The sequence below is a fragment of the Faecalibacterium sp. I3-3-89 genome (assembly GCF_023347275.1).
GTDB classification, from domain to species: domain Bacteria; phylum Bacillota; class Clostridia; order Oscillospirales; family Ruminococcaceae; genus Faecalibacterium; species Faecalibacterium butyricigenerans.
In genome coordinates this window covers 2,276,598-2,334,268 of the sequence record NZ_CP094468.1, presented here as the reverse complement: position 1 = coordinate 2,334,268, position 57,671 = coordinate 2,276,598, and the positions used below count along the sequence as shown (strand labels likewise).

43 protein-coding genes and 3 pseudogenes (1 of these 46 only partly in view) are annotated in these 57,671 nt (G+C 58.3%); 17 read left to right on the top strand and 29 right to left on the bottom strand.

Annotation, left to right across the window (positions count from 1 at the left end; translation table 11 throughout):
• From MTP38_RS11310 to MTP38_RS11300, 3 genes are all read left to right on the top strand, one after another.
• On the top strand, positions 1 to 312 hold the 3' portion of the coding sequence (locus tag MTP38_RS11310; protein WP_249233618.1) for an ECF transporter S component. Its footprint begins 288 nt before the window's first position; only the last 312 of its 600 coding nucleotides appear in the window; the start codon falls outside the window, past its left edge; the stop codon is at positions 310 to 312.
• Between the two features lie 149 nt (positions 313 to 461).
• Positions 462 to 1,151, top strand: coding sequence for a methionine synthase (locus tag MTP38_RS11305; RefSeq protein WP_227621214.1), 690 nt, complete (start codon positions 462 to 464; stop codon positions 1,149 to 1,151).
• Entirely contained in the window at positions 1,138 to 3,579 is a 2,442-nt protein-coding gene (locus tag MTP38_RS11300) for a homocysteine S-methyltransferase family protein (RefSeq protein ID WP_256466378.1), read from the top strand. The genes MTP38_RS11305 and MTP38_RS11300 overlap by 14 nt, the downstream gene beginning before the upstream one ends.
• Positions 3,580 to 3,635: 56 nt before the next feature.
• Here the strand turns inward: MTP38_RS11300 and MTP38_RS11295 are convergent, their stop codons facing one another.
• From MTP38_RS11295 to MTP38_RS11160, 27 genes and pseudogenes are all read right to left on the bottom strand, one after another.
• On the bottom strand, positions 3,636 to 4,691 hold the full coding sequence (locus tag MTP38_RS11295; protein ID WP_249233617.1) for a sulfate/molybdate ABC transporter ATP-binding protein: 1,056 nt from the start codon (positions 4,689 to 4,691) through the stop codon (positions 3,636 to 3,638).
• Positions 4,688 to 5,359 (bottom strand): molybdate ABC transporter permease subunit, encoded by a 672-nt coding sequence (modB, locus tag MTP38_RS11290; RefSeq protein WP_249233616.1) that lies wholly within the window; start codon positions 5,357 to 5,359, stop codon positions 4,688 to 4,690. Before modB ends, MTP38_RS11295 begins: the two co-directional genes overlap by 4 nt.
• Positions 5,360 to 5,520: 161 nt before the next feature.
• Positions 5,521 to 6,411: a molybdate ABC transporter substrate-binding protein gene (gene modA, locus MTP38_RS11285; RefSeq protein WP_249233615.1), complete on the bottom strand. Its 891-nt coding sequence runs from the start codon at positions 6,409 to 6,411 to the stop codon at positions 5,521 to 5,523.
• 12 nt (positions 6,412 to 6,423) lie between these two features.
• On the bottom strand, positions 6,424 to 7,356 hold the full coding sequence (locus MTP38_RS11280; protein ID WP_249233614.1) for an MOSC domain-containing protein: 933 nt from the start codon (positions 7,354 to 7,356) through the stop codon (positions 6,424 to 6,426).
• A gap of 6 nt (positions 7,357 to 7,362) precedes the next feature.
• Positions 7,363 to 8,340: a GTP 3',8-cyclase MoaA gene (gene moaA, locus MTP38_RS11275; RefSeq protein WP_249233613.1), complete on the bottom strand. Its 978-nt coding sequence runs from the start codon at positions 8,338 to 8,340 to the stop codon at positions 7,363 to 7,365.
• Positions 8,333 to 8,836 (bottom strand): cyclic pyranopterin monophosphate synthase MoaC, encoded by a 504-nt coding sequence (gene moaC / locus MTP38_RS11270; protein WP_249233612.1) that lies wholly within the window; start codon positions 8,834 to 8,836, stop codon positions 8,333 to 8,335. The genes moaA and moaC overlap by 8 nt, the downstream gene beginning before the upstream one ends.
• A 165-nt stretch (positions 8,837 to 9,001) precedes the next feature.
• On the bottom strand, positions 9,002 to 10,021 hold the full coding sequence (locus tag MTP38_RS11265) for a molybdopterin-binding protein (protein WP_249233611.1): 1,020 nt from the start codon (positions 10,019 to 10,021) through the stop codon (positions 9,002 to 9,004).
• Positions 10,022 to 10,035: 14 nt separating this feature from the next.
• Complete coding sequence (gene mobB / locus MTP38_RS11260) at positions 10,036 to 10,554, bottom strand: molybdopterin-guanine dinucleotide biosynthesis protein B (protein ID WP_249233610.1); 519 nt, start codon at positions 10,552 to 10,554, stop codon at positions 10,036 to 10,038.
• Positions 10,544 to 11,782 (bottom strand): molybdopterin molybdotransferase MoeA, encoded by a 1,239-nt coding sequence (locus MTP38_RS11255; RefSeq protein ID WP_249233609.1) that lies wholly within the window; start codon positions 11,780 to 11,782, stop codon positions 10,544 to 10,546. The genes mobB and MTP38_RS11255 overlap by 11 nt, the downstream gene beginning before the upstream one ends.
• Positions 11,783 to 12,260: 478 nt before the next feature.
• On the bottom strand, positions 12,261 to 13,178 hold the full coding sequence (locus MTP38_RS11250; RefSeq protein ID WP_249233608.1) for a hypothetical protein: 918 nt from the start codon (positions 13,176 to 13,178) through the stop codon (positions 12,261 to 12,263).
• A gap of 24 nt (positions 13,179 to 13,202) precedes the next feature.
• Positions 13,203 to 15,368, bottom strand: coding sequence for an aldehyde ferredoxin oxidoreductase N-terminal domain-containing protein (locus tag MTP38_RS11245; RefSeq protein WP_249233607.1), 2,166 nt, complete (start codon positions 15,366 to 15,368; stop codon positions 13,203 to 13,205).
• A 15-nt stretch (positions 15,369 to 15,383) separates the two neighbouring features.
• On the bottom strand, positions 15,384 to 16,028 hold the full coding sequence (locus MTP38_RS11240; protein ID WP_249233606.1) for a ferredoxin-like protein: 645 nt from the start codon (positions 16,026 to 16,028) through the stop codon (positions 15,384 to 15,386).
• A 22-nt stretch (positions 16,029 to 16,050) separates the two neighbouring features.
• Positions 16,051 to 16,965: an FMN-binding protein gene (locus MTP38_RS11235; RefSeq protein ID WP_249233605.1), complete on the bottom strand. Its 915-nt coding sequence runs from the start codon at positions 16,963 to 16,965 to the stop codon at positions 16,051 to 16,053.
• Between the two features lie 142 nt (positions 16,966 to 17,107).
• A complete protein-coding gene (locus tag MTP38_RS11230; protein WP_249233604.1) occupies positions 17,108 to 17,872 on the bottom strand; it encodes a formate dehydrogenase accessory sulfurtransferase FdhD in 765 nt (254 codons plus the stop codon).
• Between the two features lie 315 nt (positions 17,873 to 18,187).
• The gene (locus tag MTP38_RS11225) at positions 18,188 to 18,898 is read right to left on the bottom strand and encodes a response regulator (protein WP_249233603.1); all 711 of its coding nucleotides are present in this window, start codon (positions 18,896 to 18,898) and stop codon (positions 18,188 to 18,190) included.
• Complete coding sequence (locus MTP38_RS11220; RefSeq protein ID WP_249233602.1) at positions 18,891 to 20,864, bottom strand: DUF4118 domain-containing protein; 1,974 nt, start codon at positions 20,862 to 20,864, stop codon at positions 18,891 to 18,893. The genes MTP38_RS11225 and MTP38_RS11220 overlap by 8 nt, the downstream gene beginning before the upstream one ends.
• Before the next feature lie 189 nt (positions 20,865 to 21,053).
• Complete coding sequence (locus tag MTP38_RS11215) at positions 21,054 to 21,701, bottom strand: potassium channel family protein (protein ID WP_227621232.1); 648 nt, start codon at positions 21,699 to 21,701, stop codon at positions 21,054 to 21,056.
• A gap of 11 nt (positions 21,702 to 21,712) precedes the next feature.
• A complete protein-coding gene (locus MTP38_RS11210; protein WP_249233601.1) occupies positions 21,713 to 23,050 on the bottom strand; it encodes a TrkH family potassium uptake protein in 1,338 nt (445 codons plus the stop codon).
• 168 nt (positions 23,051 to 23,218) lie between these two features.
• Positions 23,219 to 23,367: pseudogene (locus tag MTP38_RS11205) on the bottom strand (DUF6061 family protein).
• Positions 23,368 to 23,644: 277 nt separating this feature from the next.
• Positions 23,645 to 24,962: pseudogene (locus MTP38_RS11200) on the bottom strand (recombinase family protein).
• Between the two features lie 395 nt (positions 24,963 to 25,357).
• Positions 25,358 to 28,372, bottom strand: coding sequence for a glycoside hydrolase family 2 TIM barrel-domain containing protein (locus MTP38_RS11190; RefSeq protein WP_249233598.1), 3,015 nt, complete (start codon positions 28,370 to 28,372; stop codon positions 25,358 to 25,360).
• A gap of 190 nt (positions 28,373 to 28,562) precedes the next feature.
• On the bottom strand, positions 28,563 to 30,251 hold the full coding sequence (locus MTP38_RS11185; RefSeq protein WP_120081032.1) for a DUF2264 domain-containing protein: 1,689 nt from the start codon (positions 30,249 to 30,251) through the stop codon (positions 28,563 to 28,565).
• Positions 30,251 to 31,414, bottom strand: a complete 1,164-nt coding sequence (locus MTP38_RS11180) for a glycoside hydrolase family 88 protein (RefSeq protein ID WP_158401021.1) — start codon at positions 31,412 to 31,414, stop codon at positions 30,251 to 30,253. Before MTP38_RS11180 ends, MTP38_RS11185 begins: the two co-directional genes overlap by 1 nt.
• A gap of 2 nt (positions 31,415 to 31,416) precedes the next feature.
• Positions 31,417 to 33,213: a beta-glucuronidase gene (uidA, locus tag MTP38_RS11175; RefSeq protein ID WP_249233597.1), complete on the bottom strand. Its 1,797-nt coding sequence runs from the start codon at positions 33,211 to 33,213 to the stop codon at positions 31,417 to 31,419.
• 73 nt (positions 33,214 to 33,286) lie between these two features.
• Positions 33,287 to 34,147: a carbohydrate ABC transporter permease gene (locus MTP38_RS11170; RefSeq protein WP_015565856.1), complete on the bottom strand. Its 861-nt coding sequence runs from the start codon at positions 34,145 to 34,147 to the stop codon at positions 33,287 to 33,289.
• A 16-nt stretch (positions 34,148 to 34,163) separates the two neighbouring features.
• Positions 34,164 to 35,090, bottom strand: coding sequence for a carbohydrate ABC transporter permease (locus MTP38_RS11165; protein WP_120081037.1), 927 nt, complete (start codon positions 35,088 to 35,090; stop codon positions 34,164 to 34,166).
• A gap of 177 nt (positions 35,091 to 35,267) precedes the next feature.
• Entirely contained in the window at positions 35,268 to 36,587 is a 1,320-nt protein-coding gene (locus tag MTP38_RS11160) for an ABC transporter substrate-binding protein (protein WP_015565854.1), read from the bottom strand.
• A 344-nt stretch (positions 36,588 to 36,931) separates the two neighbouring features.
• Between MTP38_RS11160 and MTP38_RS11155 the strand changes: the two genes are divergently transcribed.
• The 13 genes and pseudogenes from MTP38_RS11155 (at position 36,932) to MTP38_RS11095 (ending at position 52,537) form a co-directional block, all read left to right on the top strand.
• Complete coding sequence (locus tag MTP38_RS11155) at positions 36,932 to 38,749, top strand: sensor histidine kinase (RefSeq protein WP_015565853.1); 1,818 nt, start codon at positions 36,932 to 36,934, stop codon at positions 38,747 to 38,749.
• Positions 38,724 to 39,986: a response regulator transcription factor gene (locus tag MTP38_RS11150; protein WP_015565852.1), complete on the top strand. Its 1,263-nt coding sequence runs from the start codon at positions 38,724 to 38,726 to the stop codon at positions 39,984 to 39,986. Before MTP38_RS11155 ends, MTP38_RS11150 begins: the two co-directional genes overlap by 26 nt.
• A 14-nt stretch (positions 39,987 to 40,000) precedes the next feature.
• The gene (locus MTP38_RS11145; RefSeq protein WP_015565851.1) at positions 40,001 to 41,797 is read left to right on the top strand and encodes a heparinase II/III domain-containing protein; all 1,797 of its coding nucleotides are present in this window, start codon (positions 40,001 to 40,003) and stop codon (positions 41,795 to 41,797) included.
• An 11-nt stretch (positions 41,798 to 41,808) separates the two neighbouring features.
• Complete coding sequence (locus MTP38_RS11140) at positions 41,809 to 42,603, top strand: hypothetical protein (protein WP_015565850.1); 795 nt, start codon at positions 41,809 to 41,811, stop codon at positions 42,601 to 42,603.
• A gap of 1 nt (position 42,604) precedes the next feature.
• Complete coding sequence (locus MTP38_RS11135; protein WP_015565849.1) at positions 42,605 to 44,008, top strand: hypothetical protein; 1,404 nt, start codon at positions 42,605 to 42,607, stop codon at positions 44,006 to 44,008.
• Between the two features lie 1,311 nt (positions 44,009 to 45,319).
• Positions 45,320 to 45,775: a DUF3592 domain-containing protein gene (locus MTP38_RS11130; RefSeq protein WP_015564803.1), complete on the top strand. Its 456-nt coding sequence runs from the start codon at positions 45,320 to 45,322 to the stop codon at positions 45,773 to 45,775.
• Positions 45,776 to 46,026: 251 nt separating this feature from the next.
• Positions 46,027 to 47,433 (top strand): annotated as a pseudogene (locus MTP38_RS11125) (relaxase/mobilization nuclease domain-containing protein); the annotation flags it as partial.
• A 12-nt stretch (positions 47,434 to 47,445) separates the two neighbouring features.
• A complete protein-coding gene (locus MTP38_RS11120) occupies positions 47,446 to 48,330 on the top strand; it encodes a hypothetical protein (protein ID WP_249233595.1) in 885 nt (294 codons plus the stop codon).
• Between the two features lie 138 nt (positions 48,331 to 48,468).
• Complete coding sequence (locus tag MTP38_RS11115; protein WP_249233594.1) at positions 48,469 to 48,765, top strand: transposase; 297 nt, start codon at positions 48,469 to 48,471, stop codon at positions 48,763 to 48,765.
• A gap of 124 nt (positions 48,766 to 48,889) precedes the next feature.
• Positions 48,890 to 50,056, top strand: coding sequence for an ABC transporter substrate-binding protein (locus MTP38_RS11110; RefSeq protein ID WP_249233593.1), 1,167 nt, complete (start codon positions 48,890 to 48,892; stop codon positions 50,054 to 50,056).
• Entirely contained in the window at positions 50,056 to 51,087 is a 1,032-nt protein-coding gene (locus MTP38_RS11105; protein WP_249233592.1) for a FecCD family ABC transporter permease, read from the top strand. The genes MTP38_RS11110 and MTP38_RS11105 overlap by 1 nt, the downstream gene beginning before the upstream one ends.
• A complete protein-coding gene (locus MTP38_RS11100) occupies positions 51,084 to 51,887 on the top strand; it encodes an ABC transporter ATP-binding protein (RefSeq protein ID WP_249233591.1) in 804 nt (267 codons plus the stop codon). Before MTP38_RS11105 ends, MTP38_RS11100 begins: the two co-directional genes overlap by 4 nt.
• Positions 51,884 to 52,537, top strand: coding sequence for a cupin domain-containing protein (locus MTP38_RS11095; RefSeq protein WP_249233590.1), 654 nt, complete (start codon positions 51,884 to 51,886; stop codon positions 52,535 to 52,537). Before MTP38_RS11100 ends, MTP38_RS11095 begins: the two co-directional genes overlap by 4 nt.
• 74 nt (positions 52,538 to 52,611) lie before the next feature.
• Here MTP38_RS11095 and MTP38_RS11090 read toward each other — a convergent pair whose 3' ends face one another.
• Positions 52,612 to 56,484, bottom strand: coding sequence for an acyl-CoA dehydratase activase (locus MTP38_RS11090; protein WP_249233589.1), 3,873 nt, complete (start codon positions 56,482 to 56,484; stop codon positions 52,612 to 52,614).
• A 163-nt stretch (positions 56,485 to 56,647) separates the two neighbouring features.
• On the opposite strand from MTP38_RS11090, the gene MTP38_RS11085 reads away from it, so the two are divergent.
• On the top strand, positions 56,648 to 57,331 hold the full coding sequence (locus tag MTP38_RS11085; RefSeq protein ID WP_249233588.1) for a Crp/Fnr family transcriptional regulator: 684 nt from the start codon (positions 56,648 to 56,650) through the stop codon (positions 57,329 to 57,331).
• Positions 57,332 to 57,395: 64 nt separating this feature from the next.
• Here the strand turns inward: MTP38_RS11085 and MTP38_RS11080 are convergent, their stop codons facing one another.
• On the bottom strand, positions 57,396 to 57,647 hold the full coding sequence (locus MTP38_RS11080) for a DUF6061 family protein (RefSeq protein WP_249233587.1): 252 nt from the start codon (positions 57,645 to 57,647) through the stop codon (positions 57,396 to 57,398).
• Between the last annotated feature and the right edge of the window lie 24 nt (positions 57,648 to 57,671).

Here is a 57,671-nt window from a genome sequence, read left to right as displayed (position 1 = left end):
ATGCGTGTGCTGATGGGCGTGTGCGTCGGCCTCATCTTCAACGCCATCAAGGGCCTCGACAAGCCCGGTACCTGGAGCTACCTGATCAGCGCCATGTGCGCCCCGGCCCTCAACACCCTGTTCTTCATGGGCTACATCGTGCTGGCCTTCTACAGCTGCGATTACGTCCAGAACCTCGTGTCGGTCAAGGGTGCAGCCAACCCCCTGATGTTCGTCGTCCTGCTGGTCGGCGTGCAGGGCGTGGCCGAGTTCCTCGTGTCCGGCATTCTGGGCGGCATCGTCGCCCGTGCCGTTCGCAAGTTCCTGAAGTAACAGGCGGTGTCGGTCAGGGACGTCCGCTGATATAAAGTTTACAGGCCCCTCTCCCGGCAAAAATGCTGAGAGAGGGGCTTTTCTGTTGATTTTAGCCTACCAGTGCGGTATACTTATTCTACTTCAGTCAAAAGAAGGAGGCAGCAAAAATGCCCATCGGGCCAAGCAGACCCTTGCATCTAACAAAGCCGGAGTCCATCGACATCCGGCAGGCCGCGCGATATTTCGGCGCGCGGGGCGAGGCCGACAGCGCCACCCTCGCTCTTCTGGAACGGTGCGCTGCACCCCTTCTCGCCGCCGCCACCCCCCGGGCCGTCTGGCTTGAGGCCGATGTGGAGAGCCTTGCGCAGGTCGGCATCCTGAAGGGGGAGGACATCTTCCGCCACCTTGAGGGGTGCCGGGAGGCCCTGCTTCTGGCCGTGACCCTCGGCCCGGGCGCAGACAGCCAGATCCGCCGCGCCGGAGTAGGGGATATTGCTGCCGGTGTGGCCTCGGATGCCCTCGGCTCGGCGCTGGCCGAACAGGCCGCAGACGCCGCCGAGGCCGAGCTGCGGCAGTGGGCCGCAGGGCAGGACAGGTATCTCACGGGCCGCTTCTCGCCGGGCTATGGCGACTGGCCCATCGGGGTGCAGCCGCTGGTGGCGGCGGCGCTGGATACCGCCCGCCGAGTCGGGCTTTGCGTGACCGAAAACGACCTTATGACGCCCCGCAAGAGCGTGACCGCTCTGCTGGGGCTGAGCGACCACCCGGTGAAGGGACATCTCGCCGGGTGCGGCCACTGTGTGCTGAACACGCGGTGCGAATACAGAAAGAGGGGCAAGACCTGTGCAAGCGAATGAACTGTTTACCCAGCCCAACACCATCCTTCTGGACGGCGGTATGGGCACCATGCTGCAGGCAGCGGGCCTGAAGCTGGGCGCACGGCCCGAGGAGCTGAACATCACCGACCCGCAGCTCATCGAGAGCATCCACAGCCGCTACGCCGCCGCCGGAAGCCGAATCATCAACGCCAACACCTTCGGCGCGTCGGCCCACAAGCTGGCGGGCAGCGAGTACACGCTGGAAGAGATCATTGCGGCGGGCATCGCCAACTGCAAGCGGGCCTGCGCCCCCTACGGCGCGCTGGCGGCGCTGGACGTCGGCCCGCTGGGCGAGCTGCTGGAGCCCAACGGCACGCTGGCTTTTGAGGATGCCGTGGCCGAGTATGGCCGCATCGTCCGGGCCGGTGCGACTGCCGGGGCCGACCTTGTCTTCTTCGAGACCTTTACCGACCTCTACGAGCTGAAGGCCGCCCTGCTGGCCGCGAAAGAGAACTGCACGCTGCCCATCCTCGCCAGCATGAGCTTTGAGGCAGGCGGGCGCACCTTTACCGGCTGCACCGTCGAGAGCTTCGCCGTCACGGCCCGGGGCCTCGGCGCAGATGCCGTGGGCATCAACTGCTCCCTCGGCCCGAAGGAGATCTTCCCGATGGCGAAGCGTCTGGCCGAGGCCCTGCCCGGCGATTTCCCGGTCTTCGTCAAGCCCAACGCGGGCCTGCCCCGGGCCGACGGCAGCGGCTACGACATCACCCCCCAGCTCTTTGCCATGGAGATGAAGCCCTACCGGGAGCTGAAGCTCTTCGCGGCGGGCGGCTGCTGCGGCACCACCCCCGATTTCATCCGGCTGCTGAACGGCGTTTTCGCCGACTGCAGGCCGGGCCGGGCTGCCCACGCCATGCCCTCGGTGCTCTGCTCGCCGATGGATTTCGTCACGGTGGACGGCATCACCGTGGTGGGAGAGCGCATCAACCCCACCGGCAAAAAGCGGTTCCAGCAGGCCCTCCGCGAGGGAGATATGAACTACATCCTCGAGCAGGCCGTCAGCCAGTCCGAGGCCGGCGCACAGGTGCTGGACGTCAATGTGGGCGCTCCCGGTGTGGACGAGCCTGCCGTCATGGAGCAGGTGGTCAAGGCCCTGCAGAGCGTGGTGAGCCTGCCTTTGCAGCTGGATTCCTCTCACGCCGACGCCCTCGAGCGGGGCCTGCGGGTCTATAACGGCAAGCCCATCGTCAACTCGGTGAACGGCGAGACGGAGGTGTTGGAGCGAGTCCTGCCCCTCTGCAAAAAGTACGGCGCAGCCGTAGTGGGCCTCGCCATTGATGAGCGTGGCATCCAGCCCAGCGCCGACGCCCGCTTTGCGATCGCAAAGCGGATCGTGGATGCCGCGCTGGCTCATGGCATCCCCCGGGAGGACATCTACATCGACTGCCTCACCCTCACCGCCAGCGCCCAGCAGGAGGACGTTCTGGCCACCGTGGAGGCGCTGGCCCGCTGCAAGAAGGAGCTGGGCGTCCGCACCATCCTCGGCGTGTCCAACATCAGCTTCGGTCTGCCCTGCCGCCCCTACCTCAACACCGCCTTTCTGACCATGGCCATGTATGCGGGCCTCGACCTCGCCATCATGAACCCCTCCAGCGAGGAGATGATGGCGGCGGTCTACGCTTACAACGTCCTGACCAACCGGGACAGGCAGAGCACGGCCTACATTGCCCGCTATGCCGATAAAGTCCCCGCCAGCACCGCGCTGGCACAGGCCAGAACGGCGCAGGCGTCCCAGACAGCAGACGCACCGGCAGAGGCGGATGCGGCTCACAGCGGCCCCTTTGCCGCCCTCATGCAGGCGGTGGAAAAGGGCCTCAAGGGCGAGGCCGCTGCCCGTACCCACACTCTGCTGGACACCACCGAGCCGCTGACGCTGGTGGACGAGGCCCTCATCCCGGCGCTGGACGTGGTGGGCGAGAAGTACGAGAAGGGCAAGCTCTTCCTGCCCCAGCTGCTGCAGGCCGCCAGCGCCGCGCAGGCCGCCTTTGAGGAGATCAAGACCGCCATCGCCAAGCGGGGTGGGGCCGGAGCCAGCAAGGGCCGCATCGTCCTCGCCACCGTCAAGGGCGATGTCCACGACATCGGCAAAAACATCGTCCGGGTCATCCTCGAGAACTACGGCTTTGAGGTCATCGACCTTGGCCGTGATGTGCCGGTGGAGACGGTGGTGGATACCGTCCGGGAGAAGGATGTCCATCTCGTGGGCCTCTCGGCCCTGATGACCACCACCCTCAAGAGCATGGAGGAGACCATCGCGGCCCTCCGTGCGGCCAAGCTCGACTGCAAGGTCATGGTGGGCGGCGCTGTTCTGACGCCGGAGTACGCTGAGAAGATCGGCGCGGACTGGTACGCCAAGGACGCCAAGCAGAGCGCCGATATTGCCAAGAAATTCTTCGGAGAATCATAAGAAAACAGAAATGAGCCGGTGCATTCTGCACCGGCTCATTTCTGTTTTTGTTCGAACTACGCACGTACGTCCGTCAGAGGCATGATGCTCCCGGGCAGTGCGGCGAGGCAGGCCGGGGCGGCAGGCTCGGCCACCGACAGGGTCGTTTTGGAGACCTTCCACCACAGGCGGGAGCCGCCCGGCAGCCGGAAGATGAGGTTCCAGTCGAAGGGGTTCTCGCTGGCGGAGAGCAGCTCTACCGGCAGGGCGTTGAGGGCTTCGGCGGCACAGGGTGCGAGATCGTGGGCGCGGATGCCCACGGCAGTGCAGCCCTCCGGGACCTCAGCGGCCAGATGCAGCAGGCACTCGCAGCCTGTTAGACGGACGGTGTGGGCGTCCACCCGGGCGCAGGGCAGGATGTTTTTGCAGCCGGTGAGCCGGGCGGCGGCGGTACTGCGGGGGTCGGCGAAGACGGCCTTGGTCGTGCCGGTGCGGAGCACCCGCCCGCTGTCCATGACGATCATGTCCCGGCACAGGCGGTAGGCCTCGTCCCGGTTGTGGGTGACGAGGAGGGCCGTGCCCTCAAAGCCTGCCAGCAGGCTCCCCACCTCGCCCTCTACCTCCTCCCGGAGGTAGCTGTCCAGTGCGCTGAACGGTTCGTCCAGCATCAGGAGGCGGGGCCGGCCCACGAGGATGCGGGCCAGCGCGGTGCGCTGCTGCTGCCCGCCGGAAAGCTCGGCGGGGCGGCGGCCTGCCAGCTCTTCCAGCCGCATGGCCCGCAGCATTTCGGCGCAGCGGCCTTTGCGGGCGGCTCTGTCTTTTTCTGCGTTCAGGCCGCAGAGGATGTTCTGCTCCACGGTCATGTTCGGGAAGAGGGCGTAGTTTTGGAACAGCAGGCCCACGCCCCGCTGCTGGGGCGGCAGGTCGATGTGCTGCTCGCTGTCGAACAGCACCCGCCCATCCAGCAGGATGCGGCCCTTGTCGGGCTTCACGATGCCCGCGATGCAGCGCAGGGTCATGCTCTTGCCGCAGCCGGAGGCGCCCAGAATGGCCGTGGCAGTGTTCCCGGCGGTGAAGTCAGAGCGGAGGGTAAAGCCGTTCAGCTTTTTCTCGATGTGCACTTCCAGACTCATGGGCGTCCACCTGCTTTCTGCTTCTTTTCCAGCAGATTGACGGCCAGCAGCACCACCGCCGAGATGACGATGTCCACCAGCACCCACCGCATGGCCCCCAGCTCGTCGTTGGTGCGCCAGAGCTGGTAGACGGTAGTGGCAATGGTAGCCGTCCTGCCGGGGGTGTAGCCCGCGATCATGCTGGTAGCGCCGTACTCGCCCAGCGCCCGGGCAAAGGCCAGCACCGTACCGGCAAGGATGCCCTGCCGACAGCAGGGCATCCGCACCCGCCAGAAGATCCATGTGTTGGACTGTCCCAGCGTCTGGGCCGACCAGGCCAGCGTCTCATCGAAGCTCTCGAAGGCACCCCGGGCCGTGCGGTACATCAGCGGGAAGGCCACCACGATGGAGGCGAAGATGGCGCTGTACCAGTTCATGACCAGCTTGACGCCGAAATGCTCCAGAAAGAAGAGGCCCAGAGGACGCTTTGCACCGAAGAGCAGCAGAAGAAAATAGCCCACCACGGTAGGTGGCAGCACCATCGGCAGGGTGAGGATCACGTCCAGCACGCCCTTGACGGTGCGGGGCAGTTTTGCGATATAGTAAGCGGCAAAAATGCCGAGGAAGAACACCGCCGCGCAGCTGATGAGCGCGATGCGCAGGCTGTTCCATAAGGGATACCAGTCCATAAGTTTGTCCTCAAATATAAGCAGGCTTGCCCTCTCCGTCATTGCTTGCGCAATGCCACCTCTCCCAAGGGGAGAGGCTTTGCTTTCCCGCCACGCTTTAAGGCTCTCCCTTTGGGAGAGCTGGACGCGAAGCGGCCTGAGAGGGCAAGGATGCTCATAATTTACACCGCCGCAAATCCCACGCTCTCGAAGACCTGAGCGGCGGCATCGGTGCGCAGGTAGGCGAGGAAGGCCACGGCAGCGTCGGGGTGGGGAGCAGCCTTGAGGACGGCGGCGGGGTAGATGACCTGACCGCACATCTCGGCGGTGGCCTCGTCCACGGGGGCCAGACCGGCGCTGTATGCGTCGGTGCAGTAGACGACACCGGCGTCCACGCTGCCCTCGCTGATCTGGGTGGTGACTTCCTTGACGTTCGAGCCGTAGGTGATGACACCGGCAGCGGCCAGAGCAGCCTCGTCGAGGCTGTAGTAAGAGAGGATCTTCTGGGTGTACTGGCCCACGGGCACGTCGCTGTTGCCCATGCAGAACAGGATGTCCTCCGCCTTCAGGTGCTCGGCCAGAGCGTCGAAGCTGTCGATGCCCTTGTCGCTGCCCTCGGGCACGCAGAGGACGACCTTGTTTTCCAGCAGGTCCACGCGGGTGGCGGAGTCCACGAAGTCCAGACCGTCGGGGTTCACGTCGGCAGAGGCGGTGATGTCCAGCTGGTTCATCTGCTTCTGGCCGGCGGAGAGGAACAGGTCGCAGTCAGCACCCTCTTGGATCTGGGTCTTCAGTGTGCCGGAGGAATCGAAGTTGAAGCGGAAGGTCACGCCCGGGTTCTGGGCAGAGTACGTTTCGGCGATGGCGTTCAGGGTCTCGGTCAGGGAGGCGGCGGCGAAGACGATCAGCTCGACGGATTCGCCGGAAGCCTCGGAGGACGCAGCCTCAGAAGAAGCGGCTGCGGAGGAAGCGGTGCCGGACGCAGCGCCGCCGCAGGCGGTCAGGGCAGCAGCAGCGCCGACAGCGCCGGCCACAGCAAGAAAGTTACGGCGGGAGATGAGGTTGGTTTTCATGAATTTCTCCTTTTACTTCCGGGCACACTCGCCGTCCAGCCCGGCGGCGATGCGGACGCCGTGCTCAAGGCTGGGCAGGATGTACTCGAGGTTCTCCTTGACGGCCTTGGGGCTGCCGGGCAGGTTGACGATGAGCGTCTTGCCGCGCAATACGCTGGCGGCGCGGCTCAGCATCCCGCGGGGGGTGATGGACAGGCTGTGGTACCGCATGGCTTCGGCGATGCCGGGGGCGCTGCGGTCGGCCACAGCATAGGTGGCCTCCGGGGTGATGTCCCGGGGGGAGAAGCCGGTGCCGCCGGTGGTCAGGATGAGGTTCACCTGACGGCCGTCGGCCAGCCGGATGAGCTGGGCTTTCAGGGCCTTGGTCTCGTCGGGCAGGATCATGGTCTCCTCCACCACATAGCCTGCGGCGGTGAGCATCTCCACGATGAGGGGGCCGCTCTTGTCCTCCCGCTCGCCCCGGCTGCCCTTGTCGGACAGGGTGATGACGGCGGCCCGCAGGGGCGGGTCGGCTGCCGGGGGCAGAAGGGTCACTTCGTCGCCCACATGGATCTCGCCGCCCTCCAGCACCCGGGCGAACACGCCCTCCCGGGGCATGATGCACTCGCCGGTCTGCTGCTTGATGACGCAGTCGTTGTGGCACTCCTTGCCGATCTGGGTCATCTCCAGCACGACGCTGCCGATGGCAAACCGGCTGGTGACGGGCAGATTGCGGAAGTCGAAGCCCTCGATGACCAGATTTTCGCCAAAGGCGCCGTAGTCCACCCAGATCTTCTTGCGGAACGCCTCGATCTTCTCGGCGCTCAAAAGGCTTACCTGACGGTGCCAGCTGCCGCCGTGGGCGTCGCTGATGATGCCCCACTCCGGGGTCAGAACAGCGCTGGGCACCTCAGTTTTGACGGTGCCGCGCTTGGGGCTGGTGCAGATTGCCAGAAGTTTTCCCATAGATCGTTATCCTCCGATGCGATACATGCCGCGGGTCGCGGGCATGGAATTGTCTCCGAAATGATGTTCCCGGGGCTTTGCCCAGATGGTCTGCCGGATGGCCTGTGAAAGTGCGGCGTCGGTTGCACCGCTGCGCAGAAGCTCCCGCAGGTCGCAGCCCGCCTCGCTGGCGAGGCAGGGGCGCAGGAAGCCTTGGCTCGTCAGCCGCACCCGGTTGCAGGAAGCGCAGAACTTGCCGTGGACGGCGGCGATGAAGCCCACGTCCCCCTCCCAGCCGGGGACGGTGTAGTAGACTGCCGGGCCGTCGCCGAGAACTGCGCTCTGTGCCGCAGGCAGAGGGGAGAACTCCGGCCAGCGGCGGGCAAACCGCTCCCGCAGCGCAGGCCCGGAGATGCAGGGCATGGCCGCGCCGTAGCCGATGGGCATCATCTCGATAAAGCGCACCTGCAATGGGTGCGCCTCGGCGAGGGCGGCAAGGTCTTCCAGCTCGCCCTCGTTGACGCCCGCCTGCGGCACGCAGTTCAGCTTGACGGAGATGCCGCTGTCCAGCGCGGCGCGGAGGCCCTCCATCACATGGGAGAACCCGTCCCGGGCCGTGATGCGCTGGAACACCTCCGGGCGGAGGGTGTCGAGGCTGATGTTCACGCTGTCCAGCCCGGCGTTCAGAAGGGCGGGCAGCTGCCGGGCCAGCAGGATGCCGTTGGTGGTCAGGGTGACTTTGTGGATGCCGGGGATGGCTTTCAGCCCCGCCACCAGCTGGTCCACGTCTTTGCGCACCAGCGGCTCGCCGCCAGTGACCCGGACGGTATCGATGCCGCACTGGGCAAAGAGAGCCGCGAGGCGGAGGAACTCTTCGTAGGTCAGCACGGCCTCCCGTTCCAGCTTCTCCACGCCGTCCGGCATACAGTAGCGGCAGCGCAGGTTGCACAGGTCGGTGACGGAGAGGCGGAGATAGTGGATATTGCGGCTGGAAGAATCAAACATAGCCGCCCTCCGCCCGGACATAGTGGCCGCTCTTGCCGCCGGTCTTTTCCACCAGATGGATCTCCCCCAGCTCCATCCCCTTGTCCACGGCCTTGCACATATCGTAGATGGTCAGCAGGGCCGTGGAAACGCCGGTCAGAGCCTCCATCTCCACGCCGGTGACACCGGCGGTCTTGACGGTGCAGAGGGCTTCCACAGCCCGCCGTTGAGGCAGGAGCCTGAAATCCACGCTCACCTTGGTCAGGGGCAGCGGATGACAGAGGGGGATCAGCTCGCTGGTGCGCTTGGTGGCCATGATGCCGGCGATGCGGGCGACGCCCAGCACATCGCCCTTCTTGACGGTGCCGCTCTCCACAGCGGCAAAGGCCTCCGCGTTCATGGTGATGATGCCGTGGGCCACAGCCTCCCGGAAGGTGACGGCCTTTTCGCTCACGTCCACCATCACGGCGTTGCCGGAGGCATCGAAATGGGTCAGATTGGTTTCAGTTGTACTCATATTTTTACGCTATCCTTCGTACAACCTCTCAGTCGGGCTTACGCCCGCCAGCTCCCCTTGTAGGGGAGCCTCTGGCGAAGAGAGAAAGCTTTCCGGAATGCCAAGGCCTCTCCTCGATAGGAGAGGTGGCATCGCGTCAGCGATGACGGAGAGGTTTGATTTGTTTCAGCAATGCCCAAACCCACAGTTGGGCCAGTGGCACTCGGCGCAGCCCAGACACAGGCCGCCCTCGCCCAGACGGGCGATGTCCTCGGCGGTGATGGGGTCATCAGCCAGCAGGCGGGGCAGCAGCAGGTCAAAGATGGTGCGCTTGGCGTACATGACGCAGCCGGGCAGGCCGCAGACCGGCACGCTGCCCAGATAGCTCACGAGGAACATCGCCCCCGGAAGCACCGGTGCGCCGTAGGTGACGATGTCCGCGCCGGTGTTCCGGATGGCCAGCGGGGTGCGGTCGTCGGGGTCCACGCTCATGCCGCCGGTGGTGAAAATAAGCTCACAGCCTGCGTCCCTCGCTTCCAGAATGGCGGCAGTGATGCCCGCCGGGTCGTCGTCGCAGACCTTGTGGAAGACCATCTCGCAGCCGTACTCCGCCAGCTTGCCCACCAGAATGGGGGTGAACTTGTCCTCGATGCGGCCCTTGAACACCTCGCTGCCGGTGGTGATGACAGCGAACTTCTTGGGCTGCATGGGCAGCACGTTCAGGATGGGCGTGCTGCCGGCCGCTGCCTGCATGGCGTCCATCTTTTCCTGCTCGATGACCAGAGGGATGATGCGGGTGCCGGCCAGCTTCTGGCCCTTTTTCACGGGCAGGTCGCCGTGGATGGTGGCAATCATCATCTGGGGCGTGCGGTTGACGGCCAGCAGGGCGTCGCGGTTGATCTTGAGAAGGCCGTCGCAGTCGGCGATGAGCTCGATCTTGCCCTCCTTCGGCTCGGTGCCGTGGATGTTTTTGCCCGCGGCAGCTTTATACAGCAGGGCGGCAGCCTCGTCCTCGTGGAGGATGCCGGGCTTCTTCTCCCAGACGTAGAGATTCTCTTTGCCGATGGAGAGCAGCACGGGGATGTCCTCGGGCTGGATGACATGGCCCTTGCGGAAGCGGGCACCCTTGAACTCGCCGGGAATGATCTGGGTAATATCGTGGCAGAGCACCTGCCCTGCCGCGTCTTCGGTGCGGATGAGTTTCATTGTGGTTTTCCTCCTTACAGCGTCGGCATCTGGGCCACGAGCCAGTCGGCCAGCGCCTGCGTTTCTTCGAGGCCGAAATCGGCATCCGGGATGTCGCCCACGACAGCCAGCGGCTGGAAGGACACCGGCGTGTCCGAGATCTCCCGGCGCACGACCTCGATCTTCGGCCAGCCGCTGTCCTTGAAGCCCTCCAAGAGGACGAGGTCGTAGCCGTGGCGCTCGAACAGGGCCAGAAGGTCCTGTTCCGTCAGGCGAAAGGCCTCGGTCAGCAGGTAGCGCTGGCCGGAGTAGACGGCCACGCCCTCGGCCCCGGCCTCCCGCAGACGGTAGCTGTCGGTGCCGGGCACATCGGGGGTGAAATCGTGGCCGTCGTGCTTGATGACGCCCACTTTCAGCCCCCGGCTGCGCAGGGCAGGCAGGAGCTTTTCGAGAAGAGTCGTCTTGCCGCTGTTATGCAGGCCGCTGACGGCCAGCACCGCCGGGCGCTTCAGCTCCAGCTGCTCGGCAAGGATCTGTTTCGGTTCACTGTACAAAGAAAAGCACCTCCACTTCTTCGCCCGGGGCCACCGGGCCGCTGCCCGCAGGCAGCTTCACCAGACAGTTGCAGCCCATCATGGCCGACAGGCTGCCGGACGAATGGGCCTCGGCACTGCCCTCGCCGGGGATGGTCACACTGCCGCCCATGGCCTTGGCCCGCAGGTAGCGGGCGACCTTGCTGGGCTTGGAAAAGCCGGTGGTCAGGGTGCAGGTGGTGCGGAGGAGGAGACAGCCCTCCTCGCAGCGTCCCGCCGCCCGCAGCAGGGCCGGGATGGCGTATTGTTCCAGCGTCGCAGCGGCGGCGAAGGGGTTGCCGGACAGGCAGAACACCAGCTTGCCGCCGACTGTTCCGGCCAGCATGGGGCTGCCGGGCTTCTGAGCCACGCCTGCGAAGAGGAGGTCTGCATCCAGCGCTTCCAGCACAGCGGGCAGATAGTCCTTCTGCCCCACCGAGATGCCGCCGCTGGTGATGACGGCGTCACATTCCGCCAGCAGCTCCTTCATCTGGCCTGTGATCTCCTCCGGGTCGTCCGAGCAGTGCCGCCGCCGGACGCCGAAGCCCAGCTGCCGCAGCCGGGCGGCGTTCTGGATGCCGTTGGCGTCGTAAATTTTGCCGGGCGTCCAAGCTTCGCCCGGGGCCAGAAGCTCGCTGCCAGTGGCCAGAACGCCCACGGTGAGCGCTTTGCAGACCGGCACAGCGGCATAGCCCTGCCCGGCCAGCACCCCGAGGTGGGCCGGGGTGAGGACGGTGCCCGCCCCGGCGATGACAGTCCCGGCGGCGATGTCCCCGCCCCGGAACACCACATTCTCCTCCGGCTTCAGGGCGGCATAGAGCTGGACGGCGTCCTCGCCGCCGTCGGTCAGCTCCTGCATCAGGACGCAGTCCGCGCCCTCGGGCAGGGGCGCGCCGGTCATGATGCGGGCTGCACAGCCTGCGGGCAGGGGAGAGACGGGGGCATCTCCGGCGTAGAGCTTCATGACCACCGGCAGGGTGACGGGAGCTTCGCGGCTGGCCCCGGCGGTGTCGGCGCTGTGCAGGGCATAGCCGTCGAGGGGGCTGCGGTCAAAGGGCGGCTGGTCCATCCGGGCCGACAGGGGTTCGGCGGCGATGCGGCCGACCGCATCGTCCAGCGGCAGGGTCTCCACCGCCGGTCTTGGCAGGGCCGCAGCTGCATCCAGCACGCGGCGCAGCGCCTCAGAGGGCGCACAGAAAGGCTGTTTCATAAACTTCCTCCAAAAACCCGCAGCGGCGCGGCCTGCTATGGCTCAGGCGGGCAGCGGCGGGGTGTTCTCTTTATCAAAAAGGCAGGTAAAAAAGAAGCGGAGACGTCTTGACCGAAAATCAAAACGCCTCCGCAGAAGCTCCACACGTTCCGGCCGGAAGACAGCTTGCAGGCTGTCTTTGCCGATGGCACTCCCCGGGCAGCGCCTGTCCTTGCAGTGACAGTGCGGCCTGGAAAGCCCCTGTGTGGATGGGAGGAGTTCTTTTTTTCAAATTGCAGCGTTTCTTCTGCGGGAAGGCGGCGGGGTTTCCCCCGCCACCCTTGAATGCCGGCTGATACAGCCCTTAGCATTGCGGCGCGGTGTCAGAAGCTGTTTTCGTAAGCAGTGTGCGCTGCTTATGGAAACGGCTTCGATTGCCGGACGGTTTAGACACCTTTGCTCAAAGAAGCTCTTATCCTGTTCAGTTGTGATGGACGGCTCAGTCCGTCCACTCGTCCACGTCGCTGATGGCTTTCGCATAGCGGCGGGTGAGGTGCTTGGTGGAGAAGAGGAACCGCTCATTCTGGTTGTTGGTCAGCTCCTCGATGTCGGCGTACTCCGGCCTGCCCTGCATGGCCTGCCACGTCTGCTCGATGGCCTCCTGCGTCAGGTCGTAGGGCGAGCGGCGGAAGTAGCGCAGCGGGGTGGCGCTGGGGTAGACGCGGGCGTTGAACCGCACCATCTCGGCCACCATGACGCAGAGGTCCCTGTCCTCGATGAGTTGGGCGATCATCGCGTAGTTGTCGCTCATGTTGGCGCTGGAATAGTAGTAGGTGTCCTTCGCGCCGGTGCGGGAGACGATGTCTGCGCACTGGGGGTCAGCCGGCATCTGGGCCAGAAGTTCATCGGCGTTCTCCACCTCGCTGACCAGCAGCGCGTGGGGCGTGACCAGAGCCGCCGCCGAGCGGGACCGGATGTAGCCCGCCAGCTCCTGCGCCGGGGTCAGCTCAGGCAGTTCCGGTGCGGTGACGGTGGGCTGGTCGGCGTAGGGGTCGCCCTCCGCCTCCGGCGCAGCGGCCAGAAAATCCAGCAGCTGCGGCTTTTCGGCATCGTCCGGGGTGCTCGTCTGGGCGGGCGCGGGCTGTGCCTCGGCCTGCTTTGCGGCCAGCGCGTCCGTCTCCCGCTCCACTGCGGCGATGACGTCCTCGCCGAGCTTTGCAGCGCTGCCGTCGAACATACTGCCCGTCTCCTTCAGGCGGCGGGCCGTCTCGCTGGCCGCGTCGATGTCAAAGACCTCGGCCTTCGGCTTCTTCTTGGCGGCCATCTCTGCCTTCTGCAGGTCGAGGATGACCTGCTCGGGGTCGGAGGCGGCGTCCACCGTGGTGGTATAACCGGGTTTGCGTCTGCCAAACAGCATGATAATTCCTCTCGTTTCTGTGAATTACTGGGCTGCAGTCTCCTCAGCGGGAGTCTGGTCGTAGATGCCGCGTGCTTCCAGATCGTCGGCCATGTCGCCGAGGTCGAACTTCTCCAGCGTCTCGCGGGTGGGCACGCCGGTGGTCTTGTCCCAGCCGAAGATGTCGTAGAACATATCCTTGGCCTTCTCCATGTCGGCGCGGTCCAGCTTGGTGGTGCCCGGCTCAAATGCCTTGAAGTCCGGCTCCTTGTCGAAGACCCAGTCGCAGATGGCGTCGTGCTCCTGACGGAGGTTTGCGCTGCCGCAGTTCTTCTGGAAGCTGATGGCGGTCATGGCGCGCAGCATCTGGGTGATGCGCTCGCCTGCTTCCTGCAGACCGGCCTGGGTGTAGGTCTCGCCGGTGACGGCGGTCATGAAATCTGCCTGCAGGTCCAGATCGCCGTGGTAGGCCCGCTCCTTGGAGGGAGACTGGGTCATGGGCCACATCCAGTTGCAGAGGGTAGCAGAGTCGTGGAAGTTCTTATCGTTGACGCAGTAGGCGGCCAGCTTTGCCTTGTTTTCGTTGATGGGGGTGTAGGCCTTGGCCTTGTCGTAGCAGCCCTCGCCGAAGAAGTCCTCCATGACCTTTTTGGTCACCTCGTAGGGTGCGCCGGAGCCGGTCTCGCAGACGATCTCGTGGATCATGCAGTCTCTATTATACACCAGATTGTACAGCATGCCAACCTGCCATGCCTCTGCGGGGCCGTGGTGGTTGGGGAAGCCGTTGTAGATCAGGTTGGAGTTGGTAGCGCCGTCGTTGCGGTCCAGCCAGCTCTTGGGCAGGCCGAACTTTTCCATCATGGCCAGCGTACCCTTTGCGATGACGGACAGGTCGCCCTCGCCATAGGCCATGCGGCGGATCAGCTCCACCTCCCAGCGGGGGTCACCGGCCTTTTCCCATGCCCAAGGCAGGGAGTCGTACTCTTCCTCGCTGATGTACTGGGTGGCCTCCTCGCGGGGCATCCGCAGGATCCACAGCAGGTCGCGGTTCAGGTTGCCGTAGTTGTCCCACAGGCCCATGTCATCGACGGCGTGGGACCATGCCAGATTGATGACCATGGTGCCGTCGCCCTCGTACTTGAAGTCGTGGACGCCGTCCGGGTAGACGCGGGTGCCGTACAGCACGGGCATACAGGTGTTGGAGTTGTGGGTGGGCAGGTCGTAATCGGCCAGCGGGTCCACATCATACTCGGTGTAGCAGCGGATGGGGCAGGAGGAGCAGCCGCCGTTCTTGACGGTGTACTCCGCAGCCGGTGCGCCGAAGTCGAAGTAACCCTTGAAGCAGCGCAGCGCGATCTTGTTGATGTCGTTGTAGGGCTGCTCGCCGGTATCCACGGGGCCGCCGGGAGCCTTTTTCCACATACGGCCCGGTGCGCCGGACCAGCGGTTCTTGCCGGAGGTGGCGCTGTACTCGGCCCAGCTCTGGGGCTGTGCGGGGACGTTGTGGTTGTTGTTGCCGCCGATGAGGTTGCCCATCATGTAGTTGGACAGCTCCAGCACCTTTTTGGGGTCGGCGACCTTGACGCTGCCGGTGCCGCGGATGGCTAGGCCCTTCAGCTTCTTGTTGCCCATGGCAGCGCCCAGACCGGCGCCGCCGGAGTTGCCAAAGCTGGTGTTCAGGGTGGAGTAGTCCACCAGATTCTCACCGGCAGGGCCGATGGAAGCGGTCTCGAACTCACGGCCGTTCTGCTCCACCATCCACTTGTTGGACGCGAACGTACCCTTGCCCCAGATGTCAGAAGCGTCCTCGAGGGAGACCTCGTCGTCCTCGATGCGCAGGTAGACGGGCTTTGCGGAGATGCCGGTGATGACGATGCCGTCCCAGCCCGCATACTTCAGCATGGGGCCGATGTGGCCGCCCATGTGGGCGTCGATGATGGAGCTGCCCTTGGACCAGGTGGAGCGGAAGGTGACGTTCATCCGGCCGGAGCAGGGCACGCCTGCACCGGTCAGGGGGCCGACGCCGAAGATGACCAGTGCCTTCTCATCATAGGGGTCGAGGTCCATGGGAGCTTCCTCATACATGATGCGGTAGGCCATGCCCATGCCGCCGATATATTTATGGTATTTTGCGTCGTCCTCGGTGGTGATCGCACCGGTGGTCAGGTCAACGCGCAGGATCTTGCCTGCCCAGCCATAACTTTCAGCCATTGTTGTTCCTCCTCCTTACAGGTCCATGTAGGCAGCCTGTGCTGCGCTGGTGACGGCGTCCCAGTCCACGATGGACAGAGCGCCGGACGGGCAGCCTGCCACGCAGGCACCGCAGGCGATGCACTTGGACGACTTGCCGGTCTCGGGGTTGACGGTGGGCATATGCCAAGGGCAGGCGTCGTGGCAGGCCCCGCAGCCGATGCACTTGTCGGTGTCCACCACGCGGATGCCCTGCTCGTTGGTCGTAATGGCCTTTTGGGGGCAGGCGTTGCCGCAGGCGGGGTCTTCGCACTGGCGGCAGGTGTCCGGGAAGTAGACCCAGCAGTTGTCGTTGCCGGACAGCAGGCCGTTGCCGGCACCATCCAGATTCAGGCGGCGCTGGATCTTGACGCGGCTGATGTAAGAGGAGCACACGCCGTCGTTGGTCAGGGTGCAGTTGATCTCGCAGCGCTGGCAGCCGGTGCACAGGTCGGCGTTGACCACCAGCAGACCCTGCGGCAGCGCCCAAGTGGCCACTGCGCCGCTGTCCACCTGCTTCTGCGAGCAGCCGAAGAGGGACAGCATGGATGCGGAGAGGGTAAGCCCTGCAAGGCTCTTGCCCGAGATCTTCATGAACTGGCGGCGGGTCATATCAGCCGTCAGAAAATCAGTTTTTGCCATAGGTTCCATTCCTCCGTTGAGGTCACTCTGCGCGGAGCACCTCAGTTACATAGAAATACGAATCGTTGACCACGGTGGTCACTGCCGCCGAGGTGATGGTCGCACCGGAAAGGGCGTCCACCTCGGTGAGGTCTGCGCTGACAGCGTCGCTGTCGGACGGCCCGGCGGTCAGCCCGGCCTCGGCAAGACGGTAGGCCGACTGCTTTTCAGCCGACCAGTCCGCGTAGGGCAGAGCCTGCGCCTCGCCGTCCTGTGCGCTCTTGCTCAGGCCCGCAGCGTACAGCTTCCGGCGTGCCACGGCCTCGGCGCTGGAATCCAGCGGGGGCGGCAGCTCGTCGTCCAGAGGCTGTCCGTTCAGGGCCGAGAGGGTCAGCCCGGCCGCATACATCCTGCGGGTGGCCTCCGCCTCGGGAGAGGTGTCGGACACGTTCCACTGTGCGGGGTCGAAATCCTGTGCCGCAGCGGACGCATCGGATGCACCGGCTGCTGCATAGGCTGCGCCGGTGGCCGGGTCGGTCACGGTGTAGCTCTTGCCTGCCAGCGTAAAGGGAGCCGCGCCCTGGTACTGGGACGTGAACTCCGGAGCGACACACTGGCCGCCGAGGCTGTCCGTCTCCGCCTGCGAGAGGATCTCCACAGCGGAGACATTGCCCTCGGCGTCGATGGTCACGGCAGCCTGCACATCGCTCTGGAAGCCCTTCTGCACGCCCTCCACGCGATAGCTGTCGTCGTCGAGCTGATACACTGCGCTGATGCCGTAGGTGGCTGCATCCGCCTCCGACACCGGCAGCAGGGTGCTTGCGACCGTGGTGCGTGCGTTCTGCATTGCGATGAGGCCGACCGCCATGGCGATCGTCGCAGCGCCCATGGCCGCGTAGCCCGGCAGCCGTCTGCGCCACAGCGGGACGGGCGCAAACGGGTTGGTTGCCTGCTTCATGTTATCACCTGCCTGTTTTTTGGTTGTGCGGGAAAAGTTTCCCGGACACGAAAATGACCGCTCAGCCTGCTGCAACAAGCGGAGCGGTCTCTTCGTTAATATATTATCACATGGACGAAAAGTAAGTCAACGCGAACCGGGGTCACCCCACACTTTTCGACGATGTTAGCGGATGTTTCCGGCCGCAGAGCAGCTGTAAGCCATATTCCTGCGCCAGCTCCAGCGACTGCACGGTGGGCATGGTCTTGCTCACCAGTGCCGGGACGCCTGCCCGGATGGCCTTGCGCACCATGTCCACCGGCACGCGGCCGCTGGTGTAGAGGACGCATTCGTGCAGCGGGACGCCGGCCAGCATCACGCTGCCCACGGCCTTGTCCAGCGCATTGTGCCGCCCGATGTCCTCGCAGGCGCAGAAGATATGGCCCCGGTGCAGCACGAAGCAGCTGTGGACTGCGTGGGTGGCCTGATAGAGGGGCAGGCCCGCGCTCATGGCGGCGGCGAGGGCGTCCACCCATTCCGGCGGCAGGTCCAGCTGGGGCGCGCCGCGCAGGGGTTGCAGCTCCACGGGGCTGCCCAGCGTGATGTTGTCGGTGCAGCAGCTGGACACCTCCTGCGCCGCTGCGCTCCGCGCCGTCAGCGGGTGGGTGAGATGGACGCTGATCTTCAGCCCCTCGGCACAGACGGCAATCTGCTCCACTTCCCCGGCGGATGTGATCCACCCCTCCGTCAGCAGCCGCCCCAGCGCCAGCTGCGGCAGCAGCTCCGGTGTGCACACCACCCGGAATGCGGGCTGCTCATTGACATAGAGGGCTGCTGCGTGTTCTGTCGGTACGGCGGCTTCGGTGCCGTCCGGCAGGGATACGGTCTCAAAAGCGGCGGCTGCGCCGAAGCGGTCGTTGATCTGCATGGGGATATATCCTTTCTCCGGGCGGGGGCTTTCTTTTATACATCATGGAACGATGACACGTTCTTTCATGGACTGATTTTCGTATGATGTATATACCATAACTGGAAAGAGATTGCAAGAAGGAGTTTCAAATCAGAGAAAGCGGGGTCGCCATAGGAAGAGAGCGATGCAACGAAACGGTGCGTGCGCAGGATCATCATACCCCCAGCAAAGAGAAACAGAGCGTTCCCGACGGGGAACGCCCTGTTGTACATATCGCTATCGTCTGTGGCTTTTGGCAGGGTGCGTCCATTCAGGGCGCACCCTGTTTTTTTACTATGCTTCATCGTTTTCTGCGCGCAGCATCCGGTATCCGACACCAACATGGGTCTGGATCAGATGCGGCGCATCCGGGTATCGTTCCAATTTTTTGCGCAGGGATGCCATGTAAACTCGCAAGGAAGCAATGTCATTTTCCTGCGTACTGCCCCATACTTTCTGCGTGAGGGAGGTATGCGTCAGCACTTTGCCCACATTATGCGCCAGCACACACAGCAGCTTGTACTCGATGGGGGTCAAATGCAATTCATTCTCGCTCAGCCAGACGCAGCCTGCCGAGAAGTCGATCTTCAAAGGACCATTGACAAAAACCGGACTATTTATGCCGTCAGAAGCCAGCAGATTCAATCGGCGCTGCGTTACACGCAGTCTTGCCAGCAGCTCATCCACGGAAAACGGCTTTGTCAGATAATCGTCTGCGCCGTTGTCCAGTGCCTCGATCTTATCAGAATCTTCGCTCCGGGCACTCAGGACGATGATGGGCAGGTTCGACCATGTGCGGACGCTGCGGATGACCTCGATGCCGTCTATATCGGGCAGCCCAAGATCCAGCAGCATGATGTCCGGGTTGTGGCTGGTAGCCATCATGATCGCCGTTTCCCCATTGGAAGCAGTCAGATATTTATAGCCGTGGGTCTTCAGGGTCGTTGTGATCAGACACCGTACAGGAACATCATCCTCTACGACCAGAATGGTCGGCTTATTCATGAATATTCACCTCACTTTGCGGCAGTGCAAAGGAAAAGACACTGCCATTGGGAATGTTGTCACGCAGGGTCAATGTTCCGCCGTGAGCAGTCAGGATCGCTCGGCAGAGGGGCAAACCCAATCCAAGGCTGCGGTGACTGTCTGCGATGCGGCTCTGCCCGGTATAAAACATCTCAAACACCTGTGCTTTTGCGCGATCCGGAATGCCGGGACCGTTATCTGCAACGTCCACTACGACCTGATGGTCTTTCCGGTAAGCCGAAATCTGAATGATCGAGCCCACGGGGGTGTATTTGATGGCGTTATCCACCAGATTGACAACGACCTGCATGATCAGCCGTGCATCCACATTGACCAGGAGGATCTCGTCCCCATACTGTGTTGTGATGGTGTGTTCGCAGCTTTTCCGGTTGACATGGTGCAGTGCTTCTTCGATTATTTCGTCCATCAGCTGCGGCGAGATCTGCAGATTCATCCGCCCATCTTCAATGCGGGTGATGGAAAGCAGATTTTCCACCAGACCGATCAGCCACTGCGCATCGTCAAAAATATCGGTGCAGATCTTGTTCCGGGTCTCTGTATCCAGCGTTTCTCCGTTGGAAAGCAGATTGCTGGCATTGCCGGAAATGGAGGTCAGCGGGGTGCGCAGGTCATGGGAGATCGTGCGCAGCAGGTTTGCCCGCAGCTCTTCATTCCTTGCCTGCAATGCAGCTTGCTCTTTTTCCAGCGCATTTCTGCGGTTTTCGATGGCCAGCGCACCTTCACCCAGAATGGAAAGCAGCACACTGTTTTCAAAGGCATCCAGCGGTTTTTCGGACAGATCGATCCCGATCACTCCAAACACGCCGCCTCCGGTCCGAAGCGCAAGATAAAGCCCCTTTGCATCCGGGTAGCTCTCCGTGCCTGCGCCGGAACGCTTTTTGTTGGCAAACGTCCAGTTTGCTGCATCACGTTCTTCCGGTGCAGAAAAGATGTTACACGGCACTTCCCCATCAATCTCAAAAACCTGTTCTGACCCAAGATCTCCGTTTTGTTCCGGGTAAACGATCAGACTCCGGTTCAGCAGCTTCATCAACTGGGACGCTGTCTGAGAGAGGATTTCTTCCTCGCTTTTTGCTCTCTGTAAAAGCTGATTTGTATCAAACAGTATTTTTGTACGGAACGCTGCCTGCGCAGACATTTTTGCATGATCCTTCAGCCGCGTTGTCAGGGTACAGGTAATGATTGCAGAGGTCAGCATCAGGGCAAATGTAACCTGATAACCGGGATCATACGCATGGAATGTCAGGTATGGCTCGGTCATGAAGAAATTGTACAATGCTACACTGGCAACGGACCCCAGCACACCGCAGGTGTAGCCGCTGGTAAACCATGCGGTGAACAGCACCCCCAGCATATAGAGCATGATAATATTATAGCGTGCAAAGTCCAGTTGTAAGAAAAAGAAACCGATGAGTGTGATGCAGCTCAAAATGCCTGCGGTGATCAGTAAATCGCGGACAGACGGCAGAAGCGGACGGGTGAACAGCTTCCGTCCTGAACCGTAGCCGTTCTCTGCAGAAGCATCCGGGATGATGTAAATATCCAGATTAGGCGCAGTCAGCGTCAATTTTTCAGTCAGTGACGGTCCACTCCAGAAATGGCGGCGATGTACGCTGGAGCGCCCCAGTACGATTTTTGTAATGCCGGAGATGCGGGCAAACTCTGCGATCTGCTGCGGAATGTCATCCCCGTAGATCGTAGAAATGTCGGCACCTGCCTGCTCTGCCATACGAATGTGCTGCTGCAAACGCCGACAGTCTTCTTTTCCCATCTGATCCGAGTCAGGCGTCCGGACATACAGAGCTGTAAAAGTCCCTCCAAACGCCTTTGCCATCGTTGCTGCCGTCCGCACGATCTTTGCATTGGAGGGAGAGGACGACAGACACGCCAGAATATGTTCAGTGGGTGGGTCGTTCTGATTCATAAAGATCACCTGCCTTGCCCACAGTATAGCACAATTTGATGGTCACGACCACCAGCCACGTCTTTTTCCTTCTTGTCGAATGATCTCCTTCCGCATGTGATCCATCGCATCTGCTGCCCAAAAGCCACTCAACATGACTCCAAGAACCATCAACAACAAAACGACATCCATACGATCTGTCCTATCTTTTTAGAGCCGGAAACACTTCTGGATCGATGCGTATTTCCCCAAAACCAGCATACTTTCATCCCGGCACAGCTGTGTATCCGGCGTGATGTTCATATCGAGCTTTCCGTCTTTTTTCAGCGCAAGAATATTGATGTTATACTTTTTTCGGATATTGATCTCACCGATCGTGCGATCCATCCATTCCGGCGGAATGGTCACTTCCATGATGGCGTGGTCGTCCTGCAGCTCGATATAATCCAGAATGTGTTCGGAGCTGTATCGGATCGCTGCCCACTTTGCCAGCTGCTTTTCCGGGTAGACCACTTCATCCGCACCGTTGCGCAGCAAAAACTTAGCTTGTACATCCCGCTCTGCACGCGAGACCACAAGCTTTGCGCCCAGCTCCTTGAGCAGCGATGTTGTTTCCAGTGAGTTTTGAAAATTGCCGCCAATGGTCACGATACACACATCAAAATTGCCGACACCGAGGGAGCGCAGAAAGTATTCGCTGGTGCTGTCACCGATCTGCGCATTCGTCACATAGGAAAGCACGGCGTTCACACGGTCTTCGTTGCTGTCGATCGCCATGACCTGATGACCCAGCTCATTCAGTTCCTGCGCAATATGGCGGCCAAAACGGCCAAGTCCGATCAAAAGAATCGATTTCATAGTTGTCTCCTTTATCCGATTGCGATCTTCTCCTGTGGCAGACGAGAGTGGGCAGGGCTGCTGCCAAATGCCGCATAGATCAACGTCAATCCGCCAACACGTCCCAAAAACATCAGTGCGATCAGCACCCCCTGCGAAAGGATGCCCAACTGCGGCGTGATACCCAATGTCAGGCCTACCGTTGCCACAGCCGAAGCAGTCTCATACAAACAGACTGACATCGGCAGCTGCTCTGCCGCAGCAATGACAAAGGCTCCGAGGAAGAACAGCGTCAAATACATCCCTGCAATCGTGGCAGCATTCTTGACCGCGGAACTATCTATGCGCCGCCCGAAAAATTCCGCATCTTCTCTGCGGCGGAAGGTCGCCCACATATTGGCCAGCAGAACGGCAAATGTTGTGGTTTTCATGCCGCCTGCCGTGGAGCCGGGCGAACCGCCCAACAGCATCAGAACCACCATCAATGCCTGTGAAGTGCTGCCCATCGCAGCAAGATCGGCGGTGTTAAAGCCGGCAGTACGAGGGGTAACGGATTGGAATATCGACAATAAAATGCGCTGCCGGGCAGAGCCTGCTGTGAACTCGAAGCAATAAAAGTACAGTGCCGGCAGTACCAGAAGAAACGCCGTTGTGACAAGGATCACCTTGCTCTGCATCCGATAGCGGTGAAAGTCAAGGCGGTATGTACAAATGTCCTCCCATATCAGAAAGCCAAGGCCGCCAAAGACGATCAGGGCCGCGATCACTGTGGTAAGCAATGGGTCACCTGCATACCGTGTCAGCGAAACAAATTTTGCACCCTCTGTTCCCAGCAGGTCAAAGCCGGCATTGCAGAACGCCGAAATGGAATGAAACAGTGCATACCAGATCCCGCGCAATCCATAATCGGCGCAAAATGTCGGCAGCAGCAGTGCAGCACCAGCCAGTTCAAACAGAGCGGTGATCCGCAGAATAAAGCCTGTCAGCCGCACGATGCCGCCCATCTGCGGGGCAGCCGTAGCTTCCTGCATCGTGCTGCGCTGCTTGAGGGAGATCTTTCGCCCGGAAAGCAGCGCAAAGGCAGCACCTACTGTAATAACGCCCAATCCTCCGATCTGGATCAGAAGAAGGATCACGCTCTGCCCGAATACCGACCAGTAGCTGCCGGTATCCTGAACCACAAGCCCGGTCACACAAAGGGCGGAGGTGGAAGTAAACAGCGCCTCATGGAACGGTGTAACGCACCGTTGCTGTGCAGCAATCGGGAGCATCAGAAGCAATGCGCCCACCAGATCAACTGCCGCAAACCCTGCAATAATGACCTGAAAAGAAGAAAAACGGTGCTGCCTGTAACGAGGATATTGAATCATAAAAGCTCCTTTACCTATCCGTGTGCATAAAGATTAGCATGGAATAAATAAAAGAGTCGTAAAGAAAATTGTAGAAGTATAAAGATTCCATTAAAATTGATCGGGCAACACCAAATAACAAATGCTGGACATCACCAGCTCAAAAAAGCGGTAATGTCCAGCATTCATTCAGATTTCTAACCCATGGCTCCCAGTTGTATTCTTCAAATATTCCTCCGGGTCACCATTCAGGATCAAATCCGCATAGCCCAGTGGGTCAGCAGCTCCACGCAGCCGGTGTCCATGTTGAAATGGCAGGCTCTTTCATCGTACTTCATGTTTGTGTCCTTTCTGCCTTACGGCACCTTTACAGTTGTGACTTTTGTTATACGGTTCTTCTGATAAGATTTTGGACACACAGCGGCTGGAAAAGAACCCTCGTTCTGCTTTCCGAAGAAAACAAAAAATCCGAACCCTTCTCCTATCGAGAAAAGGTTCGGATTTTCTATTTTAGCGGTAGTCCTCCCGGTAGACATTCCTACGGGTTGGGAACCGCGCACTAACAAAAGCCCCACCGGGGCTTTTGTTGCCCCGCCTGCGGTGGGGCCGTGCTGTTCAAGTCCTCTTATCCGCTGTTATAGCTAAAGGGAAAATGCCATACAAGACAAAAAAGACAGCTACCAAAAGCTGTCTTCCTTGTGGTGCAGTAAAGCAATCCAAATCCGAACCATTTCCCTTTGATGCGGCTTCTGCCGCTTCCCCAAAGGTGACGGTCTGTGTTCCTTCTTTATAGTTGAAGGTTATCAAAACCTTATCATCATACAGGTAAATCGCATTGATGAAGGTATCCACTAGTGCCTGCCGCTGGTCTTTCAGGCTCATGTCCAGCTTACGGAACTGCAGCAGCCAAAACCTGATAAATTCTTCGGTCACTTTCGGCTTCGCCAGCTTTTCTTCCGCAATGCGTGCTTCAAGCTCACGCTTGGTTTCTTCCAGCTGCTCCAACCGCTCCTTGGTGGAGCTGGTCAGGATACCGGCCTGAATCGCATTGAGCATATTCTGGATACCGGATTCTGCATCCCGGAGCTGCTTTTTATAAAGTGGAATGTTGGTATTCTCCTTGTTTTGCAGTTCCATCACCTTGGCGATGATGGATTCCATAGCGGCATCGTCTTTCACAAGCTGCATGGTCTGGTTGACCACCAGATCTTCCAGCCACTGTTTGCGGACGGTCTTTTTCTTGCAGCCCTTGTGCTTTTTGGCAGTGGCACATTTATAGTAGCGGTGGACTTCACCCGTCCGGCTTGTGCCGCTTTCGCCAAACATCAACGCCCCACAGTAGCCGCAGAACAGCTTGGTGGTGAGCAGGTAGTCATCCTCTGCCTTTCTACGGGCAGGGGCTTTTTTGTTTTTGGCGATTTTCTCCTGCACATCCTCAAACAATTCCAGTGGAATAATGGGCGGGATGGCATCCGGCACGACCACCGTTGCAGCGGCCTTTCAGGATGTTCTCAGTCTGTCCACGCACGACCTTCTCGGCAAGGTCGGCGGAGTAGTATTCCGCATAACCTTCCAGCACAGATTCCAGAATAATGCCCTCCGGCCCCTCGGAGATGATTTCGGTGGCAGACATGAGCTTGACACCGTTCTTCTTCAGCTGGGTCTTGTACCGGGCACTATCATAACGATTCCGGGCAAAGCGGTCGAGCTTCCAGACCAGCACAATGTCAAACAGCTTCTTGTCGCTGTCTTTGATCATCTGCTGGAACTCCGGGCGGTTGTCCGTCTTGGCAGAGATGGCACGGTCAATATAGTGCTTGACGATGGTGATGCCGTTCTTTTCCGCATAGGCAGTGCATTCACGAATCTGGCCTTCAATGGATTCTTCGCGCTGGTTATCCGATGAATAGCGGGCATAGATCACGGCGGTCATGGCAGGCACCTCACTTTACACATCATTGAACGGTGGAGTGTTCTTTTAAAGCAATGTTTCGTATAATGGATATACCACATTTTACAGATGATTGCAAGCTTTTTATACGCTTTTCACGAGATTCAGTAAAAAACATGAACTCCTATGAAAGCAAAATATTCACATTCCATGGTTCTATGAAGGTGCCCGGAGCAATTGTGTCATTTTGACACAATTCCTTATTTCTCCATAAACCATAAAAATTCAACTTTTTAATGCAGCAGCTACAACGTTGGATTGCATATCGCAAATATACTATTTGAATATTGCGCTGATTTTTGTCTTGTTACGGTTTCGCAATAAGACCAAAGTGGTGGGTATCACGATGATACCCACCACTTTAGCCAAGTAAATTTTTATTTTTGAATCGTAAAACGGAACGAGGTTCCCTTCTCCACCGCAAAGCAGGCGTCTGCATGGGGCTTTGCGCCCCAGCTGTTGTCGCCGCCCACGCCGCGCTGGAAAGCAGCGCAGCGGACGACCGTCTTATTGTCGTCCCGGGGCAGCTCGTAAAGGTGGCGGGCGTTTTCCAGTTCATGGGGCGTGTAGGGCAGCGCCGAGAAGGTCATGCCGTCCCCTGCAAAGCCGATGCCTATATTCAATCCGCTGCCGGTGACAGTTGCACTGTACACGCCGGTGCGGCTGCCGCACTCCTGCGGGTAGACCGGGGTGTTCTGGGCAAAATCCTGCCGGACGTTGTAGTTCCACGCACCCATCTTGCCGCCTGCAGTGCGGTCGGCGGTGGTCTCCCGGGGGCCAAGACCCAGATAGGAGACTTCCGTCAGCTCCCGACGCAGCGGGAAGAGCAGACCGAACTCCGGCAGCTCAGTGCGCGTGCCCTGCCATGTCATGGTGATATCACAGCGGCCTGCGCCGTCAATGGCAAAATCAATGGGCAGCGTCTGCCCATCTGGCAGGGTGTAGTTTGCGCGGGCGATGACGAAATCGCCCTTTGTTTCAGCGGTCAGGTTATCGCAGCGGGCGTAGAGACCGGCGGTTTTCCAGAAGGCAAATGTAAACGGCTCTGCACAGCCCTCGTCGTTGTTGGTGGGCGCACGCCAGAAATTGGGGCGCACGGTATCGTCCAGCAGCTGCACGCCGTTATAGCGGATGGACACCAGCCCCTTGCCTCGGCCAAAGATGTACTCGAAGCCCTCGCCCTTTACGCCGACGTTGCAGTCCATCTCCACCAGCTGCGGGGCGGGCAGGGTCAGCCGGGCGACGGCGTAGTTGTGCCATACCTGCCCCAAAGCGGCTTCATAGCCCGCCGGGATGCCGGGCAGTGCAGCCCGCTGGATGGCGGTAACGGTCATGCAGGCAAGCCCAGCCTCCGGTAAGGCAAAGGGAAACGGGATGTGCTCCGTCCCGCCCGGCTTGCAGTCTGCCCGCAGCACCGCCCGGCGCTCCGGCTTGCCGTTGACCGAGGACGCAAACACAAGGTCGTAGGCGTTCAGGTCGGTAAAGAGATTCCGGTTTTCAATCACGGCTTCCGTGTCGGTCAGGGTGATCTTCAGCGGTGCGTAGGCCGCCTTGACGGCGTCCATTTTGGGGGTGTTACGGCGGTCGGGCAGCACAAGGCCGTCCACGCAGAATTCCCGGTCGGTGGGGCGGTCGCCGAAGTCGCCGCCATAGGCAAAGACGGGCTTGCCGTCCGGGCGTGTCACTGCAATGCCGTGGTCCATGTACTCCCAGATAAACCCGCCCTGATACAGGGGCTCTTCGTAGGCATACTCGGTGTAGTCGGTGATGCCGCCGCAGCTGTTACCCATGGCGTGGCTGTACTCGCACATGATAAAGGGCTTTTCCGGGTGCTCTGCCAGAAACTTTTTGATGTCTGCCACCGGGGTGTACATCTGGCTTTCCATATCGGAGGTGGCGGGGTACTCCCGGTTCCAGAAAATGCCCTCGTAGTGCACAAGGCGGCTGGGGTCGGTGTTGCGGAAATACTCGCTCATCTCCCACAGGGTCTTGCCGCCGTGGCTCTCGTTGCCGCAAGACCAAATGAGGATGGCCGGGTGGTTTTTGTCCCGTTCCAGCATGGCTTCGGCGCGGGCAAGCACATTTTCCCGCCACTCCGGGCGGGCACCGGGCAGCGTCCACTCGTCCGAGCCGTCCGCACCCAGCTTCTGCCATGTGCCGTGGGTCTCCAGATTGGTCTCCCCGATGACATACAGGCCGTATTCATCGCAGAGGGACAGGAAATAGGGGTCGTTGGGGTAGTGGCTGGTGCGCACGGCGTTGACGTTGTGGGCCTTCAGGTTCTTTACATCCCACAGCATCTCTTCCCGGCTGACGGTGCGGCCGGTGCGGCAGCTCCACTCGTGGCGGTTGACACCCTTGAACACGATACGCTTGCCGTTCAAAAGCATCTGGCGTTCTTTCAGCTCAAACTTACGCAAGCCGACTTTCAATCCGGTGCGCTCCACGAGAGCACCCTCGTTCAGCAGGGCAATTTCTGCTTCGTACAGGTTCGGCTGCTCGGCGCTCCACAGGGTGGGATGCTCCACCGTAAAGGTGAAGGAGACATCCTGCACGTCCTCTTCCACGTCCGGGTCGGCCTCGCCCTTGCCGAACACCACACCGCTGTCGTATTCGGCAGGTTCGCCCACCTCAGCAGACTGCTCCTCGCCATCAAACACCACCGAGATGGTGCCCGCGCCGCTGACCTTGCAATCAAAGGTGACAGTGGCACTGGAAAAGTCCGGGGCAAAATCCTGCTTCACAAAGACATCCTTGAGGTGAATTTCCGGCTTTGTGAACAGCTCCACAGAGCGGAACAAGCCGCTCATGCGCCAGAAATCCTGATCCTCCAGCCAGCTGCCGGAGGAGAAACGGTACACCTGTACCGTCAGGGTATTTTCGCCGGGGTGGACGGCGGCGGTCATGTCAAATTCAGCGGGAGTGAAGGTATCCTCGGTGTAGCCGATGTAAACGTCATTGCACCAGACGGCGGCAGCGCTGTCCGCGCCGTTCAGGCGCAGATAGCAGCTTGCCCAGCTTTCCGGCAGGGTGAAACTGCGCTGGTATTCCCCGATGGGGTTATAATCCTGCGGAATCTGACCGGGGTGCAGCTTTTCATGGCCGTCCCACGGGTACTGGGTGTTGACGTAATGGGGCGTGCCGTAGGGCTGGCCGGGCTTTTGCAGGCTCTGCATTTGGATGAAGCCGGGCACGGTCAGGGTGTCCCAGTCTGAGAAAGGCGCAGTCAGGTTTTCCGCATAGTGGAAAGCCCATTCGCCATCCAAGCTGACGGCCAGCGGCATTTCCGGGCTTGTCTGGTCTGCAAAATGAGCGTGGAAGGGCAAACGGTTCTGCTGGAAAATTTCCGGGTCGGCCAGAAGCGCCGATGTGATAGGATTATTTAAAGGCATAAATGTCACCTCGCAGCATTTTCTGCTCTCATTATAGCACAGAATATAAGAAAAACAGCCGCACAAAAACGACTGTTTTTCTATCGCAATTTTCAAAAATAGTGCCTATCAAAACGGCATATTTGCGATATGCAGTTTGCGGATGTTGCTTGTGCATTAAAAACGCAAACTGCTATAGAAAGAAGCGGCATCAGTTTGCTTCGTCAAAGACCTCGGTGTCCAGCACCGTGTGTCCCTTGGGGATGTGGTACTTCACGGCGGGCAGATGGACATTGGTGAAGTACAGGCTGGTGTTAGGGTCGCAGCCGATGACCACTGCTTCTCCCCTGCCGCGCACGGCGCAGCACAGGGTGTCGCAATGGGCTTCGGCGGTATCGTTTTCCGCGCTTTCGGCGTAGCCCGGTGTAAAATTGGGCACGGCAAAACCGCAGTCATAGGCTTCGCAGTCGAAACTGCTGTCAATTTCATGGTGGCGGCGGTGGCCGGTGGCCGTGGGAGTGATAGTGGTGGTCACCTCAATCCCGGGGAAGGGCGACCACTGCGCGGTCACAGCCCCGGCTTCAATTTCCCACGTTTTGCTCACCTTGCGCACAAACACGTTGTCGTCGATGACAAAGGCCAGCATACTGTCCGGCGCGGCCTGATTGAGCACCTCCCGGCTGCGGGAGGCGCAGAAGCCAAAGCGGGTATCGTAGGCAAATTTTGCATACTTTTCCGGGAACTGTCCGTGACCGTGGCCCTCGTTGACACCGGCGGCATAGGCCGTTACCCGCCCCGCCCGGCGCTGCACCAGCATATTGGCGTATGGCATGGGCTTGAGCCGCTCCAATGCGGGCATGGGCGCGGCTTCGGCAGACCAGAAGGGGTGGTCATCCGGCAAAGCAAGCAGCAAAAAGCTCTTCATGCCCCAGTAGGGGCTGCCGGGGGCGTTGTACCGCTCGGCCATGTACATCTGCGGGTAGCAGTAGCCGATGGTCAGGATGCCGTCCCGGTCGAACATTTTCTGCCCCAGCCACCAGTTGAAGTTGCGGACGATAAGGCCCTTCATTACCGGCAGGGGCAGCGGCTCCAGCCCTGCCCAGATGCAGGCCGCCCAGAAGCTGTTCTGGGCAAAGCGGTAGGTCAGGCTGCGGCCAAAGGGCAGGGCTGCGCCGTTGGCATCGAACCAATAGACGAACTGCTGCGCGAACAGCTGGGCGCGCTGGCGGTAGAGTGCAGCACGCCGGGGGTCGGTGTCGGCGGCAAATTTAGAGTAGAGCAGTCCGTAATACTGGATGGCCCACGGGATGTAGTAATCCTTTTGCACGGAGGCGCCATCGGTGGACCAGCCGTCGCCGCTGTAATAGCTGTCAATTTTGCAAAGGCCATCCTCCAGCAGTTCCGGGCTGTAAGGCATCCCCACGCTTTTCAGGGCAAGGTTTACAAGGATGCGGAAAAACTGCCAGTTGCAGTCCGGGATGGTGTGGGCGTTGATCTGCCCCAGCCATGCGGCAAGGTTCTGTTTTTCGGTATCAGAAAGCGGGGTCCACAGCTTTTCCGGTGCGGTGAGGATGCCGCAGGCAATAGCCGCCATCTCCACATAACACTGGTCGTATTCCCCGGTGGTGCCCCAGTATTCGGGGTTTTCCGGGTCGGTGCCGGCGGCAAGACCCTTGCGGTAGATTTTTTCAAACTCCGGGTCAGAGCCGCCGCCCACCCAGAAGGGCACCAGCGCCCACAGCGGGCGGCTGAAGGCTTCCAGCTCAATGGCATTTTGGTTGTAGGTCACACCCGTCTCGCCCAGATGCAGCCGGGCGCAGCCTGCGGAATAACAGGGCTTGAGGGGGTCGAGAAATTTGTGCATCAGTGCGGTAAAATCCGCTTTGGTCTGCAAGTTCATCACCAGTACATCTCCCAGTCTTTGGTCAGGCGGGTCAGCGCCTCCATGTAAAAATAATCGCCCCAGCTCGTACATTCATCCACGCCCTCCGGGGTGCAGGTGTTGTAGGGGCTCTTTTTGCTGTAAGTGCCGTGCAGCAGCTGGCCGGAGCCGAGGGTACCAGGCTTTACCGCATAATTTGCGGCAAGGCTGGCCAGCATCTGCCGTGCCAGTGTGCGCCACTGGGCAGCTTCTGTTTCGTCCACATACTTTGCCGCTTCCAGCAATCCACAGGCCACGATGGCAGCGGAGGAGGAATCCCGGGGTTCGCCGCTTTCCGGGGCAAAGAGCATATCCCAGCAGGGGATCATATCCTCCGGCAGGCGGGAAAGGTAAAATTCCAGCGCCTTGCGGAACACATCCAAAAACTTTTCGTCGTGGGTGTAGGTGTAGCCAATGGCGCTGCCGTACACGCCCCACGCCTGTCCCCGTGCCCAGAAGCTGTCGTCCTTATAGCCCTGACAGGTGCGTCCGCCCTTGGGGGTGCCGTCCGGGTTCATAAAGAAGGTGTGGTAGGTGCTGCCGTCCGGCCGGAAGGAGTTTGCCAGCGTGGTGGCGGTGTGGGCAGCGGCGATCTCGCGGTAGTGGTCGCTACCGGTCACCTGCGCTGCCCAGTACAGCAGCGGCACATTGAGCATGCAGTCAATGATATAGCGGTAGTTGCCGGGGTCGTCCATAGTGCCCCATGCCTGCAAGAAGCGGCCGCTGGGTTGGTAGCGGGTCAGCAGCTGGTCGGCGGCGGCAATGGCGGCGTTTTTGCCGGTTTCGCTGCCCACCAGCTTCCACGCTGCCACGCAGGTGGGGCTGTACAAAAAGCCCATATCGTGGTGGTCCACCTCCACCTTGCGGGCAATGCGGTCCGCAAAGCTGTCCACCTGAATGAGGGCGGCTGTCTTGAATTTTTCGTCCCCGGTGGCCTCGTAGGCCAGCCAGATCTCACCGGGCCAAAAGCCGCAGGTCCACTGGTTATTGGCGCAGCCGGGGTAGATATCGTTCACACTGGAATGGTTCTGGCACTGGTAGGTGTACAGGGGCAGATTGGTCTCCACCTGTTTGCAGGCATCGGCCAGTGCCTGCCGTGCCTCGGCGTCGGTCATAGCGTGGTTCTGGTAGGTTTTCATCATGATTACTCCTTAAATCCAAACGTAGGTATCTCTGCCCACCGCTGGCGCAGAAAGTGCATGCCCAGCTTGGGGCGGCGATCCCGGGTGAACAGACCTTTTTTGTTGCCATCCACCCGCATGGGGCCCTGCACAGTGTCGTAGTCTGCAAAGTTCCAGACAAATTCTCCCACAAACCACGGGCGCTTGTCAAACTCTGCATCCAGACGGCGGTAGAGCTCCACCTGAAACTCCTCACTGAACATCTCGGCTCCGGCGGTGTGCAGCCCTGCCACGGTGTCCGCACCGTACTCGCTCATCATCACGGGCTTGTGCTGCTCTGCCCAGAAATCCAGCTCCTGATTCAGGCCGTAGCAAGCGGCGTCCATGTCACCGGAAAGGTTGTACCAGCCGTAGTAGCGGTTGATGCAGACGATATCCATGGTGCGGGTGGTGATATCCTTGGTGTAGTCGTTCTGGCAGCAGACGAGGGTGACCGGGCGGTCCTGCGGGTCCAGCTGGTGCGCCAGCTCATACAGCGGGTGCCAGTAGTCGTAGGCATCCTGCGGGAAGTGCTCCAGATCCGGCTCGTTGCCAAGGCTCCACAGCACCACGCAGGGGTGGTTTTTGTCCCGATGGATCATCTCGGCAAGCACCTGCCGGTGATGCTCCGCAAGGGGGTATTCCTTATAGGGGTTCACCGCTGCCCCGCCGCCGATGCCCACCGCCGGGGTCTCGTCCATGACCAGAATGCCCTCCCGGTCGCACAGGTCGTAGAACTCCTCGGCGTAGGGATAGTGGCTGGTGCGCACGGCATTGGCGTTTGCCCAGTGGATCAGGTTCACATCCTTCACGTTCAGCACCGGGTCAAAGCCTCGGCCATGGGCGGTAAAGTCCTCGTGCTTGCAAAAGCCCTTGAAATAGAGCGCCTTGCCGTTCAAAAGCACCTGTGTGCCCCGCACCTCAATGCTGCGCACACCAAAGGTCTGGTCGTAGACATCTGCCCCGCAGGTGGCATGCAGGGTGTACAGGTAGGGCGTGCCGGGTCTGGGCTCCCAGAGATGCACTTCCGGGATGGTGATCGTGCCTTCTGCACTCTCGGCGCTTGCAACGGCGTTGCCGTCAGCATCCAGCACCGTGACACGGACAGGTGCGCTGCCGGTGGTTTTTACCGCGTACTGCACCGTGCCGTCCACGGCGGGCACTATGGTCACATCCTCGATGTACTCTTTAGGGGTGGTGTAGAGCACCACCGGGCGATGGATGCCCGCATAGTTGAAAAAGTCAAAGTTGGGGCGGTTCTGGGGTGCGGCGGCACGCTTGGCAGCCTCCACACTGGGGATACCCGCGTTGTCCGAGCCAAAGAAGGCCAGCTGCCCGTCCTCGTTGCCCACAGGCAGGGTGCTGTGGTTCACCCGGTTGTCACAGGCTACGGTCAGCAGTGCGGTCTCGCCGGGTTGCAGCAGAGCGGTGACGTCCGCTTCAAAGGGGGTAAAGCCGCCCTTGTGCTGCGCAATGAGCTGGCCGTTCAGCCAGACCTTGGCCGTGTGGGTCACCGAGCCGAACCGCAGCACCACCCGCTGCCCGGCGCAGAAGGCGGGCAGGGTGACCTTGCGCTGATACCACACCCAGCCGTAGTGGCGGCGCAGGGCGGTGGTCTGGTCGTTCTGGTCGTTGTAGCTGGCAGGTACCGCGATGGGCTGGGCGTCCGGCAGGGGCTTTGCGGGGTCGAACTGGGTTTCCGCGCAGCTGCCCAGCGCAAACGCCCATGTGCCGTCAAGGCTCAGCTTCAAGCGCGCTTCATTCTGTTCAGGATATAACATAACGCTTTCCCTCTATTTCTGCAAAAAATGCGGGGCGCGGGTACTGCCCACGCCCCGCTTACGGGTGATTTGTTTAGCCCTTGATGCCGGTGGATGCCACGCCCTGCACAAAGTACTTTTGCAGGGAGAGGAACACGATCAGCACCGGGATCAGTGCCACCACAGAGGCCGCCATGATCAGGCCGTACTCTGCAGAATACTGGGTGATGAACATACGCAGACCAATCTGGATGGTCTTGAGTTCGGTCTTGGTCAAGTAGATCAGGGGGCCAAGGAAGTCGTTCCATGTGTTCACGAAGGTGAAGATGGTCAGGGTGGACAGGGCGGGCAGGCTGAGGGGCAGCATGATGTGCCACCAGATGCCGTACTCGCTCAGGCCATCAATGCGGGCAGCCTCACACAGCTCGGTGGGCACGCCCTCGTAGAACTGCTTCATCAGGAACACGCCGAAGGCGCTGAAGGCCTGCAGGCACATAATGGCCAGATGGGTGTTGTTCAAATGCCACGAGCTCATCATCATGAACTGGGGCACCATGTAGGCCTGCCAAGGCACTGCAATGGTGGCAATGTAGCCGAGGAAGAGCGCGTTTTTGCCCTTGAACTGCATCTTAGCAAAGGCGTAGGCTGCAAAGGAGGAAGTGAACAGCTGCAACAGGGTGACCACCACGGTGATCTTGACCGTGTTTTTCACAAAGGTCAGCAGCGGGATCTGGGTCCAGATGTCCACATAGTTCTGCCAGCGGGGATTTTTGGGGATCCACTGGATAGGGAAGCCGAACACGTCCTTATTCAGCTTAAAGGAGGAGGACAGCATCCACAAAAAGGGCAGCAGCATACAAGCTGTGATGACGATGAGGAAGAAATAGATCAGGAACTTGGAGACGAAATTGCGGCGCTTCTGAGAGGCCTCGGTCTTGATAATAGCAGCAGACATGGTTCTTCCTCCTTTCTCAGTTCTCGCCCTTGGAGCCGCGGAACTGGATGATGGTAACGATCAGCACCAGTACGAACAGCACCATGGAAATTGCACTTGCGTAGCCGTATTTCGGGGTATTGACGAAGGCCACATTATAGATGTAGTACACCAGCGTCATGGTAGCAGTACCGGGGCCGCCCTGCGTGATCATGTACATCTGGTCGTAGACCTTGAAGCCGGAGATGGTGAGCATGATGACCACAAAGAAGGTGGTAGGCCGCAGCTGGGGCAGAGTGATGTGCCAGAACTGCTGCCAGCGGTTTGCACCGTCCAGCTCGGCGGCTTCGTTCAGGTCCGGGTTGCAGCCCTGCAGGCCGGCCAGATAGATGACCATGTAGTAGCCCATGTTCTTCCACACGCTGAACAGGATGACCGTGATCATGGCGGTGTCCTTGCCGGCAGCCCAGCGGGGCAGGTTTTCCACCGCCACGCCGAAGAACTGGTTCAGGATCATGTTGATGGGGCCCATGGAGGGGTTGAAGATCATGTTCCATACCGCTGCCACCGCCACCAGCGAAGCAACGTAAGGGAAGAACGCCACGGTGCGGAAAAAGTTGCGCAGCTTCACGTTCTGGTTCAGCAGCACGGCCATGGCCAGCGAGCAGGCCAGCGTAAGCGGCACGGTGCCGATGACATAGACGATGGTGTTTTTCAAAGCCGCCTGAAAGATTTTATCGGTGGTGAAGAGCTTTACAAAGTTTTTCAGGCCGACAAATTCAATGGCGTGGCGGCCGTCCCATGCGCAGAAGGCCAGCGCAATGGCAAACACCATGGGCACCAGCGTAAACACGCAGAAGCCAATGAAGTTTGGCGCAATGAAGGAATACGCGATCAGAGAATCGCGGGTCGATTTTTTTAGCACTTTACGGGGAGTTTTATTCTGGACAGCAGCACTCGCCATAAAAGAGCCTCCTTTCCCGGAAGTATAACCATTTTTCCAAAAAATGAGCGGGGCGGGCGCTGTGCATACCCGCCCCGCTCGGACAGGGCTTTTTTCCGATGCTCGTCCACCGGAAAATGAATGGGGATCGAAAATGATGAAGAAGGAGAACCGCAACGTATTGCGGAAAACGCTTTATCAGCCGAGAACTGCGGGAACCTGATCGTTCATGTTCTGGATGCCCTCGTCCACGGTCTCGCTCATGGTCATAATAGCATCGTGCTCGGCGTTCAGAATGGTCTCGATATCAGATGCGTACTGGGTGTAGGGCATTTCCAGATAGACATTGCTGGTGGTCAGTGCATCCACAGAATTGCTGTCCTCGGGGAAGCCCTCGGTGGACTTGATGATCTCGGCGGTAGCAGCGGAGCCGCAGGCCGGGAAGGTGCCGGTCTTGGCAATGGCCTGTGCGCCCTCCTCGGAGACACACCAGTTGATGAAGTCGGCAGCGGCCTCTGCCTTGGGAGAATCCGCGTTGATGGCCAAGCTGGTCACAGTGCCCAGCGTAGAACCAGCCTCTGCACCGGCGGGGTGCGGGTACTTGACGATGCCCCAGTTGAACTTGGTCTCGGCATCCTTCATGTAAGCTTCCAGCGTGGAGATGAACCAGCTGCCCATGTTGACCATTGCGCACTGCTGGTTCTCAAAGGCTGCGGAGTAGTGCAGAGAAGAGGTCTTGAGGTAGCCGTAGTCCATGCAGATGCCGTCCTTCTGCTGGGCAATGACCATATCGTAGGTGGGCTTCATGAAGTCGTAGGTGCCGTCGATGATGGTGTTTTTGCCGTCCAGAATGGAGAACAGAGAAGCGGCAGAGCGCCAGGTGTGGTAGTGGCAGCCATAGACCTTGGTGTCGCCGGAGCCGCTGGTCATCTTGCGGGCCAGAGCATCGTAATCTTCCATTGTCAGGTCATTGGAGGGATACTCCACACCGGCAGCATCAAACAGATCCTTGTTGTAGTACAGCACCCAGAAGTCGCTGCGGAAGGGCACGGCGTAGAAGTTGCCGTCATCGGTGGTCAGCTGCTCGATGGTGCCGTTGAAATCGCCGGTGTCGCGGGTCAGCACCTCATTCAGAGGCTTGAGGTAGTCCAGATTGATCAGGTTTGCGTAGCCGGGGATATCCTTGATGGTCACGATATCCAGATCAGCGCTGCCGGCCAGCTGGGTAGCCAGAACGGTCATGTAATCGCTGGAGCCCAGATCCACCATCTCGATGGTCACGTCCTTGTGGCTTGCCATGTAGCCGTCGGCCATGGCCTGCCAGTAGGGAGTGGACTCCTTATCCCACACTGACCACTGCAGGGTAACAGGGCCTGCGGCTGCGGAAGCAGCGGTGGAACCGGCAGTGGAGGAAGCAGCGGTGGAGCTTGCAGAAGAGCCGCCACAGGCGCTCAGGGCAGCAGCTGCGCCGCAGGCAGCGGCAGCGGTAAGGAACGAACGACGAGAGATCTTTTTCATAAGTGTGTCCTCCTTCAGGGCAGTGTGTTTGTTCTGTGCAGCGGCCTCCCCCGTGCCGGGGAGCCGCTCGCTTTTGTTGACACTAGGATACCGCACAAACGCAAAAACCGGAATGGAAAAATTCCGGGAAGAGTTGCAGTTTTTCTGTATCTTTTAAAAAAAGATGTACTTTCTTACACTGGAGTCTGCACTTTCTTGTTCTCTTGCACAGTTTGCATCCGTGACGAGAGAAAAAAGCATATAAAGTACACAATTCTCATGAAAAAAGCCGTTGACAAACCGCGCCGGAATCAGTACTGTATAAAGGAAAGAATGCAAACTGTCACCAGAAAGGAGGCACCGTTATGAAGAGCAGCCACCGTTTCCCGCTGCGGCGGCAGATCGTGTGGGGAATGCGCTTTTTTACCTTTCTTACCTCTCTGGCCGTGGGCGCGGCGCTGTTCATTCTCTCCAACCAATATGTGCGTGCCAACTCCCTGCAGGCGGCAGAGTTCAACCTGCGGCTGGTGGCTACCTCCATCGAGACCAGTCTGGAAAGCGCCGATGCTCTTTTGAACTGGGCTTCCATTGACAGCACCGTGCGGCGGTACATCTCGCAGGAAAATATCAACGGCACCCAGACCATTGCCGCCTACGAAGCCATGCAGGAAAAATACTATTCCAGCACCCTGTACAGCCATATCCTCCGCTTTTTTGTTACCAATGAGAACGACCGGCATTTGCAGTTCGGCCCGCTGAACTCCTCGGCTGCGCTCAACCGCACCAGCGTAAAGCAGTTTCTCACCAAGGGGTACGGGATGCAGTTCGCCACCGACCCGCTGCTGCCCGGCAGTCCGAGCTGCATCGCCATCAGCCAGCCTGTCCGCTGCGGCAAGGGCACCTTGCACCGGGGCAGCACCTACCTTGCGCTGGATACCGCCATTATCACCGACCCGGCAGCAGGTTACAGCCTGACCGACGGCAGCGCGTTGTACTGGGAGATGGGCAGCCGCCTGTGGCAGATCGAAAACGGCAGCCTGACCGAGATTGAAAATCCGCTGCGGGAGGTGGACTACACCCTGCGCACCGGCAGCAATAACGGCGTGACAGAGCAGACCGCATGGCAGGGCAAGGTGCAGCTGGACGGCCAGAAGTATTATGTAGTCAAGGTAACACTGAACGGCCGCAGCGCGGCACTGGTACAGCTTTTGCCCGCAAATACCTTTTTGCTGCACTACGGCGTGTACCTGTGGCTGGTCGCCCTTGGCACTGCCATCATCTGGGGACTGAGCTTTTTGATGCAGCACTGGCTGGAGCGGGTCATCACCCGCCCGGTGGAGGCGCTGCAAAAGCGCATCGAAACCGTGGGCAGCGGCAACTTTGCCCCCGACCGCACGGTGGAGTGGAACAACGAGCTGGGCGACATCGGCCGGGGCATCAACCAGCTGGCTGAAAACGTGGACAGCCTGATGACCCGCCGGGTGGAGGACGAACGTCGCAAGCAGGAGCTGGAATACCGGATGCTGCAAAACGAGGTGAACCCGCACTTTATCTACAACACCCTCAACAGCATCCGCTGGATGGCTACCATCCAGCACGCGCCCGGCATTGCCGAGATGGTCACCGCCTTTGCACGGCTGACCAAAAGCATCTCCAAAGGCACCCAGAAGCTGGTGCCTTTGCAGGAGGAGCTGGCATTGCTCAACGATTACTTTACCATCCAGCAGTACCGCTACGGCGGCGACCTGGAGATTGAGGTCTCCCGCATTGAAAGCGAGACCCTTTGCCGGGACTGCATGATTCCCCGGTTCACCTTGCAGCCGCTGGTGGAAAACGCCATCTTCCACGGGCTGGAACCCAAGGGCGGCCACGGCAGCGTGCTGCTGGATATCTCCACCGACCCGGATACCGGGGACGTATTGCTGCGCATTACCGATGACGGCGTGGGCATGCCGCCGGAGCAGGTAGCTCACCTTCTGGACGAGCCCGCCGAGGGTGCCGAAAAGGCTGAAAAGTTCCGTCATGTCGGCCTGTGGAACGTGAACCGCCGCATCCGGTATTCCTTTGGCGAGGGTTACGGCCTGACCATTGAAAGTGAAGAGGACGTGGGCACCGAGGTCACCATCCGGCTGCCCTATCAACAGAAAGGAGACACCCATGCTGCGGATATTACTGGTGGATGATGAGCCGCTGGTGCTCATCGGCCTGCAGGGGATGCTGGAATGGGAAAAGCTGGGCTATACCGTCTGCGGCACCGCCCGCAACGGAAAGCTGGCGCTGGAACTCATTGAGCGGGAGAAGCCGGATATCGTCATTGCCGACGTAAAAATGCCGGTGATGGACGGGCTTACCCTTGCCCGCACCTGCCGGGAGCGCAACGCCCTGCCCGCCTTTATCATGCTGACCAGCTTTGAAGAATTTGATTACATCAAGCAGGCCATGGGTGCCGGAGTGGTGGATTATCTGGTCAAGCTGGACCTGACCCCCGAAAACCTGCAAACCGCCCTTGCCAAGGCCGCCGAAAAGGTAAAAAAGGAGCGTGCTTTGCTGGGCGAATTGTCAGCACAGGAAAATCTTGCCGAGAGTGTGCGCAGCTATCAGGAGCGTTTTTTCGTGCGGTTGTACGCCGGGCTGTTCCCGGACGAAGCCGCATTGGAGCAGCCTTTGCAGCACATGGAGCTGAACCTTGCAAGCGACGCCTACCTTGTAGCCAGCTGCGAGATCATCGCCAACACCGCCCTTACCCCCGCCCAGCAGCTGAAGCTGAGTTTTTCCTGCGGGCGGATGCTGGAGACCACCCTGCAAAACTACCTGCCCTGCTATGTGACCGGGGCGGATGCCATGCGCTGCAATGTGCTTTTCTGCCTGACCGATGCCCAGTGCCAAAAATACCGGACGGTACTGCGCCCGCTGCTGGAACGCGCCAGCCAAATTCTATACAACTATTTCACGGTGCGGCTGCTCTGGGCGGTAGGACGCCCCACCGGCTCCCTGCTGGGGCTGGCGCGCCGCTGCCGGGAAAACGCCCACCTACAGCCCCTGCTCACGGTGGAGCAGCCCATCCAGTTCGTGGAGGTCAACGAGGGCGACGCCACCGCCGGGAAGATGCAGGTGGTGGCACAGGTGCAGGAGTATGTTAAGAATCATCTTTCGGAAAAACTGACGCTGGCCGATGTGGCGGCTGTATTCAATTTTTCGCCCAACTACCTCAGCCAGCTGTTCGGCAAATACGGCGACAGCGGCTTTGTGGAGTACATCACCGAGACCCGCATCGCTGCGGCAAAAGAGATGCTGGAACAGGGCGATTTGAAAGTATACGAGATCGCTGAGAAACTGGGGTACGAGAGCGCTTTCTATTTTTCCAAGGTATTCAAAAAGGTCACGGGGCTCAGCCCGCGGGAATACCAGCAAAGTATTTAAAATCGGAGGCTTTTATGATACAGGAACAGCTTGCTCATCTGCCGGAATTTCTTCCCGATTACCGGCCCTTTCCCCCTGTCAAAGAGCACACCGCATGGCAGGGGCTGCCCCTGCGGGCAAAGCAGCGCTTTTTGCAGGCGGGGGAAGCCGCGCTGCAAACGCCCATTGCGCCCCTGCCGCTCTCGCTCTGGCTGGATTTCACCCACACTGGGCGGCGCACCCCATGGGAGACGGCTTACTTTTCCCGCCGGGCGCGGCTGTGCGCGCTGGTAAGTGCCGAGTGTGTGGAGCACAAAGGGCGCTTTCTGGATGAAATTGCCGATACCGTATGGGCGATCTGCGAGGAAAGTGCATGGCAGCTGCCCGCCCACAACAGTTATGTGCGGGACACCCCGCAGCTGCCCCTGCCGGACACCACCCGCCCCATCGTGGATTTATTTGCCGCCGAGACCGGCGCGCTTCTGGCGCTGACCCGGTACTTACTGCCCGATGAGCTGGATACTGCCGCGCCGGGCATCACGGCGAGGATGGAGCGGGAGCTGGACGCCCGCATCCTGACGCCTTATTTTACAAGCCACTTCTGGTGGATGGGCAACGGCGAAGAGCCTATGTGTAACTGGACGAGCTGGTGCACTCAGAATGTGCTGCTCACCGTTTTTCTGCTGCCCACCACCCAGCAGCAGCGAAAAGCTGCCGTCAAGCAGGCAGCCTACAGCCTCGACTGCTTTTTGAAGGACTACGGCGCGGACGGCTGCTGCAACGAGGGTGCGCAGTATTATCGCCACGCCGGACTGACCCTGTGGGGCTGTCTTGAAATTTTATCCAACGTTGCGCCGGAGGCCTTCCGCCCGCTATTCAGAGAAACAAAGATCAAAAATATCGCGGAGTACATCTGCAATGTCCATGTGGAAGGACCTTACTATCTGAACTTTGGCGATTGCAGCCCCCTGGCCGGGCGCTGCGGTGCACGGGAATACCGCTTTGGACAGGCCGTAGGCAGCGATGCTTTGCAGGCCCTTGCGGCGGCAGATTTCCGCGCCGATGCCGACCCCGACCATTTGCAGAACCCGGACGGCAGCACCCACATCAACCTGTGGTACCGGCTGACCACCGCCTTTGCCGAGCAGGAACTGATGGAATACGCCGCAGTTCCCCAGCATCGTTCTGCAGTATGGTACCCCAGTGTAGGCATTTATGCCGCACGGCAGGGCAGCTGGGTGCTGGGTGCAAAGTTTGGCTCCAACGGCGACAGCCACAACCACAACGATACCGGCAGCATTACCGTGTACAAGGACGGAAGACCGTTTCTCATCGATATCGGAGTGGAGAGCTACACCAAAAAGACCTTCAGCCCTCAGCGGTATGAGATCTGGACGATGCAGAGCGCATGGCACAACCTGCCCACCTTTGACGGCGTGCAGCAGCTGCCCGGCGCGGAATACGCTGCCCGGGAGGTGTGCACCGAGGAAAATAGCATCACCGGCGAACTGGCGGGCGCGTACCCGCCCATCCCGGGGCTTACCACCTACCGCCGCAGCGTATCTGTCAGCGAACAGGGCATCACCCTGCGGGACGAAACAGACTATCCCGGCACAGTAGACCTGACCCTGCTCACCGAGCAGCAACCCGTCCCCACTGCGGACGGCTTTGCGGTGGGCACACTGGGCGGCATCCGCTTTGACCCGGACGCCGCAACGGCTGCTGTTACGGCGGTGCCTATCACCGACCCGCGCCTGCGCACCGCATGGCCGGAAACGATCTATAAGATCACCCTGCATTTCCAAAAAATGCTGAAGCTCGAACTGTACTAAGGAGAACTGCCATGGAAACCATCAAGCTGAAAATTCTGGACGAAGCCGGCCACACCCTGATGACCTGTGACGCTGACACCGCCGTATCCCTTGTTTACACCAACTGCTACAAGCCCGGCGACCGGGTGGCGCTGGAGATCGACCATCCCGGGCAGTACTGCGTCATCCAGTTCGAGGACACCATGCCCGAAGCCCTTGTGTATGTGGTCAAGCGGGAGATCAACTTCCACATTCCCTTCGGGGAGCAGGCCATCACCTACTCGCCCAAGAGCTTTGCGGGCAGCCGTCACGTTATCCGGGCACGGCTGGCACTGCCGGAAGAGATTGCCGCCCGGCGGAATCTGGCCTTCAACTGCTATGACGAGCATGGCGACACCGGTTTTTATCCCCACGCCAGCGCCAACGTAGAAACGCGCGGCGAGGCGGTGTTTGCCGCCCGCAACGCCATCGACGGCATTTTTGAGAACAGCGCCCACGGCGAGTATCCCTACCAGAGCTGGGGCATCAACCGCGACCCGAACGCAGCCCTGACGCTGGATTTTGGCCGGGAAGTACTGCTGGATGAGCTGCGCATCACCGAGCGGGCAGATTTCCCCCACGACAACTACTGGGTAAAGGCCACGGTGGAATTTTCTGATGGCAGCCAGCTGGACATCCCGCTGGTGAAAAGCGCCAAACCCCAGAGCGTGGCCTTTGAGCCCAAGCGGGTGCGCAGCCTTGTGCTGAAGGATCTGATTCAGGCCGAGGGGACTTCCCCCTTCCCGGCGCTGACTCAAATCGAAGCCTTTGGCACCGAGGTGAAGTAAAATGAGCATCTACAATGCCCTTTATGGGCGGGACGGCCACGGCGTAGGCCCAAACGAGCCGGAGAAAAAAGGCTTTGCACGCTTTTGCCAGATGGTCGGCCGCGACCTCGGCCAGCTGCTGGGCACGAACCTGATGGTCTGCGTGCTCTGCCTGCCTGCCGCACTGGGGGTCTCGCTGGGCGTGACCCTGCTCTCCCTGCCGCTGACGGTGGTGTGCAGTGCGGTCACCGGTCTGCTGACCGGCCCTGCCATGGTGCTGCTGGCAGACTGCGCTCTGCGCAGCTTGCAGAACGACCCCTCCCAGTGGCTGCCCCGGGCAAAGCAGACCCTAGCCGCCCATTGGAAAGCCGCCTGCGGCTTTGGCTGCATTGGCACGCTGGTGCTGGGGCTGCTGTGCTTTGTATCGGCCTTTGTGTTTGAAGCCGCCGCGCAGCAGGGGTATTACCCCGGGCTTGCCATTCTCGTTTTTCTGGCGCTGGATTTTCTGGTGCTGGCGGTTCTGGCTACGCTTTGCGCTGCCGTTCTGCCGCTGCAACTGCCCGCCCCGGACAGCTTGCTGCGCCGGGCGGGCAGGCTGCTGGCTGTCGCCCCGGCGCGCTGCGTCCTGGCAGGCGTTCTCATGCTGGCGGGCATCGGCGGCATGATCTTGCTGTTCCCGGTCAGCGTGTTCTGGGCGGTGCTGTTCGGCTTCTGGCTGCCGGGGCTGGCAGCGATGCAGACCCTGTTCCCGGTTTTGCGGCAGGAATACGGCGTAGAGGTGCGCAGCATCCCGCGCCCGGCAGCGCCGGATAAGCCCCTGACCGCACAGGAGCAGAAAAAGCGCTCCCGCGCCAACTGGTGGTATTACAACTGGGGCATCGTGGCGGTGGCGGCAATGGTCATTGTGGGCGTAGCGTATGTGGCGCACGGCCTGCTGACTACCGTAGACCCGGACTACACCGTGGCGGTAGTCACGGCGGAGGCCCTGCCGGACGAGGCCGTGCAGCGCCTGCAGACTGCGCTGGCAGACTATGCGGAGGACGCCAACGGCGACGGGACTGTGGTGGTGCAGGTGAACAACTACACATGGAGCGCCGATGCCGCCCTGACCGACATGAACGGTCAGATGGCCGGTGCAACCCAGATGAACACCGACCTTGCCAACGGCGAGAGCAAAATCTGGATCTTGGATGACCCGGAGGGCTTCGAACAGGCCTATGGGGCACTGAGCGAAAAGCTGGGCGCGGAATGGCAGACAAAGCTTATCCCGTGGCGCAGCCAGCCCGCCCTTTCCGGGCTGGAACTGGGCAGCTACAACACTGCCGCCGATGGCAGCCAGACTGTTGATATCCAGAGCCGCTTTGCCGGGTACAGCGTGGCAGTGTTTGATGCTTCAGATGCGTTGTGGCAGGCGCTCAATTCGTAAACAGAAACGACCGTCCGTTCTCTTTTTGTTTATGTGGTATTCTATACACAGAAAAATAGACGGAGGCATACCGCCATGAATCCCCATACCACGCTGAATCTTGCCAAGATTGCTCTGTGCGCGGTGGAAACCGTACTGAGGAATACTTCGCCCGATGCAGAGGACTATCCCCCAGCCAGTTGAATAAAATAACAACGCTGCAAGTGCTTATCGTCAGGCTGTTACAGATGCAGCAGCATAAAACGGACATCTCTTCAATAAAAAAGTCAAGTAGACTTCAATTTGAGCCAAATAGTAAGACTTCTTATGCTTTACCGTCATAAATTTTTCAAAATCATCTTGACGCACCTTGCGAAACATGATATTCTCTGTCACAAATCTCACTGATTTTGTGGATTGGTTTGAAACCATCCACAAGATGTGGTCGTGTTCATTTTGAACACAGCCACAGAAAGTGGTTGGTTATCACCGTGAGACCCACCACTTCAGTGAGGGAAAGTCCGCAAAAGAATTTACCGCCCCGCAACACACCCGATCTATTTTGCCGCCGATTCACCCGACAAAATCCATCGCTGCGCTGCGTGGGCGGTATTTTTTTACAAATAGAACCTTATGTGGTTGTACAAATCTCCGAATTTTATTTACAGTTGTTGACCGCACAACTTAAAAGTGTTATTCTTGCGCTTGAAAGAAGCCGGACGTAGTGTCCGCACTGCGCCTAGCTTTCTTCATACCGAACCTTGAATCCTTCATAAGCCGTCTGAACGTGATACTGTGCCACGACCTCACACTTTCCGTGAGCGAGCCGGACAACGCCGCTGCACAAACAGGGGCAGGAACTGCGTTCGGAGCAAACGGTGACCCCATTACATGAGCAGAACAACCTCTACTTGTTTTTTGCGTCTTAACAATTCGGAAACATTTGTTGAAAATGCGTTTTGAGCGCAGCGGTAGAGGGCAAGAACCGTCCCGTGGCCACAAATTTTCAATTCTTGAAAATGTTGTGCTCCACCGGGACTTCACTTCTGCAATGCGTCTGCATTTCCGAAGTGATCTTGTTGGGGCGTGCCTGCCCCAACCCCTGCCGAGTAACAATAAAGTTCATAATTGTTCCATGGACTGAGTATAACACATCCTTCGACGATACACTACTCCTCTTTTTGCAAAAATCCAATTATCTTCGGTGACCTGTCGTGAGATGCAATTATTTCATGTCGTTTCAACAATCACTTGACTTGGTTTGAAAAAACACAGAGCATATGATACAATAGAACAAATAATGTTGTCTACCGAGAAAGGAAGTGTCTTTCCATGAAAAAAATCCATAAGTTCTTTTCTAAAGATTTGCTCCATATTCTTGGTGCTGTTGGGATTTTTGTTGCTTTTCTGATTTCTATCGCCTATAAGCAAGTTGGAATCGGGGCACTCATAGCTGCGTGGCTTATTGCTATGGCAATTATCGGGGTAGCATGGATTACAGACATCCGCAAAGCAGACCTGCTGAAAAACGGAAAGATTGTTTCCGGAAAAGTTAATGCAGTAAAAAGGGTTCACATAAAATTCCACATGAGTACCTATCACCTTGCTGATGAAGATGTAATTTATCCTTGGGTGATTCGGTACCAATACAAGATTGGAAAAGACACTTATTATGGACAGTCCCATTGGTTTTGGTTCAACCCTCTCGTGAGCAAGGGAACACCTATAAAGGTGACTATTGACCCTCAAAACCCAGAAAGAAGCATTGTTGCTGCATGGGAAAGTTAATAGATTGTTTCTTTCCTCTATGATGACGGAAATTTCAAAGGAGCATAATCTCCTTTGGCACACGACTTTGGAACAAAGTCTAGTGTGTTACACCTCGATAGAGGTGTGCCGCTCCCAGACACAAAAAGTCCCATGGCCAACACCTCGGCGGTGTGGTCATGGGACTTAATGCTTTTTAGGCCTAGCGGAGTGAACAGTAACCAATCCTGACATCCAGCTGCCGTGTCATTTGTTGAATACTGTTTTACGAACAGTCTGCGGACGTGAAGACCCACCATTATATCATCAGCTTCGACCCGAAGGACGCAGTAGAGAACGGCCTGACCATGGAGCGGGCGCAAGCCCTTGGCTTGCAGTTCTGCAAGGACAACTTCCCCGGTCATCCCGCCATCGTCTGCACCCACCCGGATGGGCACAACAGTACCGGGAACATCCATGTCCACATCGTGATCGGCAGCATCCGAATGCAAGAAGTGGAACGTAAGCCCTATATGCAGAAGCCCCGTGACTGGCTAGAGGGCATGAAGCACTCCAGCACAGCCCAGACCATGCGGCACTTGCGTGTTGAGGTCATGGAGCTGTGCGAGGGTGCCGGACTGTACCAGATCGACCTGCTCAACGGCTCGAAAGAGCGCGTGAGCGAAGCTGAGTATTGGGCGCGTAGGCGTGGTCAGTTGAAACTTGACCGTGAGAACGCAGCCCTCACCGCAGCTGGACAGCCGCCCCAGCAGAAGAAGTTCGAAACCGTGAAGGTCGCTTGTCGGGGCGAGGCCCCTCCATTTGCTGCGCAAACCGCTCGGTCGCTCAAAAGCCCCACTGGGGCTTTTGTTGCTTCGCAAACGCGAACCCTGCGGAAACAGATTTCTTCAGTGCTATACCGTGCTACCAGCTTTGAAGATTTCTCTGACAAGCTCATGCAGCAGTATGGCATCACGGTCAAGGAAAGCCGTGGACAGCTCAGCTATCTGCCCTCTGGCAGAACAAAGTTCATCCGCGCGAAACATCTCGGGGACAAGTTCGATAAGGCGGCAGTGCTTGCCACGTTGCAGGCAAACACCGAACGCAAACCCAAGGTGCAGTTCAAGCAGGATGCCATCGGGAAACTGATCGACATCCAGTCGAGGCTGACCGAGGGCAAGGGCATCGGCTATAAGCGTTGGATCACGAAACACAATCTCAAAGTTATTGCACAGACCGTGAAGCTTCTGCAGGAAAAGGGCTTGACCGACGAGGACGCCCTGAACCAGCGCATCGCCGAACTGGAAACCAAGTATCACGATTCACTGGCAGTGGTGAAAGACCTTGAAAGTCGCATGAAAGCCAACAAAGAGCTGCGCTATCATGTCACAGCCTACGCCAATGCCAAGAGCGTCGCACAGCAGTTAAAGACCGCCAAGCGACCCGCAGTCTTTGAGGAGCAGCACCGTGCAGAGCTGACAGCGTACCGGGCGGCAGCAGCCTATTTTAAGGCAAACAACCTCACCAAGCTGCCCAGCCCGAAAAAGCTGGAAGCTGAGTACGCGCAGTTGGCATCCGAAAAGGCAACGTTCTACGAGCAGTACAAGGAAGCCAAAGAAGAACTGCTCAAACTGAAAACCGCAAAGCAGAATGTTGCGTCCTTTTTCCGGGAGGAAGATCAGACGCAGCAGGAGAGATAAAGGAGTGTGCGTATGATCAATCTGAAAATCGACCCGGAGTTCCAGTCCCAGATTCCGCCTCTGACCGATGATGAATTCAAGCAGCTTGAAGAAAATATCCTGAAAGAGGGCAAGCTGATCTCTCCTTTGATCGTTTGGGGTAACACCCTTGTTGATGGCCACAACCGTTATGAGATCGTTCAGGAACATCCCGAAATCTCTTTCTCCACCATGCCGCTCCCATTTGAAAGCAGAGAAGAAGTCCTCGCTTGGATTTGTAAGAACCAGTTGGGGCGGCGCAATCTGACCCCGGAGCAGAAGAAGTTCCTCATTGGAAAGCAGTACAGTGTGGAGCATCGAAAGCCCGGTGGAAACGGCAACAACCAGCACACGGCTGCTGCCAAGAAAACCGCCCCGGAGGAATTGTGTCAAATTGACACAATTCCTCCCACCTCTGCGGAAGCGAGCATCCGCAAGCAGATTGCGGAGCGGAACAATGTCAGCGAATCCTACGTTGCCCGTTCTGAAAAATTCATGCACGGCGTGGAGATTATGGAGCAGATGATACCCGGTATGCAGGAGAAAATCCTGTCCGGGCAGTTCAAAGTCCGTGATACTGATATGCACCGCCTTGCCAGAGCCGATTTTCCGAACCGCAAGCAGATCGTGCACGAGATTCTGCACCCGGAAGACCGTCCCGCTCCGCAGTCGAGCTACTCACACTACTCTGGAATCAACTACTCCGCGCTGGAAGTCGCTGTCCGGCGGATTCAGCAGGACTTTGATTTTTTGATGAGATACTTGCCTAAGCTACCGGACGATTCCTACGCCAAAACTGAAACGCTAAAAATCCTCAAGCAGCACAAAGCGTATATGGCACAGTTTGAAGAAATACTGAACGAGAAAGAAATCGCATAACGACAGGCACTTGTAAGCCATCAATGAGCCATCAGCCGCAAGTGCAGGGCGGAAAGCATCCGCGCCCTTGCGCCTGATATGAAATTGGAACTTTGATTTTCTCGCCCGACTTTGCCACGGTGGGACGATCAAAGGAGCGTGCGTTTGAACAAAAAGAAAAAGTCCACAAACACTTCCCCCTATCCCGATGAAGTCATCGACCGTCTGGCACGGGCATTCTACCCGGCCATCCTTGCCTGTTGGAACAGCGAGGAAGGGCAGCGGGAGTTTGCCGTGTGGCAGGCGGAACAGGCTCATCACACCGCCAACAAAGAGAAACAGAGCGTTCCCGACGGGGAACGCCCTGTTGTACATATCGTTATCGTCTGTGGTCTTTGGCAGGGTGCGTCCGGGTGGACGCACCCTGTTTTTGTGTCTATTTTTACCATCACATAAATTTGCGCTGTTGTTGCCATAGCAACCGACAAAGGAAAATGAATCTGATAAACTGCTTGGCAGTTGGTTATTCATGACTAACCGCCACAAACAAAGAACTATCTGTTTATTAAAGGAGTTTTCCATGAAAAAAATTTCTCGTCGTTCGTTTATCACTGCCATGGCTGCTGTAAGTGCAGCCGGTGTTCTGGCCGCCTGCGGTTCTTCTTCCAGCAGCACGGCTTCTTCTGGGGCTTCTTCCGCTGTATCCAGCGAAGCAACTTCCTCTGCCGCATCTATGGATGAGACCGGTACCCATACCGTCGTAGACCACGGCGGCAACGAAGTAGAAGTGCCTAATAAGGTCACCCGTGTCGTCATCGACCAGATTCCAATCCTGTCCACCTACATGGCTTATTTTGAGGGCAGTGCTCCCTACATCGTGGGTTACTGCGGTTCTTTCAAGTCGGTCATTTCTGACACTGTATTGAAGAATATCGCCCCAGAGCTTCTGGAGTCCAGCGATACGGTCTATGCTCAGAGCGACCTGAACATCGAGGAGATCATGAAGCTGAACCCTGATGTTATCCTGTACAATGCTGGCAACTCCTCCCATGCCGAAATCCTGAAGGCCAGCGGAATCCCCTCCATCGGTTTCGCTACCGTGGGCGCATCTACGGAAGCTGATCCCATTGAACGTTACGAAGAGTGGCTGAAGCTGCTGGAGCAGATCTTCAACGAACCGGGCAAGACCGACGCCTTTGTTGCTGCCGGTGATGAGATCGTGACCGATGTGGAAGCCCGTATTGCGGAAATTCCTCAAACGGATCGCCCCAGTGCGCTGATTCTGTGGAAGTATGCAGACGGTGTACCGCAGGTATCCGGTCAGGGCACCTTTGGCACCTACTGGATGAAGCGTCTGGGCGTAACGGACAAGGCACTGGAAGCCACTGGCTTTGCACAGGCCAGCATGGAGCAGATTTATAGCTGGGATCCCGATATTCTTTTCTTGGATGGTCCCGGCCTGCAGCCCCTGCGCACCGAGGACGTGCTGAGCGGGAATGTGGACGGTGCTGACTTCTCCACCCTGACTTCCGTGAAGAGCGGCCGGGTCTACAACACTACACTGGGTATGTGGAACTGGTTCACCCCGAATCCGGATGCTCCGCTGGTGCTGGCATGGCTGGCCTGCAACACCTACCCGGATGCTTTTGCCGATTATCCGCTGGGCGATACCATCAAGGAATATTACAAGACATGGTACGGCTACGATGTGACAGATGACGAGTTGGAGGAAATGCTGCTGTACTGATGAAAGATACCATCTGGATAAAAAAAGGCCGGTTCACTCCTCTGGCCGTGGTATTGATGTTCACTTTTCCCCTTGTGACCGCACTCATCTGCCTGTGCTTTGGGCGAATGAATGTTCCGGTAGGCGAAGTTCTCACAGCTTTGCGCACTGCTCTGACGGGTGAGAGCACCTCAAATGTACAGAACTACTCCATCGTCATCAATCTGCGGCTGCCCCGCATTCTGACGGCCATCATCGTCGGCGCAGGTCTGTCTTGTGCAGGCAATGCCTATCAATCCTTATTCTCCAATCCGCTTGCCACACCGGATATTTTGGGTGTAACCAGCGGCACCTGTGTGGGTGCAATTCTTGCTATTATCCTGTCTTGCAGTATTCTGGAAACGCAGCTCATCGCCTTGGTCTTTGGCCTGATTTCCGTCTGTTTTACTCTGAAAGTCGCAGGCAAGAGTGATGGGCGTTCCATGGTTTATCTGGTGCTGGCCGGTACGATTGCATCCTCTCTGTTCAACGCACTGGGTTCGCTGTTGAAATATACTGCCGATCCGCAGGACAAGCTGCCGGAGATCATCTACTGGCTCTTGGGCAGCTTTACCAGTGCCAGTTTCCAAAAGATCCTAATTGGCTGCCCACTTATCGTTGCTGGAATCATCATCATCTATCTGCTGCGCTGGCGGCTGAACATCCTTTCACTGAGTGATGACGAGGCTCGTGCCAGCGGCATCAACATCAAACAGACCCGGATGCTGGTTATTGTTGCATCTACGCTGATCACGGCTTCTGCCGTTTCCATGTGCGGTCAGGTGGGCTGGATTGGTCTGCTGATCCCGCACGCATCCCGGATGCTGGTTGGAAGCAACAACCGTTATGTGGTGCCCCTCAGTCTCAGTCTGGGAGCCAGCTTTATGATCCTGATCGATACCCTGTCCCGCAGCATCAGCATTATCGAGCTGCCTCTTTCCATCCTCACCGCTATCATCGGTGCACCGGCGTTTATTTCTCTGCTGAACAAAACAAGGAGCAACCTGCAATGATCTTGGAAGTGCAGAACGGTTGTTTTGGCTACCCAAAGCAGCCTGTGATTCTCGAAAACATCAATTTGAGCCTGGAAGAAGGCCACATCCTCGCGATTCTTGGTCCAAACGGCATTGGTAAAACCACCCTGCTCAAGTGCATGATCGGTCTGCTGCCATGGCACAGCGGCAAGACTCTGCTTTACGGGAAGGACATTCACACCCTCAAACCGAAGGATGTCTGGAGTACCATCTCCTACATTCCGCAGTCTCGCGGCTTCGCTTTTTCCTACACTGGTCTGGAAATGGTTCTGCTGGGGCGCAGTGCACATCTTGGGACCTTTCAGCAGCCCGGCAAAGAGGAGATTGAAATGGCGGAAGCCATGATGGAACGGGTGGGGATCACCCGCCTTGCCAACAAGGACTGCAACCGGATGAGCGGCGGTGAACTGCAAATGGTGCTCATCGCCCGTGCCCTTATCAATGAGCCGAAGCTCATCATTCTGGACGAGCCGGAAACCGGTCTGGATTTCCACAATCAGATCTTAGTGCTGAATATGGTGGAGCGACTGGCCCACGAATCCGGCATCAGTGCCATCATGAATACCCACTATCCCACCAACGCCATGAGCGTGGCGGACGAAGCCCTGATGCTGAACCGCAAAGGCGAATTTTTCTACGGTCCGGCTGCGGAGATCTTGAACGAGGAGAACATCTCGTATTCTTTTGATGTTCAGGTGCTGGTGGATGAACTGCATTATCAGGGACGGTCCGTGCGCAGCATCGTTCCGGTTGCTCTACGGAAGGAAACTGCTGTATGAACAATATCCCTTTTACACTTTCTCAGGTCCGCCCGGTCCGGGATGCTATGACAGTTTCCCGTCCTTCCGGGCTGAGCTATGAAGTGCCGGTAACATGGTTTTCCCTGGGCGCAGGCACTTCTATCACCCCGGAATACTATGACTGCACCACCATTTATCTGGGTGGTGAGGGAAACGGCAGATTCCTTCTGGGAGCCGATGGGCAGGAGGTGTCTGTCAAACCCGGAGAACTGCTGTATGTACCGCCGAAAACACTGTGCGGCACAAAAACCGACAACGGTATGATCTATACCGAAATCATTTTGAAAAAGGAGAATTTTACCATGAACAACATCATCAAGGCTGGCCAGCCCACCGAACTGAAGAACCTCATTTCTTATGAAGAGGGCAGCATCGCCAATCTGGACATCGCTCATGCAGACAACATGAAATTTGTCCTGATGGCCTTTGATGAGGGCACCGGCCTGACCCCGCACCGTGCACCCGGCAACGCCATCCTGACTGCGCTGGAGGGCAAGGCCATCATTGGCTACGAGGGCAAGGACTACGAACTGAATGCAGGCGAGAGCTTCTGCTTCGACAAGAACGGTCTGCACAGCGTTACCGCACAGGGCAAGTTCAAGATGAGCCTGCTGCTGGTCATCGAATAAGCGATTTTCTGTTTCATAACAGACGCAAAGAACCCGTCCGGACGTACCGGACGGGTTCTTTGCGTCTGCCAGATTCAGCAGTAGTAGAGGAACGAACGCAGGCGGCTCCATGCAGTTTCATCCCAGTCGTTATCAAGGGAAAGCTGGAACAGTGGGGCACTGCAGGCATCGTGCAGGCCGCGCATATCCAGAATCATAGCGGTATTTTCATACCGGGGTGCAAGGGTCAGCACTGCATTGGTACGGCTAGAAAGCTCCACGGCCTTGGCGTACCGATATCGACCGTTCCCGCCTGAAAAATTCGGCAAGGCAGAGTCCGCAATGAGGAACAGTGTTTCAGCGTCTTCCGCAAAGGCACTGTGCGCTCCAAGTTCATTACCAAGGGTCTGCATCTGCCTCTGCATCTGGTCAAGCCAACCAGCCGATGGTTTGTTTTCATCCAAATTGTCTTTCCACAGAAACCAGAGTGCCTCGCTGAGTGGGGCGCGAAGCACCTGTTCGCCTTCGGCTTCCAGCGCGGCAAGTACGCCGCTGTCCAGTTCTGTCAGGCAGAGCGGCGTACCAACAGCGGCAATGCGGCGGCCTTTGGTGAGAAGTGCGCCGATCTCTCTCGCCGCTGTGTGCAGCTGCTCCCAGCCGGGCAGAGCATCCCACTGTGCCGAAATGTCTGCACGTTTATCTGCCGGAGTAGCATAGAGGATATCTCCCGCCAACAGTGCGCGGAAGAGTGCGTCACAGTTCTGCGCCATTTCGGGCAGTGTTTCCAGCATTGGGCTGATAAGTTGAGCATTCTGCTCTTTTCTGCGGTCCAACACAGCACGGATGACACGGGCGTACTGACCGTCTGCCTCCGCACCCTGCGTCTGTGGAATTAGGAACTGCGCATGTGCGTGGTCGTTTTTACGCTCAGCAAGGATGCTGCCCAGCAGTGCCGGGAAAGGCAGGTATTCTTTTGCACTCGTCTCCGCTCGGCCAAGGCTCAGAATATCGTCCGTCAGGTGCGGCAGCTCGTAGGGGTCTGCCCCTTGCTGTTTGAAATATGCGGCCAGATAGGGCGTATAAGCACCCATCGCCGGAAGATAGAGTGGCACATTGGGGAATGGTGTCTGTGCCAGACGACAGGGGTGAATATCGACCTGCTCGATGTTGAAATCTGTCGGCAGAGCCACCGCCGGGCGGTGTTGCAAGCTGTTCAGGAACGCTTCAATGCGAGTGATGACACCCACATTGGAAAAATGCTCATCCACTTCGATTTGCAGGTAGGGTTTATCGCCCATCTCCTGCTTGAACAGGTGTGAGAGCATGGTGTCCGGGCCGCAGCCGTGGTTCGTCAGGTAGACAGCGTAGAGGTTCGGGTGGTGAGCGATCAGCTTTGCTCCGGACAGGATATGCTGCCCGAACGGATAATAAAGATTATCGTATTCATCGGAGATGTCCAGCGCATGACCGGGCAGGTGGCTCAGCGTAATGACCTTGTAGCCCCGCTCCAACAGCAGTTCCGGGATGCCCATGTTCAGGATGGGGTCGGAAACGCCGTAGTTGCGGGTGATGAGCACCAACACTTTATCGTTCGGTCTCAGGGTCGCCAGCAGAGCTTTGCCCTGTTTTTCCACGGCGGCGGTATGGCGGCGCACCGCCATGGCACCACTGAGCAGAGCTTTGGCACAAAACGGTTTCGGGATTCCTAAAATCTTGCTCAGTCCCAGCATTGCAGATGCCATAGCTTCCTGCCCAAAATCGAGATCGAATACCGGGCTGAGCAGAGTGATGCCCTTGCTCTCAATGTCCAGAGCTTTGGCAATGGATGCGGCTGCCGTCTGCATATAGACGCAGCCGTAGTTGTGTTTCACACGGCTCTTTTCGTGCTTCATCGTGTGGATGGTGGGCAAGAAGATGTAGTCTACTTTTTGGTCGATGAGCTGCTGCATATGGCCGTAAATAAGTTTGACCGGGTAGCAGGTCTCCCCTTGTGCGGTCTGCTGAGCCAGCCGGATTGTTTCCTCACTGGTGGGGTCAGTCAGGACGACATTGAAGCCCAACGAGGTAAAGAAGGCATTTGCCATCGGGAAGAATTTGTGGATCATCAACGCAAAAGGCACACCTACGGTCTTTTTACGTGGGTCACGTTTGCCAGTGTAACCCTCCAAAAGCAGTTTGTCTGCCTGCTTGTAGAAGTCAATATTCTTCTGGATCTCCGCACTGCGGCTGTCCTCTGCGTCCTTTGCCGGGCTGTCAAATCCCACAAATCGGCTGGGTGCGTCGCCCACAGCTTCATGTGCCAGCAAAGCCGCGCCATACGCACCACTGATGGAAAAGACCGGGCTGACCTGTACGCGGTCGCCGTATGCGGATTGGAATGCCGCCACAATGCCGGGGTTGTAATCGACACCGCCCTGCAAAACGATGTGCTGCCCCACAGGTTTAGAACCAACAACTTTATGCAGATAGTTCTGTACGATGGAGTGACAAAGGCCTGCGGCAATATCCGCCCGTGAAATACCTTCAGCGGAAGCGGACGCAATGGCCGTTTCGATAAACACCGTGCACCGTTCTCCCAAGGATGCCGGATGTTCAGAGGATAAGGCTAATGGACCAAACTCCGCCAGTGGGATGCCCATACGGGCAGCTTGTTCTTCCACAAAAGAACCGGTACCGGCAGCGCAGATCTTGTTCATCTGAAAATCCACAACTTCACCGTTCTGGATGCTGATGTATTTGCTATCCTGTCCGCCGATTTCAAACACGGTATCGACTTCCGGCACCCAATGAGCAGCTCCCTTGGCTTGCGCAGTGATCTCATCCCGGACAGCATCTGCTCCGATGCGTTTGCCGATGCGCTCTCGTCCTGAACCGGTCACACCGACTGCGGTGAATCGGATATCACCAAACCGCTGACGAATACTTGCAAGGCCTTTGCGGACAGCTCCTTCCGGGTCACCTGCGGTGCGCAGATATTGAAAGTCTACCAGTTCACCGTCTGCACCGACCAGAACAAGATCGGTACTGGTAGAACCGATGTCGATGCCCAATGCGCAGCCACTTTCTGGAATGATCTTGGTAGCGTTTGGCTCCGCAAGGCTCGTGCCGGAGCGCAGTTCCAGTTTGGGCAATGTTCCGACCATGTGGTGTGTTGTTAGTGTACGGTCCAGAGAATCATTCAGTTGACGTAACGTGAACGAGCCGGATGCTTTGAGTGCAGCACCAAGAGCCGCTTCATATCGGGCAAACTCCGGAACGATGAGTTCTTTCTCACTCAACCCGAATATATCCCGGATGGCTCGGATCACGCCTGCATTGCAGGTAACACCACCGCAGAATACCACAGGTTTACAGATCGGCAGCCGCCGCACGATGGTCACCTTATAGTTCCGAATCATGGCATAACACAACCCCAACAGGATATCCGGCGTGGAAACGCCTTCCTGCTGGCGGTGGATGATATCTGTTTTGGCAAAGACCGCACACCGACCGGAAAGGCGCGGAACACTCTGTGCCTGCTCTACCAGCGAAGAGTAATCTCCCAGCCTGCAGCCCACGCGAGACATTTGGTCTTCAAAGAACGAACCTGTACCGCCCGCGCAGTGTTCGTTGACTGAAAACTGAGGTGCGCGGCTCTGCAAGTCCGTGATGAATCGCGCGCCCTGACTGCCAATTTCAATGACCGAACCCACCTGCGGAATGATCCAGCGCACACCCTCGACGATAGCTGGGATATCGCCTAAAGAGGGAATGGCTGAATCTTGCTCCAGCAGAGCCTCCGTGTTGCTTCCGGTCACACAGAGTGAAAACGGAGTATCCATCGCCAGCTCCAACGTGGAAAGACCTTTTTTCAGGCAGACAAAAGGGTTGCCGTGATGCACCGCCATCCACTGCTTTTCAATTTCTTGATTTTTCAACAGCACCAACTTGACCGTTGATGTACCGATATCTATTCCCAACGAAAGCATTGTGTCACTCCTTCGATATCAACCCTGAACGTTATAGGGTTTGACATTTCAAACTTTATACCGTATAATAATGATGCCTTTTAATTAGACGTCTCTAACCAAGAGCTTAACACAACTACCTCGGAGTGTCCGTTGTTATGGCAACGGCAAAGTAAATTTTAAGATGGAGCAATATTATTCAATTTTACAGCAATGCGGCATGTTCAACGGCATCCAGCCACGAAAATATAGGGAAGTCCTTAGTTGCTTGAATGCGACTGTCCGTGAATATCCTCGTGGTGCGCACATCGTCGAGCTGGGTGAGCAGAGCCACAATACGGGTGTTCTGCTGGATGGCACGATGGAAGAATTTTTGTATGATGAAAATGGCAATCAAATCAGCGTCTGCCGTTTTTGTCCCGGAGAAGTATTTGGTGCAGAACTGGCCTGTACTGGCTGGACGGCAAGTCCGGTCTGTCTGCGTGCCAGTTCGGACTGTACCGTAATGCTGCTGGATTTCAGCGCATTGATGTCACAGAAGACGCTGACCTGTCCCTGCCGGATGCAAGTCACAGCAAATCTTATGCAGGATATGGCGCAGCAGCTTCTCTTTTTTAACACCAAAGTGCGTATTTTAGCACAAAAACGGCTTCGAGATCGTCTGAAGATTTATCTTCAAACCTTGACACCCGATGAAAAAGGCTGTTACAGTCTGCCCTACACCCGGACAGAACTGGCAGATTTCCTCTGTGTGGACCGCAGTGCTCTTTCCCGTGAGCTGTGCCGGATGCGCGATGAGAGGATCCTTGATTTTTCCGGTGCAAAGATTCACCTGTTGAACCCAACGTTTTTGTATGGTTGGAACTGACAGCACTTCTAAATCTATGAAAAAATTGTCTGCCGAATATTTTTGTTCGACAGACAATTACTTTTTAATCTTCTAGTGTACGACTACCGGACACATTCTTCAAATATTCCTTCGGGTCGCCGTTCAGAATCAAATCCGCATAGCACAGCGGGTCATTGTAGATAAGATAATCCAACTCCGACCTCTGCGCCATGGTCACATCCAGTGCATCCTCGACCCCGGTACAGTCAATGGAGATCATTCTCACATCCCGGAGCAGCAGCTCCACGCAGCCGGTATCCATGTTGAACTTGCAGGCTCTTTCATCGTACTTCATGTTTGTGTCCTTTCCGCCTTACGG

What these genes read in the sequence shown, in the direction of transcription:
- MTP38_RS11305 (WP_227621214.1), top strand. Translation starts at nt 462, where the DNA reads ATGCCCATCGGGCCAAGCAGACCCTTGCATCTAACAAAGCCGGAGTCC.
- MTP38_RS11295 (WP_249233617.1), bottom strand. Translation starts at nt 4,691, where the DNA reads ATGAGTCTGGAAGTGCACATCGAGAAAAAGCTGAACGGCTTTACCCTC.
- modB (WP_249233616.1), bottom strand. Translation starts at nt 5,359, where the DNA reads ATGGACTGGTATCCCTTATGGAACAGCCTGCGCATCGCGCTCATCAGC.
- modA (WP_249233615.1), bottom strand. Translation starts at nt 6,411, where the DNA reads ATGAAAACCAACCTCATCTCCCGCCGTAACTTTCTTGCTGTGGCCGGC.
- MTP38_RS11280 (WP_249233614.1), bottom strand. Translation starts at nt 7,356, where the DNA reads ATGGGAAAACTTCTGGCAATCTGCACCAGCCCCAAGCGCGGCACCGTC.
- moaA (WP_249233613.1), bottom strand. Translation starts at nt 8,340, where the DNA reads ATGTTTGATTCTTCCAGCCGCAATATCCACTATCTCCGCCTCTCCGTC.
- moaC (WP_249233612.1), bottom strand. Translation starts at nt 8,836, where the DNA reads ATGAGTACAACTGAAACCAATCTGACCCATTTCGATGCCTCCGGCAAC.
- MTP38_RS11265 (WP_249233611.1), bottom strand. Translation starts at nt 10,021, where the DNA reads ATGAAACTCATCCGCACCGAAGACGCGGCAGGGCAGGTGCTCTGCCAC.
- MTP38_RS11255 (WP_249233609.1), bottom strand. Translation starts at nt 11,782, where the DNA reads ATGAAACAGCCTTTCTGTGCGCCCTCTGAGGCGCTGCGCCGCGTGCTG.
- MTP38_RS11250 (WP_249233608.1), bottom strand. Translation starts at nt 13,178, where the DNA reads ATGCTGTTTGGCAGACGCAAACCCGGTTATACCACCACGGTGGACGCC.
- MTP38_RS11245 (WP_249233607.1), bottom strand. Translation starts at nt 15,368, where the DNA reads ATGGCTGAAAGTTATGGCTGGGCAGGCAAGATCCTGCGCGTTGACCTG.
- MTP38_RS11240 (WP_249233606.1), bottom strand. Translation starts at nt 16,028, where the DNA reads ATGGCAAAAACTGATTTTCTGACGGCTGATATGACCCGCCGCCAGTTC.
- MTP38_RS11235 (WP_249233605.1), bottom strand. Translation starts at nt 16,965, where the DNA reads ATGAAGCAGGCAACCAACCCGTTTGCGCCCGTCCCGCTGTGGCGCAGA.
- MTP38_RS11230 (WP_249233604.1), bottom strand. Translation starts at nt 17,872, where the DNA reads ATGCAGATCAACGACCGCTTCGGCGCAGCCGCCGCTTTTGAGACCGTA.
- MTP38_RS11225 (WP_249233603.1), bottom strand. Translation starts at nt 18,898, where the DNA reads ATGAATAAGCCGACCATTCTGGTCGTAGAGGATGATGTTCCTGTACGG.
- MTP38_RS11220 (WP_249233602.1), bottom strand. Translation starts at nt 20,864, where the DNA reads ATGAATCAGAACGACCCACCCACTGAACATATTCTGGCGTGTCTGTCG.
- MTP38_RS11215 (WP_227621232.1), bottom strand. Translation starts at nt 21,701, where the DNA reads ATGAAATCGATTCTTTTGATCGGACTTGGCCGTTTTGGCCGCCATATT.
- MTP38_RS11210 (WP_249233601.1), bottom strand. Translation starts at nt 23,050, where the DNA reads ATGATTCAATATCCTCGTTACAGGCAGCACCGTTTTTCTTCTTTTCAG.
- MTP38_RS11190 (WP_249233598.1), bottom strand. Translation starts at nt 28,372, where the DNA reads ATGCCTTTAAATAATCCTATCACATCGGCGCTTCTGGCCGACCCGGAA.
- MTP38_RS11185 (WP_120081032.1), bottom strand. Translation starts at nt 30,251, where the DNA reads ATGAACTTGCAGACCAAAGCGGATTTTACCGCACTGATGCACAAATTT.
- MTP38_RS11180 (WP_158401021.1), bottom strand. Translation starts at nt 31,414, where the DNA reads ATGATGAAAACCTACCAGAACCACGCTATGACCGACGCCGAGGCACGG.
- uidA (WP_249233597.1), bottom strand. Translation starts at nt 33,213, where the DNA reads ATGTTATATCCTGAACAGAATGAAGCGCGCTTGAAGCTGAGCCTTGAC.
- MTP38_RS11170 (WP_015565856.1), bottom strand. Translation starts at nt 34,147, where the DNA reads ATGTCTGCTGCTATTATCAAGACCGAGGCCTCTCAGAAGCGCCGCAAT.
- MTP38_RS11165 (WP_120081037.1), bottom strand. Translation starts at nt 35,090, where the DNA reads ATGGCGAGTGCTGCTGTCCAGAATAAAACTCCCCGTAAAGTGCTAAAA.
- MTP38_RS11160 (WP_015565854.1), bottom strand. Translation starts at nt 36,587, where the DNA reads ATGAAAAAGATCTCTCGTCGTTCGTTCCTTACCGCTGCCGCTGCCTGC.
- MTP38_RS11155 (WP_015565853.1), top strand. Translation starts at nt 36,932, where the DNA reads ATGAAGAGCAGCCACCGTTTCCCGCTGCGGCGGCAGATCGTGTGGGGA.
- MTP38_RS11150 (WP_015565852.1), top strand. Translation starts at nt 38,724, where the DNA reads ATGCTGCGGATATTACTGGTGGATGATGAGCCGCTGGTGCTCATCGGC.
- MTP38_RS11145 (WP_015565851.1), top strand. Translation starts at nt 40,001, where the DNA reads ATGATACAGGAACAGCTTGCTCATCTGCCGGAATTTCTTCCCGATTAC.
- MTP38_RS11140 (WP_015565850.1), top strand. Translation starts at nt 41,809, where the DNA reads ATGGAAACCATCAAGCTGAAAATTCTGGACGAAGCCGGCCACACCCTG.
- MTP38_RS11135 (WP_015565849.1), top strand. Translation starts at nt 42,605, where the DNA reads ATGAGCATCTACAATGCCCTTTATGGGCGGGACGGCCACGGCGTAGGC.
- MTP38_RS11130 (WP_015564803.1), top strand. Translation starts at nt 45,320, where the DNA reads ATGAAAAAAATCCATAAGTTCTTTTCTAAAGATTTGCTCCATATTCTT.
- MTP38_RS11120 (WP_249233595.1), top strand. Translation starts at nt 47,446, where the DNA reads ATGATCAATCTGAAAATCGACCCGGAGTTCCAGTCCCAGATTCCGCCT.
- MTP38_RS11110 (WP_249233593.1), top strand. Translation starts at nt 48,890, where the DNA reads ATGAAAAAAATTTCTCGTCGTTCGTTTATCACTGCCATGGCTGCTGTA.
- MTP38_RS11105 (WP_249233592.1), top strand. Translation starts at nt 50,056, where the DNA reads ATGAAAGATACCATCTGGATAAAAAAAGGCCGGTTCACTCCTCTGGCC.
- MTP38_RS11100 (WP_249233591.1), top strand. Translation starts at nt 51,084, where the DNA reads ATGATCTTGGAAGTGCAGAACGGTTGTTTTGGCTACCCAAAGCAGCCT.
- MTP38_RS11095 (WP_249233590.1), top strand. Translation starts at nt 51,884, where the DNA reads ATGAACAATATCCCTTTTACACTTTCTCAGGTCCGCCCGGTCCGGGAT.
- MTP38_RS11090 (WP_249233589.1), bottom strand. Translation starts at nt 56,484, where the DNA reads ATGCTTTCGTTGGGAATAGATATCGGTACATCAACGGTCAAGTTGGTG.
- MTP38_RS11085 (WP_249233588.1), top strand. Translation starts at nt 56,648, where the DNA reads ATGGAGCAATATTATTCAATTTTACAGCAATGCGGCATGTTCAACGGC.
- MTP38_RS11080 (WP_249233587.1), bottom strand. Translation starts at nt 57,647, where the DNA reads ATGAAGTACGATGAAAGAGCCTGCAAGTTCAACATGGATACCGGCTGC.